Origin of the sequence: Paenibacillus fonticola DSM 21315, from assembly GCF_000381905.1 — a bacterium.
In the GTDB taxonomy this organism is placed as follows: Bacteria; Bacillota; Bacilli; order Paenibacillales; family Paenibacillaceae; genus Fontibacillus; species Fontibacillus fonticola.
Genome location: NZ_KB907246.1, coordinates 230,686 through 288,356 on the forward strand (window position 1 = coordinate 230,686; position 57,671 = coordinate 288,356).

44 protein-coding genes (2 of these 44 only partly in view) are annotated in these 57,671 nt (G+C 41.8%); 36 read left to right on the plus strand and 8 right to left on the minus strand.

The features are described from left to right. The 6 genes from G358_RS0102720 to G358_RS0102745 form a co-directional block, all read right to left on the minus strand. Nucleotides 1-379, minus strand: partial view of a carbohydrate ABC transporter permease gene (locus G358_RS0102720; RefSeq protein WP_019635673.1) — the 5' portion only. It extends 506 nt beyond the left edge of the window; only the first 379 of its 885 coding nucleotides appear in the window; its start codon is at nucleotides 377-379; its stop codon lies off the left edge, out of view. Between the two features lie 73 nt (nucleotides 380-452). Further along, entirely contained in the window at nucleotides 453-1,736 is a 1,284-nt protein-coding gene (locus G358_RS0102725; protein WP_019635674.1) for an extracellular solute-binding protein, read from the minus strand. A gap of 84 nt (nucleotides 1,737-1,820) precedes the next feature. Next, nucleotides 1,821-3,290, minus strand: a complete 1,470-nt coding sequence (locus tag G358_RS0102730; RefSeq protein WP_019635675.1) for a response regulator transcription factor — start codon at nucleotides 3,288-3,290, stop codon at nucleotides 1,821-1,823. Beyond that, on the minus strand, nucleotides 3,271-5,022 hold the full coding sequence (locus G358_RS0102735) for a cache domain-containing sensor histidine kinase (RefSeq protein ID WP_019635676.1): 1,752 nt from the start codon (nucleotides 5,020-5,022) through the stop codon (nucleotides 3,271-3,273). Before G358_RS0102735 ends, G358_RS0102730 begins: the two co-directional genes overlap by 20 nt. A 211-nt stretch (nucleotides 5,023-5,233) precedes the next feature. Next, the gene (locus G358_RS0102740; protein ID WP_019635677.1) at nucleotides 5,234-6,562 is read right to left on the minus strand and encodes a helix-turn-helix domain-containing protein; all 1,329 of its coding nucleotides are present in this window, start codon (nucleotides 6,560-6,562) and stop codon (nucleotides 5,234-5,236) included. A gap of 358 nt (nucleotides 6,563-6,920) precedes the next feature. Next, nucleotides 6,921-8,312: a helix-turn-helix domain-containing protein gene (locus G358_RS0102745; protein ID WP_019635678.1), complete on the minus strand. Its 1,392-nt coding sequence runs from the start codon at nucleotides 8,310-8,312 to the stop codon at nucleotides 6,921-6,923. A 451-nt stretch (nucleotides 8,313-8,763) separates the two neighbouring features. Here G358_RS0102745 and G358_RS29365 point away from each other — a divergent pair, with 451 nt between their 5' ends. The 3 genes from G358_RS29365 to G358_RS0102760 all read left to right on the plus strand — a co-directional run bounded on the left by G358_RS29365 (nucleotide 8,764) and on the right by G358_RS0102760 (nucleotide 12,432). Further along, nucleotides 8,764-9,174 carry an HI0074 family nucleotidyltransferase substrate-binding subunit gene (locus G358_RS29365; RefSeq protein ID WP_019635679.1) on the plus strand — a complete coding sequence of 137 codons (411 nt, stop codon included), beginning with the start codon at nucleotides 8,764-8,766 and terminating at the stop codon, nucleotides 9,172-9,174. Continuing rightward, a complete protein-coding gene (locus tag G358_RS29370; protein ID WP_019635680.1) occupies nucleotides 9,165-9,482 on the plus strand; it encodes a nucleotidyltransferase family protein in 318 nt (105 codons plus the stop codon). The genes G358_RS29365 and G358_RS29370 overlap by 10 nt, the downstream gene beginning before the upstream one ends. 361 nt (nucleotides 9,483-9,843) lie before the next feature. After that, complete coding sequence (locus tag G358_RS0102760; RefSeq protein ID WP_026342021.1) at nucleotides 9,844-12,432, plus strand: U32 family peptidase; 2,589 nt, start codon at nucleotides 9,844-9,846, stop codon at nucleotides 12,430-12,432. 171 nt (nucleotides 12,433-12,603) lie between these two features. Here the strand turns inward: G358_RS0102760 and G358_RS0102765 are convergent, their stop codons facing one another. Then, nucleotides 12,604-13,248 (minus strand): hypothetical protein, encoded by a 645-nt coding sequence (locus tag G358_RS0102765; protein ID WP_019635682.1) that lies wholly within the window; start codon nucleotides 13,246-13,248, stop codon nucleotides 12,604-12,606. Nucleotides 13,249-13,704: 456 nt separating this feature from the next. Here G358_RS0102765 and G358_RS0102770 point away from each other — a divergent pair, with 456 nt between their 5' ends. Both G358_RS0102770 and galU read left to right on the plus strand, forming a co-directional pair. After that, nucleotides 13,705-13,899 carry a hypothetical protein gene (locus tag G358_RS0102770; RefSeq protein ID WP_019635683.1) on the plus strand — a complete coding sequence of 65 codons (195 nt, stop codon included), beginning with the start codon at nucleotides 13,705-13,707 and terminating at the stop codon, nucleotides 13,897-13,899. A gap of 165 nt (nucleotides 13,900-14,064) precedes the next feature. After that, the gene (gene galU / locus G358_RS0102775; RefSeq protein ID WP_019635684.1) at nucleotides 14,065-14,958 is read left to right on the plus strand and encodes a UTP--glucose-1-phosphate uridylyltransferase GalU; all 894 of its coding nucleotides are present in this window, start codon (nucleotides 14,065-14,067) and stop codon (nucleotides 14,956-14,958) included. 22 nt (nucleotides 14,959-14,980) lie between these two features. Here the strand turns inward: galU and G358_RS0102780 are convergent, their stop codons facing one another. After that, a complete protein-coding gene (locus G358_RS0102780; RefSeq protein WP_019635685.1) occupies nucleotides 14,981-17,440 on the minus strand; it encodes an O-antigen ligase family protein in 2,460 nt (819 codons plus the stop codon). Nucleotides 17,441-17,536: 96 nt separating this feature from the next. Between G358_RS0102780 and G358_RS0102785 the strand changes: the two genes are divergently transcribed. From G358_RS0102785 to G358_RS0102935, 31 genes are all read left to right on the plus strand, one after another. Next, the gene (locus G358_RS0102785) at nucleotides 17,537-18,829 is read left to right on the plus strand and encodes a glycosyltransferase (protein ID WP_019635686.1); all 1,293 of its coding nucleotides are present in this window, start codon (nucleotides 17,537-17,539) and stop codon (nucleotides 18,827-18,829) included. A 1-nt stretch (nucleotide 18,830) separates the two neighbouring features. After that, the gene (locus G358_RS0102790; RefSeq protein ID WP_019635687.1) at nucleotides 18,831-19,907 is read left to right on the plus strand and encodes a mannose-1-phosphate guanylyltransferase; all 1,077 of its coding nucleotides are present in this window, start codon (nucleotides 18,831-18,833) and stop codon (nucleotides 19,905-19,907) included. Nucleotides 19,908-19,945: 38 nt separating this feature from the next. Further along, nucleotides 19,946-20,911 (plus strand): GDP-mannose 4,6-dehydratase, encoded by a 966-nt coding sequence (gmd, locus tag G358_RS0102795; RefSeq protein ID WP_019635688.1) that lies wholly within the window; start codon nucleotides 19,946-19,948, stop codon nucleotides 20,909-20,911. A gap of 13 nt (nucleotides 20,912-20,924) precedes the next feature. Continuing rightward, complete coding sequence (locus G358_RS0102800) at nucleotides 20,925-21,872, plus strand: GDP-mannose 4,6-dehydratase (RefSeq protein ID WP_019635689.1); 948 nt, start codon at nucleotides 20,925-20,927, stop codon at nucleotides 21,870-21,872. A gap of 41 nt (nucleotides 21,873-21,913) precedes the next feature. Further along, nucleotides 21,914-22,648, plus strand: a complete 735-nt coding sequence (locus G358_RS34470; protein WP_420836042.1) for an ABC transporter permease — start codon at nucleotides 21,914-21,916, stop codon at nucleotides 22,646-22,648. Between the two features lie 18 nt (nucleotides 22,649-22,666). Then, nucleotides 22,667-23,461 (plus strand): hypothetical protein, encoded by a 795-nt coding sequence (locus G358_RS0102810; RefSeq protein ID WP_019635691.1) that lies wholly within the window; start codon nucleotides 22,667-22,669, stop codon nucleotides 23,459-23,461. Further along, nucleotides 23,448-25,070 (plus strand): ABC transporter ATP-binding protein, encoded by a 1,623-nt coding sequence (locus tag G358_RS29375; RefSeq protein WP_019635692.1) that lies wholly within the window; start codon nucleotides 23,448-23,450, stop codon nucleotides 25,068-25,070. The genes G358_RS0102810 and G358_RS29375 overlap by 14 nt, the downstream gene beginning before the upstream one ends. Further along, complete coding sequence (locus tag G358_RS0102820) at nucleotides 25,060-26,904, plus strand: glycosyltransferase (protein WP_019635693.1); 1,845 nt, start codon at nucleotides 25,060-25,062, stop codon at nucleotides 26,902-26,904. Before G358_RS29375 ends, G358_RS0102820 begins: the two co-directional genes overlap by 11 nt. Next, nucleotides 26,901-27,944, plus strand: coding sequence for a glycosyltransferase family 4 protein (locus G358_RS0102825; RefSeq protein ID WP_019635694.1), 1,044 nt, complete (start codon nucleotides 26,901-26,903; stop codon nucleotides 27,942-27,944). The genes G358_RS0102820 and G358_RS0102825 overlap by 4 nt, the downstream gene beginning before the upstream one ends. Before the next feature lie 12 nt (nucleotides 27,945-27,956). After that, entirely contained in the window at nucleotides 27,957-29,309 is a 1,353-nt protein-coding gene (locus tag G358_RS0102830) for a glycosyltransferase family 4 protein (RefSeq protein WP_019635695.1), read from the plus strand. Between the two features lie 139 nt (nucleotides 29,310-29,448). After that, a complete protein-coding gene (locus G358_RS0102835; protein WP_019635696.1) occupies nucleotides 29,449-31,647 on the plus strand; it encodes a DUF6311 domain-containing protein in 2,199 nt (732 codons plus the stop codon). 45 nt (nucleotides 31,648-31,692) lie between these two features. Further along, on the plus strand, nucleotides 31,693-34,104 hold the full coding sequence (locus G358_RS0102840; RefSeq protein ID WP_019635697.1) for a LamG-like jellyroll fold domain-containing protein: 2,412 nt from the start codon (nucleotides 31,693-31,695) through the stop codon (nucleotides 34,102-34,104). Nucleotides 34,105-34,112: 8 nt separating this feature from the next. After that, entirely contained in the window at nucleotides 34,113-34,505 is a 393-nt protein-coding gene (locus G358_RS0102845; protein WP_019635698.1) for a GtrA family protein, read from the plus strand. Nucleotides 34,506-34,507: 2 nt separating this feature from the next. Continuing rightward, nucleotides 34,508-36,070, plus strand: a complete 1,563-nt coding sequence (gene rfbH, locus G358_RS0102850) for a lipopolysaccharide biosynthesis protein RfbH (RefSeq protein WP_019635699.1) — start codon at nucleotides 34,508-34,510, stop codon at nucleotides 36,068-36,070. 20 nt (nucleotides 36,071-36,090) lie between these two features. Further along, complete coding sequence (gene rfbF, locus G358_RS0102855) at nucleotides 36,091-36,888, plus strand: glucose-1-phosphate cytidylyltransferase (RefSeq protein ID WP_019635700.1); 798 nt, start codon at nucleotides 36,091-36,093, stop codon at nucleotides 36,886-36,888. After that, entirely contained in the window at nucleotides 36,885-37,952 is a 1,068-nt protein-coding gene (gene rfbG / locus G358_RS0102860) for a CDP-glucose 4,6-dehydratase (RefSeq protein WP_019635701.1), read from the plus strand. Before rfbF ends, rfbG begins: the two co-directional genes overlap by 4 nt. A 19-nt stretch (nucleotides 37,953-37,971) precedes the next feature. After that, a complete protein-coding gene (locus G358_RS0102865) occupies nucleotides 37,972-39,741 on the plus strand; it encodes a thiamine pyrophosphate-binding protein (RefSeq protein ID WP_019635702.1) in 1,770 nt (589 codons plus the stop codon). Nucleotides 39,742-39,757: 16 nt separating this feature from the next. Then, on the plus strand, nucleotides 39,758-40,711 hold the full coding sequence (locus G358_RS0102870; protein ID WP_019635703.1) for an NAD-dependent epimerase/dehydratase family protein: 954 nt from the start codon (nucleotides 39,758-39,760) through the stop codon (nucleotides 40,709-40,711). Continuing rightward, nucleotides 40,704-41,654 (plus strand): glycosyltransferase family 2 protein, encoded by a 951-nt coding sequence (locus G358_RS0102875; protein ID WP_019635704.1) that lies wholly within the window; start codon nucleotides 40,704-40,706, stop codon nucleotides 41,652-41,654. The genes G358_RS0102870 and G358_RS0102875 overlap by 8 nt, the downstream gene beginning before the upstream one ends. Nucleotides 41,655-41,901: 247 nt before the next feature. After that, nucleotides 41,902-42,645: a sugar phosphate nucleotidyltransferase gene (locus tag G358_RS0102880; protein WP_019635705.1), complete on the plus strand. Its 744-nt coding sequence runs from the start codon at nucleotides 41,902-41,904 to the stop codon at nucleotides 42,643-42,645. A gap of 24 nt (nucleotides 42,646-42,669) precedes the next feature. Continuing rightward, nucleotides 42,670-43,218: a dTDP-4-dehydrorhamnose 3,5-epimerase gene (gene rfbC / locus G358_RS0102885; RefSeq protein ID WP_019635706.1), complete on the plus strand. Its 549-nt coding sequence runs from the start codon at nucleotides 42,670-42,672 to the stop codon at nucleotides 43,216-43,218. A 13-nt stretch (nucleotides 43,219-43,231) separates the two neighbouring features. Next, nucleotides 43,232-44,254: a dTDP-glucose 4,6-dehydratase gene (gene rfbB, locus G358_RS0102890; protein WP_019635707.1), complete on the plus strand. Its 1,023-nt coding sequence runs from the start codon at nucleotides 43,232-43,234 to the stop codon at nucleotides 44,252-44,254. Further along, nucleotides 44,251-45,135, plus strand: coding sequence for a dTDP-4-dehydrorhamnose reductase (gene rfbD / locus G358_RS0102895; protein ID WP_019635708.1), 885 nt, complete (start codon nucleotides 44,251-44,253; stop codon nucleotides 45,133-45,135). Before rfbB ends, rfbD begins: the two co-directional genes overlap by 4 nt. Before the next feature lie 252 nt (nucleotides 45,136-45,387). Beyond that, a complete protein-coding gene (locus G358_RS0102900; RefSeq protein WP_019635709.1) occupies nucleotides 45,388-48,324 on the plus strand; it encodes an S-layer homology domain-containing protein in 2,937 nt (978 codons plus the stop codon). 291 nt (nucleotides 48,325-48,615) lie between these two features. Further along, entirely contained in the window at nucleotides 48,616-48,969 is a 354-nt protein-coding gene (locus G358_RS0102905) for a hypothetical protein (RefSeq protein ID WP_157274239.1), read from the plus strand. 200 nt (nucleotides 48,970-49,169) lie between these two features. Beyond that, nucleotides 49,170-49,772 (plus strand): hypothetical protein, encoded by a 603-nt coding sequence (locus G358_RS0102910; RefSeq protein ID WP_019635711.1) that lies wholly within the window; start codon nucleotides 49,170-49,172, stop codon nucleotides 49,770-49,772. A 208-nt stretch (nucleotides 49,773-49,980) separates the two neighbouring features. Next, entirely contained in the window at nucleotides 49,981-50,943 is a 963-nt protein-coding gene (locus G358_RS0102915; RefSeq protein WP_019635712.1) for a glycosyltransferase family 2 protein, read from the plus strand. 324 nt (nucleotides 50,944-51,267) lie between these two features. Then, nucleotides 51,268-53,766, plus strand: coding sequence for a beta-galactosidase (locus G358_RS0102920; RefSeq protein WP_019635713.1), 2,499 nt, complete (start codon nucleotides 51,268-51,270; stop codon nucleotides 53,764-53,766). 126 nt (nucleotides 53,767-53,892) lie between these two features. Next, a complete protein-coding gene (locus G358_RS0102925) occupies nucleotides 53,893-55,695 on the plus strand; it encodes a response regulator transcription factor (protein ID WP_019635714.1) in 1,803 nt (600 codons plus the stop codon). Next, nucleotides 55,692-57,437 (plus strand): sensor histidine kinase, encoded by a 1,746-nt coding sequence (locus G358_RS0102930; protein ID WP_019635715.1) that lies wholly within the window; start codon nucleotides 55,692-55,694, stop codon nucleotides 57,435-57,437. The genes G358_RS0102925 and G358_RS0102930 overlap by 4 nt, the downstream gene beginning before the upstream one ends. A gap of 94 nt (nucleotides 57,438-57,531) precedes the next feature. Further along, nucleotides 57,532-57,671, plus strand: the beginning of a protein-coding gene (locus G358_RS0102935; protein ID WP_019635716.1) for an ABC transporter substrate-binding protein. The gene runs 1,252 nt beyond the window's last position; only the first 140 of its 1,392 coding nucleotides appear in the window; the start codon lies at nucleotides 57,532-57,534; the stop codon falls past the right edge of the window.

Sequence of the window (57,671 nt, forward strand, 5' to 3'; positions counted from 1 at the left end):
AAATTTTCATCCATAGCTGCCCGATGACTACCGTAGACATGACAACGGGAATAAAATATACCGTACGGTAAAAACGGCTGCCCTTCACTTTACTGGCCAAAACGAGAGCCAGAATGAGCGATATAGGGAGCTGTATGAATACGGACAATACCGCTAGCAATATGGAGTTCCATAGCGATTTGATAAAGATAGGATCCCCCGTAAACAGCTTGATATAGTTTTGGATTCCGATAAACGTCCCTTGGGATATCCCATTCCAGTCCAGCAGACTATAGTAGGTGGAGATCAGGATGGGCAGTAATACGATGAGGCAGTACACGATAAAAGCAGGCAGCACAAATATCATAATCGCCTTTTTGTCCCGCATGACACGATCCATATTTTACACAACCTTTCGCTTGACTACATAAAAGAAGAGGAGCGCTTAAGCTCCCCTTCACAGAACAGCGCTATTATTCATTAATCGCCTGCATCTCTTTGGCAAATTGCTCTGGTGTAATATTGTTTGTCAGCAGCTGCGCTACCAGGTTTTTATGCTTCTCGGCATCTTGTCCTTCCAGATAAATGTCCCAAGGAGGCACAATGCCAGTGGCGCTTTCGGTCTGTTTTACCAAGTCAGCAAGCAAAGGATTAATTTTCGACTCGTCTACTTCTGTCGTTTTCCAAGTCGGCAAGCCTGCTCCAACCTGATAGCCTTCATTCGATAAATTTTCCGTCAAGTATTTCAAGACTTGAACCGCTTCGTCCTTGTGCGGGGTGTTCGAGCTGACCATGAACGTATCATTCACGCCGCCCAGCCATTCATCTCCGCTGCTGGTTGTTCCGCTGACAAGCGGGAAGTTCATCGCTTTAACCTTGCCTTTAATGGCAGAGGAATCACTTTCCAGCGCAGTAGCTACCCAGCTTCCGTTGTAGTACATCGGAATTTGTCCTGAGGCAAACACAGCCTCGGATTCATCCCGTGACAGCCCCATAAATCCATCGGCGAATGCGTCTGCATTTGCCAGTTCCTGCAGCTTTCGAGCCGCTTCCACAAATACCGGGTCTTCAAAGGACGTTCCGCCCTTGAGGGCATCCAGATTCAAATCCGCGCCGCCTTCACGCAGGGCTAGGACATCATAGTAGAACATGCTTGGCCAGAGGTCTTTTCCGCCGACAGCGATCGGATTGATGCCTTTTTCTCTAAAGGCCTTTACCGCAGTCAACAGCTCTTCGTAATTTGCAGGCACAGCAATTCCATTCGCATCGAACAGCTCTTCATTGACGAAGAACGTTCCTACATACAAAGTGAATGGCAGACCGTAAATGTTATCATCATACGTGAAGTTTTCCAGAGAGCCGGCGAGTACCCGATCTTTGGTTCCATCGTTTAAATATTCGTTTAGAGGCAGCAGTGTTCCGCTCTCAGCAAACGGCTTGGAAAAGCCCGCTCCCCATGTGAAAAAGATATCCGGCAGCTCATTGGCTGCTGCTGCGGTTTTAATTTTTGTCTTATAAGATTCTCCCGCAGTCGCTTCCACTTTAAGTTGAATCGTTGGATTGTTCGCATTCCAATCCGCTACAATTTTGTCAATCGGCGCTTTGAAAGTATCCCCGTCTGAAGCCCATGTCGTCCAGATCGTTAAATTTTTGACAGCGGCTTCATTTGAGCCCTCACTGGCTTTGTTTGCGCTTCCGCAAGCGGCAAGCGTGAACGTCAGCAATACGGCAGCGGCTATTAAGCCTAAGCGTTTCATTGATGATTCCCCCTGAATTCATATTCGTCATGACACAATCATCTTCTCATGGATGCCGATTCCGGAGAATTTAATAATTTTACCTTATTGGTTAAATTTTTTACGGTATAAATTAACGGGCTCGCCCGTATATTTTTTAAACATGATTCCGAAATAGTGGGGATTTTTAATGCCGATTTCTTCCGCCACTTCGTACACTTTCAATTGCGTATGAGATAATAAATATTTTGCCCGCTCCATGCGCAGCCTCGTTAAATATTCGACAAAGGAGTAGCCGCTCTCTGCTTTGAACGTTCGGCTCAAATAGCTCGGATTTAAATAAAAATGGGCAGCAACTCCCGATAAGGACAGCTCTTCATCTTGAAAATGGTCCTCTAAATGTTGCATGACGCTCTGGATGGTATCGCTGAGCTTGCGCTCATCTACACCGGCAGTCTGGCCCTTTTGGGCGGCGATTTCGGTTAAGTAGTCCGTAAACTCCGTGAACCGGGACAGCTTTGATATTTCTGAACGATTATGAACGGCTTCGGCATCGCCGGAGATGACCATTTCAAGCTGTAGTGCCCGCAAACGCATCGCCTGCAGGGCGTCAGCATAGTCCAAATTAACTTCCAGCAGTGCAGCTTGGATGAGCTCCCGAACTCTGGGCAGCAATTTAGCGTATAGGGCAAATTGCAGGTTATCGAGACTATACGTCAGCTTTGGAGGCTGCGGCAGCCATTCCCGCCTGCTCGCATAATCGATACATTCACCCGGCCCGGTAATGATTTTATATTGCAGTGCAATCAAGGCTTCCCTGTAGGAATGCTCAGCTTCACTAAGCTTCTCTTTTCTCGTACCCCGGCCAACGCTGATAGCAGAAGCGAAGGGAAGCTGCTCCGTAATTTTCCAGGCAGAGTTGCCGCTGATAAAAACATGACGCCGGTCAAAATCGACGGCAAAATATACCGCCATCTCATTTCGGACCGCCGCCCGGCAGTTTTCCAAAAATGCGTGCTCATCCGTTCCGGCTTCCATCTCGGCGACAATCACCTCGATGCCGTCGTGCTGAGGGAACAACGCTGCTTCAATTTGCCTGTACTCATTGGCGGTAAATTGACCGCGGATTAGCTGGAGCAGCCGCTCTTCGGTCACCCGCTCGCTTATCGTAAGATTTTCCTTCCGCTGGCTTTCGATTTTTTGCCGCAGATTTTGAAATAAAACCGTTAGTTTCTCGTCATTGATCGGCTTGAGAATATAATGATCCACTCCTAGCTCGATCGCGCTTCTTGCGTATTCAAATTCACTATACCCGGATAAGATAACAATTTTAATGTGGGGATAGGACTCTTTAATGATCGCGGACAGTTCCAATCCATCGCGGCTCGGCATGCATATGTCTGTAATAACAACCTCCGGCTCATGCGTTTCGATCAAATGTAAAGCATCCTCTACGTTTTCTGCCTCGCCGGCAATCCGGTAGCCGAGCTTCCCCCAGTCGATACAGTATTTGAGTAAATCTCTGACCAAATACTCATCGTCAACAATTAGGATGTTAATCATCGATGCTGTCATTTTTGTCTCTCCCTGTGAGTGGAATCAATATCGTAATTAGCGTGCCTTGCCCCGGTGTGCTGTCGACAGTAACAATGTTGTCCGCATCGTAAAATAAGCTTAATCGTTCAATGGTACTGCTTAATCCAAAACCTGCTCTTTCGTCATTCTGCGCTCTCGAGGCAGACCGATGAGCTGCCTTTTCAGCCAGATCCATGCCTATGCCGTTATCTTCAACGGTGAGCCGCAAGCGGTCTCCGGCCTTCTTGGCCGTAATCGTAATCTGGCCTGCTTTCCCTTTGGGTTTAATTCCATGATACAAGGCGTTCTCTACGAGCGGCTGCAGCACCAGCTTCAGGATGGGGAGGCCGATGAAACGCTCATCTATATCAATTTCTAAATGGACTAGGTCGCGGTAGCGGATATTTTGAATTTTGATATAGCTTTTGACAATTTCGATTTCCTTGCCTAAAGTAATGATTTCATTCCCGCTGTTGAGGCTGTGGCAGTAGTAGGTCCCCAGCGATTTGACCATATCGTAAACAAGCTCCGTTCTGCCTGCGAAGGAGAGGGAGCTGATGGCATCAAAAGCGTTATAGAGAAAATGCGGCTTAATTTGCGCCTGAATTACATTTAACTCGGCGTTCCGTAATCTTTTCTGCTTATCGATGATCTGGTTAATCAGAGCTTGAATCTCTTTGATCATGACATTATACCCGTCCCGCAGGGCAGTCATTTCATAGCTTGTCGCTTTAAATTTCAATTCGGTGAAATGCCCGTTATGCACCTTCCGCATAGAGCTTACAAGCTCTCCGATCGGAACGGTGACAAATCTGGAGATGACCAGGGAACCGATGAAAAGCAAGGCGCCGTTAAACAACAGTAAACCGACCGTCGTTAACTGGAACAGCTTGTTTTCCTTGGAGACATCCGAGAAAGGAACCGCTGATACAATAGACCAGCCGAAGGCTTGAATCGGAGTGTAGGATACCAAGTAGTTCATGTCGCTGTATTTTTCGATCACATATCCTTCTTTGGCAGGCAATTGTGTTTCGGGGAAATGATGGGGCTTTAAATGCCCGCCTGAAATCGATATTTGCTGCCGGGAATCATTGACGAGTTCAATATAGCTTTGCGTAGGAGCGCCCATCCGTTCGAAGGATGGCAAAATATCTGCAGAGTCGACATTAATGACGACCAGGCCGATAGGCTTCAAAGTATCCGTATCATTAATAACCCGGATGAGCGAGACCATATTTCCAGCGTCCGGCTTCAGCAGCCCGCCGGCATTCAGCTCGGTAAAAGGGGTCCCCCGCAGCGCCAGCGCCCGGTCCAGAAAACCGTTTTTCTTCAAATCGCTGAAGACCAGATTTTTCACCCCGGTCTTGTCCCCCGTATATCGGTTGCCATTCAGATCGTACACGTAAATCGAGTTCAGGAGCGGAGCGCTGTCCAGAAACTCCAGCAAATACAAATCCGTCCGGCGGATGTCTGCCAAAGTAACGTTATCCGGATAACGCAAGTTGCTTTGCACCGTCTCGTTGGCCAGCAGCATCTTGGAGTAATTGTTCACCGTATCCAAAGTCAGCAGCACATTTTCCCGTACCAGATTAATCGATTGATGGTTGACCTGGACCACTTTGTCAATAAGTATGCGGGAATTGATTTCTTTGTAAGCAACCCCTGTAATCGTTACTGTAATGACCAGCAGCAGGAAGTAATAGAGTAACATTTTGTTTCTAAGCTTGATCATGTTTGCCCCCATATGAAGTAATCAACTTTTGAAGTAGAAGTAACGATTCAGGCCGACCGGCATATCCGTGAACAGGCGCAAAACCGTTTATACTATTAGACTATGTAACAATTAAAGCGTCAATATTGAGAGGTGGCCTTCAAAAAAACAAAAGCAGCCCGCCTCGCAATGGAGAACAGCCCGCATTCATCATGAATTATAAAGTTATTATCTATATTTTCGTTTTGGCTTCCGCCAGCTTTCGTAAATGTTCGTACAGCCTCTTATAGTGCACTATTGACCGGTCATCCTTGATTTCTTCTGATTTGTTCATCCATTGGGAGAGGTAGTGAAAAGCAATGTCATACTCGCCCTTAGATAAATAATAATCAGTCAACTCGCAGAGCAGGCCGACGACCTGATTGTCGGTATAATGTTGGCTGTACAGATCATTGCCTTCCTGTTCCAGCAAGCCGGATATTTCTGCTTTGAATTTATCCAGGAGATGATCCACATTAATATTGTGACGGTTGGCAGCTATCATGATGTTGCATAAGCCGGTAGGAAGCTCCTTTTCTCTCGAAGCAATGAAATTCACATATTCGGGCAGCATTTCTAAATCGCCAGCCATGAGCCGGGTCAAATATATGTTGGCTTGCGTCCACTCCTCAAACAAGCTTTTCCAGTAAAGAGCTTCCTCGTCGGTTTCTCTTACCCATGACAAGTCGGCGGCGCGATAAGCTATTTGCAGGGCGGCCTCATACTCTTCCTGCTCATAATGAACGCTTCCTATTTGCAAGTTGCTAAAGGCGACATAAAAGAATAACGGCCGGGCGGTCTTCTTACGAAATTTTTGCTTTTCTCTCTTCGGAGAGTGCGCTAAGGAGTACTGAATTTTTGCCAATTCATTTAATTTCTTAGAGATGTCATATACTTTATCCCATCGGCGCAGCGACCGATAAGCATTTAACAATTCCTTCAAGGCATCTAGTTGATCCAATTCATCTAGGCGCTCGATATAGGGCTCGAAATGTAAAGCTGCTTGATAGTTTTTTTCCTGATCGGTTCCCAATCGGATTAAAAACAATCGATATTGGCAGAAGGCAAGCCGTTCTGAATGCTGATGCTTCTCGCTGTTTGCCACACTCTCAAATATTAAGGCTGCCGCTGCACGTTTGTTCTTGTGAAAGAGCTCTTCGGCAGCGTCGAACAACAGGGGCGCATACATGAGATCCTCCATTAACAGATTGATTACCCTCGTCACATACTCCAGCTTATCCAGCTCCGCACAGCGGTACAAGAAGGGGCGGAATCTGCGCCAGTGAGGGAGCGATTGACTTAAATATTCCTGGATGTACTGCTCGTAGAAGTAGCCTTCCGGAAGCCGCATGATGGAAGTAAGCCGATCCAACTGATCAACCGTTAGTACTTTATTTTTGTTGAGGATCGCGCTCAGTGTGCCTGCGTTCACCTCTGTTAACCTAGCCAAAGTAGTTAAATTGATATGATTTTGCTTCATGAAAAGATCCAGTTGTTTGAGAATGGGGGTGGGACTATGCATAAAGATTCATCCTTCGTAATAATTTAATTCTCTATAGCTAGATATTAAGCATTAATTCTCAAAAAAGTAATTTCAATAATATGGCATCAATGTTAGAAAATATTATATTGAGATAGAATTATGGGGCAATTAGAGGTTAGGGAAGTAAGGTAAATAATAGAGAGGGTTAATAATATAGGGCGTTATAGAACAAAGCCCAAATAAACCCCCGCATAGAGTACTCTTAACGGAGGCTTGCTTAGTATGGATCAAAGTTTTAGGAAGTATTATTTAGTTCTAGCCTCCATGCTGTGTAAAAGTAGTGAAAACCCTAGTATTTAGTGGGAGTTGAATAGGAACGGCCAGTGCAAATACAAAGCTAGTTGCCAAAAAAAGTAACAAGATTCTTTTCTTCATTTGTGTATACTCCTTTTACTAAAGTTTTATAACTTATTAGGGTTGCTGAAGATGCGAAATCTCTATATTGTTCAAACAGACCCATGCATTTAATAATACACCTTTTATTATTTATAATAGAGGACTTTTCAAGGCTTTCTAACAAAAATATAAATCCAGTAGTGTAATTATCTTTTTTCAAATAGTAGTAAGCAATATTATGCAATAATAAAGAAAATAGGTTTGCACTAAACTGTCTCTTATAGATGCCAAAAGTCACTTCCTCATTAACATAAGTTGAAATTTCTGGCTCGAATTGCTTAAGAATATCATCTACATTGAAATGATACCGGTTAGCTGCTTCCATAATATTAGATAGAGCTGAAATAAATTCATTTTTTTCTTTTTCGATATATGCAACGTATTCTGGAAGTATGCTGGCATCTCCAGATAATAATTTGTTTACATAAGTGTTGGCCTGCGCCCATTCCAGGAAAACTTTTTTCCAATGCATAGTGTCAACATCATCTTCCTTAACCCAGCTTAAATCGGCATAGGCATAGGTAAATTGCAATGCCTGTTCGTAGTCTCCTTGCGAGTCACAAACATCGGCATGGAATAAGTGGGACAAGGCGATGTAGGTGAACAATGGTCTGCTTGGTTTAGGAGATTTTTCATTCTTTTTAGGCTGAACTGTGAAGTATAGGGTTTTGGCCAAATGTTCCAGTCTATTTGCTATCATTTCAACTTTATTCCATTGGTTCAAAGAGCGGTATATGTTTCCTAAGTCCTTTAATGCATCCAACTGGTCCAGTTCATCTAACCGTTCTACATAAGGCTCGAATTGAATAGCTGCTTGATAGTTTTTCTCCTGATCGGTTCCCAAGCGAATTAAAAATAATCGGTAATGGCAGAAGGCGAGCCGTTCTGAATGCTGCTGCTTCTCGCTGTTTGCTACATTCTCAAATAATAAAGCCGCGGCCGCACGTTGATCTTTTTGAAAGAGGTCTTCAGCAACTTCAAATAAAAGGGGAGAATACATCAGATTCTCCATTAACAGGCTAGTAGCCTGTTTAATACATTCCAGCTTGTCTAAATCAGCACAACGATATAAGAAGGGTCTGAATCTCCGCCAATTGGGGATGGATTGACTTAAATACTCCTGGACATACCGCTCGTAAAAATAACCCTCTGGGAGATCCATAACCGAGGAAAGCCGATCCAAATGGTCTACTGTTAACATTTTATTCCCGTTGAGGATAGCGCTTAGTGTGCCTACATTAACCTGGGCCCTCTTTGCCAGGGTGCTTAAATTAATGTTCTCATGTTTCATAAACTCGTCTAGTTGTAAGAGAATTGGTGCTGTATGATTCATAAAATCATCCTTTAAATATTTCATGGAATGCACTTAAATATTAGTTACTAAATGAGTTTAAGAGAATTATATGGGGATAGCATGTTAACGACACCATTAATTGCTAACTTATTACAAATATAAACAATATTTGATGGGTGGTCAATTCTTTTATCATGATGTTGCAAATAATGAATTTTTATTAGTTTTATTTTTGTAGTGCAGACAAAGTAAGTATGAAGTATGGATTAGTAAATAATACTCTGCTTTAAACGATTGAAGAGATCATTAGGATAAAATTAAGGCATATTTCATGAAGAGCATATTTATAAGAGGTTAGTTGGAATTAAATTGGAAATAACTGGGCGTTCGGACCGAAAACCAAGTGTTGTTGGAGCTTACATCATATTGAATGAGACATAATAACTCTTAACTAGAATAAGAGAAATCGGCATGTGAGGAGGTAATTGCCTTGGATAACTTCTTTAGCTCTCAATCGAAAAGACAGCAGCTAAGAGAGAAGGAGTATTTGCGTGCTTTAGAGAAGTTGCAGGAGGTTATGATACCAGGCAGGGTGCCCAAAGAGTTTGAATTGGAGGTCGTGATCCAGCGGTTTAAGTTTACCTATGAGTTGGCATGGAAAGTACTGCAGGGAAGGCTGAAGGACTCGGGTGTAATTAACGTAGGAACCCCTAAGGACGCTTTTCGAGAAGCATTTTCCGCGGGGTGGATAGAGGGGGTAGAGGACTGGTGTGCTCTCATAAAAGACAGGAATTTTACCAGTCACGTATATCATGAGGAAATGGCTCGAAGTATCGTTAAAGCTGTGAAAGATAAACATTTCAATACTTTAAAAAGCTTGGGTGAACATTTATGTCAGTAGGCGGTATAAGTCCGGCAACGTTTGAGAGGATCATTTTTACTGTCAAGAAATATCCGGGCATTAGGAAGCTTTTTTTGTTTGGATCGAGAGCGAGAGGGGACTACAGCTATAATTCAGATATAGACCTGGCTTATGAGGCCGATTCTGACGTCCCTTCGATATTTTTTGTAGAGTTAGACGAAGCTGTAGGGATTTATTCTTTTAATTTAGTTAATTTAGCAGAATGTTCGAAGCACTTCAGAGAGGAGATTAGCAGTGATCTCCAGATGATCTACAACAAAGAAAAGGAAGACACACCGAAAAATTGACTAAGTATTGTTGCGGGTTGCTCAGCAGCCTTGTTTGTCATGAGCTCTGGAATTGTCAATTGTAAGGCTTCTTTTAGGCAGAGAAGTTTTATTTAGCGGAGATGGGCAACCCGTGTTTATACACAGGCGGGATTGGCCTAATATCACTATCCTTGTCCCTCCCCTGGACGAAAGCCCTCTTGTTCACCTATACATACGATGCTGTCTTCCCTATACTTGCTTTAAACTACAGATGATTGGAAGGGATTTAAGCTAGAGTCTGCAGGAAATGTCTGATAAAATAAATAAGTTATCAACGCTTCATTTCAAATTTTATGGAAATCATTTTACGAGGGGCAGTAGGCCGCTCGGGGAGGAATATATGAGCAGCACAACATTGACGCGGCAAGACGTGGAGCTCTTGGCGCCGGCGGGCGATTGGGATTGTATGCGAGCCGCGGTGGCGAATGGGGCGGATGCGGTTTTTTTTGGAGTCGAAAAATTCAATGCCAGAGCCCGGGCCAACAATTTTCGCATGGACGAGCTGCCGGAAATTATGGCTTTTTTGCACAGCTATGGGGTTAAGGGGTTTCTGACCTTCAATATTCTCGTGTTCGAGGATGAACTGCGGGATGCGGCGGAGCTGATCGAGGCCTGCATTGATGCGGGCGTGGATGCGGTGATCGTGCAGGATTTGGGACTAGTCAAAATGATTCGCGAAATGTCGCCGGACTTTCCAATTCACGGTTCGACCCAGATGACGATTACTTCGCCGGAGGCGGTCGAGTTCACAAAGCCATGGAACATGGAGCGTGTCGTACTGGGACGAGAGAACAATTTGAAGCAGATCCAGAAAATCGGGGAGCAGGCGAAGCTGCCGATGGAGGTTTTTGTGCACGGGGCGCTTTGCGTTTCGTATTCGGGTCAGTGCCTTACCTCGGAGATGTGGGGCGGACGCTCCGCAAACCGGGGGGAATGCGCCCAGGCCTGCCGTCTCCCGTATGACCTGATCGTGGACGGGGAGCAGAAGCCGATGGGGGATGTGGCGTACTTGCTGTCTCCGAAGGACCTGGCGGCGATTGATTTAATGCCGGAGCTGATCGAGGCGGGTGTGACGTCTTTTAAAATCGAAGGCCGCTTGAAAAGCCCGGAATATGTCGCTAACGTCGTGAGCAAATACCGCAAGGCGATTGACCGTTATTTTGACGGGGAAGATGCCCGGCCGTCGAGGGAAGAGGTCCGTGAACTGCAGCAGAGCTTCTCGCGCGGTTTTACGCACGGCTTCCTGGAAGGCACGAACAACAAGAAGCTCGTGGAAGGCACTTTTCCGAAGAGCCGGGGCGTGTATTTGGGCCGGGTGGAGCAGGTGCTGCGCGATGGCGTAGTCTGCCGCCTGGAGGCTCCTGTAAAGCGCGGAGACGGGATTGTCTTCGATGCCGGGGATCCGACGAGAAAAGAAGAAGGCGGCCGCGTCTACGATTTGCGCCGCAAAGGCGTGAAGCTGGAAGGCGAAGCGGACGAGAAGTGGATCGTCGATATCGTTCCGGGGCGCAGTGATGTCGATCTGCGGAAGGTTCACGTCGGCGACCGGATTTGGAAGACGAGCGATCCGGCACTGGATAAGAGACTGCGCCAGACGTTCGAGACGGACAAGCCGTACCGGGTGTTTCCGGTACATGTCCGCGTCACGGGGCAGGCAGGTGAGCCGCTCGTGACTTTCTGGACGGATGTACAGAAGGGAACGACGGTGCGCGTCGACTCCGAGCTGCTGCTCGAGACGGCGCAAAAGCGGCCGATGGACGACGCCCTGCTCGAAGAGCAGTTCGGCCGTCTCGGCGGCACGCTGTTTCAGCTCGAGCAGCTGGACGCATCGCTGGATGGCGATGTGATCCTGCCGATGCGAGAGCTGAACAGCATCCGCCGGCGCGCAGTGGAACTGCTAGCCGGCGAACGGCCCAAGCCGCCCGTTTATGTGAAACGGGCGGACGCCGCCACCGCCGCTGCAGCTGTGCTGGGCGCGGCGGGAGGCGCTGGTGCACCGCGCGCAGCGGGTGCGCCTGGAGGCGGCGGCGCGGGCTTGGCCGCGCGCCGCTCTGTGCGCGGTGAAGCGGAGCTCACCGCGCTGTGCCGCAGCCTGCCGCAGGTGCAGGCTGCGCTGGAGGCCGGCGTAGGCACGGTCTACGCCGATTTTGAATTCATCAAGCAGTTCCCGGCAGCGGTGGAAGCCGTTCGGGCCGCCGGCAAGCGCATCGCGCTGGCGACGCCGCGCATTCATATGCCGGGCGAGAACGGCTACCATAACAACATCCTGCGTCTGCAGCCGGACGCGGTGCTGGTGCGCAACACCGGGGCGCTGTACTATTACCTGCGCCATCGGCAGGAGAATCCAGACGCGAAGCATCCGCAGTTGATCGGCGATTTCTCGCTGAACATTGCGAACCACAAGACCGTGGAGCTGTTCTTGGAGGCTGGCTGCGATATCGTTACGCCGTCCTATGATCTCAACATTCAGCAGATGGTAGATTTGCTAGGCAACAGCCAGGGCATGGCGGCGGACATGGAAATTGTCATTCACCAGCACCTGCCAATGTTCCATACGGAGCACTGCGTCTACTGCACCTTCCTGAGCGAAGGTACGGACTATACGAACTGCGGCCGTCCGTGCGAAGAGCACAGAGCGTCGCTGCAGGATCGGATCGGTATGTCCCATCCGGTGCGCGTCGATGAAGGCTGCCGCAACACGGTATACAATGCGATTGAGCAGTCTGGAGCGGAATACTTGCGGAACTTCCTCGATCTCGGCGTGCGAAGCTACCGCGTCGAATTCCTGGAAGAAACGCCGGAGAAGGTCCAAGAGGTCATTCGCCTCTACACCCAAGCACTGCGCGGTGAAATTAGCGGCACGCAAGTCTGGAAGACGCTAAAAGCAACGAACCAGCTCGGCGTAACGCGCGGACAACTGGTGAAGTAATTTTACCCCCTCCGAACGTCATGATTGACGGAAGGAGGGGGTTCATTTTTTTTACAAAGGTATGTTGAGCTCGAAGGAGGTAAGTTTGATTACTTCTTAACCTTACGATCAGCTGATAGAAAATATAAATGCTAAGCAGAATAAAAGATAAAAATGTGATTACTGCTAAACTCAATCCACAAGCGAAGCGATTATTTTACCCGCAAATATTGTCGTCGTATAATCAGCAGGCGTGCCCGTATGCTCATAACCCGTCGGCCAGAATATCGTAGCTTCCGGCGGAGAAGAATTCGCCGCCGACAACATTACCCACGTGCCGCAGCTGTCTCGATAGCTAAAGCCATCGCATATGACGGTATTATGACGCGTCGTCCACTCGGGAAGAGGCTCGGGAATGGATTCGAATTTTTGATCGCAAGCCGCGACGACGAGCCGGGCGTTGCTTAGAGCTCCAAAAGGCTCGGTTTCAGCGAAGAAGGTTTTTACAACTTCCCCGGCCACCTTGTATTCGAGCTGGTGATCACCATTCAGAGATAGCTCAATTGGAACTGTAGCTCCGCCTTTTATCATCCAAGGTCCCCCGTCATTGGAGAATCCGGTATTCCAGAACCAATGCCAGTGATCGTTAGCTGCTTCAGCAGGCTTAGTGGATAGGCCACATTCATAATGAACATTCGCACCATATACTCCTAAATAAAAGTTAATGAACCCTACATTTTTCTCGAAGGTTGCGGCTTTGGGCAGCTGAATGGTTGTTTTTAGCCCATATACGGCCTTTTCCGTCGACCAACGCAGAACTTTTGCATACTCTTCCATCACGATTACCTCTTTTCGTTATGTTTTTAGGAATAAGAGAGGAGAATCCTTAGGCATAGCCACAATTTTCCCTCTCATAAGAGAAAGGTGTTTATAGAAGGCGTTTTACAACCTGATTATTAAAATACTTGAGTTTTTATATACTTTATGAGAGCTCAAAGAACTAATACTTCAACAGGTTGTTTTAATGTATCCTTTTGGAGCCTTAGTAATATAAAGGAAATCTAAGAGGTGTTTAAAATGAGGAGAACATTGTTCTTTTATTTAAAGTAGTAGACCATGAACAAAAGTATTTACCTGAACTAAACATGTAATCTTATACTGTTGAATACGGTCTCTGAAAAGCTAAGAAAAGTCAAAGTTTTGCCTCCTGAGGATAGTGCATTCATGTTATAATGTAAGCGTAACCAAATTCAACGTTCGTGTTGTTCATTCATTTGAAGGAGGATGAATTTCATGTTCGAAGGGCATTTGGAAATGCAAGCTGTGGTTACCCGTGTTCAGGAGAAGCTGGACATTAGCGGGGAACGGGCATATCGCAAGCTGGAATACGGTACGGAACGCTTGCTTCACACACCCGAGCCGGGCCGGCATCACCCCAGTCAGGAGCAGTCTAGCCGCTTCACGATTCGTAAATTGTGGAGTCAGTAAGACGAGGGGGAGTCATATTATTTTAGACAGGACGGTTTTCCCATTGGAGATGGGGGCCGTCTTTTTTTGAGCCTGTTGGGAAGGGGAATTACTTGATTGCCCATATTTTGTGTATAATAGGCATATATTTATTCCAGGTCTTTTATTCAGAAAGGGAAAAGAAATATGAAAATCCGTAAAGCAATTATCCCTGCGGCAGGACTCGGAACGCGCTTTTTACCGGCAACGAAGGCGATGCCTAAGGAAATGCTGCCAATTGTGGATAAACCGACAATCCAATATATTGTGGAGGAGGCAGTTGCTTCAGGAATTGAGGATATCATTATCGTTACGGGAAAAGGTAAACGGGCAATCGAAGATCATTTTGATAACTCTTTTGAACTCGAATATAACCTCAATGAAAAAGGCAAGTGGAAGCTGCTGGAGGAGGTTCGTAAGTCCTCGGAAATGGCGGACATCCACTATATCCGGCAGAAGGAGCCGAAAGGACTTGGGCACGCGATTTGGTGCGCGAGAAAGTTCATAGGGGACGAGCCCTTTGCCGTACTGCTAGGCGATGATATCGTAGAATCGGGCAAACCGTGCCTGCAGCAGATGATTGAGGTGTTCGATAAGCAGAAGTCCTCGATCGTCGGTGTGCAGCCTGTGCCATGGACTGAGGTTTCCCGGTATGGGATCGTTGATGGAACGGAAATTGGTGAACGTGTATACTTGGCTAATCAGCTGGTTGAGAAGCCAGGGGCGGACAAAGCTCCGTCAAATCTCGCTATTATGGGAAGATATATTTTAACGCCGGGTATTTTTAGTATTTTGGAAGAACAGCGGATCGGCGTAGGCGGGGAAATTCAGCTGACAGATGCCATTTCAAGGCTTAAGGAGTACGAGCAGATTATTGCTTATAACTTTGAAGGTACCCGGCATGATGTGGGCGAGAAGCTGGGCTTTATCCAAACAACGATCCACTATGCACTGCAGAGTGAGGAATTGAGGGCTCAACTGCTGGAGTATATGGCGGGAATTGTCGATAAAAAAGAACAAACAAAAACGGCTTCTCGATAAAGAGAGGCCGTTTTTGTTTGGATTAAAATTGCAGCTGAGCGATTTGATCAATAGCATCCTTTTCGGCAGGATCTATTTGCATGAGCTGATCGTATACTTCCTGATCGTTACCACCGCTGTGCTGAAGTGCTGCCAGATACCAACGAGCCATTTCCCGGATCGTCGGGTCATTCAGATCTTCAGTCAGGCCGTTTTTCAGAATGGCTGCGGCCTGATCCGGCTGATTCATCATGAACTGCATTTTTCCAGCGTTGAGGGACATTTGCGGTGTAATATAGAATTCTCCCCCCTGGAATTGTCCTGGCGGCAGCGTCTTTAAGTGCTCCACTCCGTCGGCAACGTGCTGGTAGGCCTGCAATCCCGTTTGGAAGTACGATTCTTTGTCGGCGTTATTTCCCTGGCCTAACGCCTGGTATCCGAGTTCAAAAGAATGAGCAATCAACTGGTCATACCAATTCATATCCCAGGTATATTTATCTGCATTGTCCCTGAGAATGGTGTATATTTGCTCGTTTTCCCCTTTTAATTCGTGGAGGACGATTAATTGGTTATAAATGCTTTTATTAAACGGCTCGCTCTTCAGAGCCTTCACCAGGACATTCATGCTTTGATCATAGTAAGATTGTTCCTGTGTCTGCTCATAAACGGCTTTAAGTAATACATGCAAATGTAACACGGCATCCGGCTGGTTTGCCCGCTTCTTCAGCGCCCGGTCCAGCGGAGCCTTGACTTCTTGAAAGTTGGTACTCTTAGAAAGCAGAGCAATTCCCTTATTGGCATCTTCAGTGGCTTGAATATAGCGAATTGAAGTAAAGATAAGGACGAGTGAACCAGCAACCGCAACGACACTGTATACTCCGCGTGCAATCGATGGCTTGATGGCCAGCCGTTTCACAGGCTTATTGTCCATAGCGACTGCCATTCCGGCTAACCCCATAAACATAATTATCCCGATGTACACATAGCTCATATTAAAGTCCATCAAACTGTGGACGAACAACGAGAAGACCAAAATAAAGGAAATAAAATACGCTTCACGCTCATCCTCTGAGGAGCGCACGTAACGACGAATGTATTTGTAAAAAATAAACAATATAAAGGACAGAAATATCACGAAACCTAGAATGCCAACTTCTACTAAATACTGCATGATGAAGCTGTGAGCTTGGCGGCTTAAATAAGGGTTATTCTGATACTTTTCATAGAGGGCAGCCCAGGCCCCTCCCCCTGCACCAATAACAGGATAATCCTTCATGACCTTCATTGAATCCTTATAGAAGGTTAAGCGCTCGAGCACACTGTGCTGCTGAAAGTTAATGTTCTCTAGGCGTTCTCCGATATTGCCAGGCAGCAAATGCTTGGCATTGGTGCCAAGAAAGACAGCCACTAGTATAGCAACAGCGACAACTGAGCCGATAGGCAGCCACAGGTTAGAAAGCTTCCGGTCAGACAAGCGGCCTAGCCCTTGCTCCAGTTTCGGTGCAAGGAAGCGCTGAATGGCCCAGGCCAAAGCCGCAACAAGCACGGATACAACTAGAATGTAGCCCCAGCCCTTCGCTGGGTCATTGATCGTCCCCAGATGGAACTGCTGGCCCAAATCCGTTACGGGCTTAGCGATCAGCAAGGTGCCGATCCCGGCAATGAGGCAGTATAGGATCCAGAGAATTTGCTTGGCCGGCTTCAGGAACAACAGCAGCACTATAAATACGACTGGCAAGAAGACCAGGCCGCCGCGAGACAGAGTGAGCAGGATGGACAGTGCCATCGGTACGAGCATGAAGGCATGAATTGCCTGTGCATACCATTTCCGGGAACGCGTAATGGCAAACACCGCGGCAAAGAAGAAAGCCATTAGAAATGCGGCGTATGTATTCGGATACTGGAACACCGAGGCCAGCCGCGGGCCGTTAGCGTCAATCCAAATGGCCTGATTGTATTGACCATCATCTAATACCGTTGCCGTGAACCATCCAACCAGAGCGGAAGCGGTTTTTCCCTGGCCCAACCAGTTCAACAGCCCAAATATCACGATAATATAAGCGGCCGTAATTGTCGTATTCTCAACAAATCGATTGGCCTGTTTATTTTGCAATAAGTATAGGCATATAATGAACATAATGGCGTAAAGGCATTGGATAAGCACCATATTCATTGCAAAATAATGCGATGCCGCAGATATAAGAGAGAGCAGGTACGTAAGCGGCAGCAGCACGACATAGGCGGCTGTCCAATCCCGCTGATCCTCGAGTTTGATATTTTTGTAGGAAGCGGCTAACCAGATCAGCAGCAGGAAGCTGCCGAGCATGACGGCCCAATAAATAGGCTTCTCAAAAACTAAGATTAGGCCATTGAACAAGCCTGCTTGGAACGGAGCCCATATCATCAAAATCACAATGCCAAACATTAACAGCCACTTTGTCGCAGATAATTTCTCGCCATTTCTCGACGCTACGGCTTTTTTCCCGTATACTTGATTCGACAAGGTTACAATCTCCTTTGCTTGTAGATACGTTAGTATTTTAGCATAATGGTAGAGTTGGAGCCAAATATACATTGATAGAGTTGATATACAAATTCGGTGGTGTTAACAATTAAAAATGTTCTGTATCGAATCGCTTATAAAATGGCAGTTGTTTTCAAACCTGTAATTCTGCCATTATTTCCTCAGAGAATAAGACAAAAAGCAAAAAAAATGCTTCTCAAAAAGGCATTTCCGATTGAGAAAAAGTCCGGGAATCAATCTTTAACTAACTTATCAAATGGTATTAATCTGATAGGTTATTCAAGAGCTGAGATGGGCATTGGAGAATCATGTAGGATTGCGGCAAGAAATTTAGATGCTGTAGAAATTCCGTTTGGAATTCTTAATTTTATTGGTACTAATAGTGCCAGAATGCAAGATTTTACTTGGAGCCATAGAGAAATGGAAGCCCCACTACATAGTGTAAATCTATTTCATATTAATGCTGAGCAGATGACGGAAGTCTATGCTCACTACGGTAATTCTCTGTTCCAAGGAAGGTATAACATAGGATATTGGCATTGGGAATTACTGGATTTCCCTGACGAGTGGATCGATAATTTTAATCTTGTGGATGAGGTATGGGTCCCCTCTACATTCGTAGCTGATTCAGTAGCCATGAAAAGTCCAGTGCCAGTAGTGAAGATCCCTCATTCGATTAAAGTGGATTTAGTGGAACCTAGAAATAGAGAGTACTATCACCTACCTAAAGATGCATTTTTGTTTCTATCTATGTATGATGTGAAAAGTTACCAAGAGCGAAAAAATCCGCGTGCATCCATAGAGGCATTTAAAGCTGCGTTTGCACCCGATGACTTGCATGTTGGTTTGGTTCTAAAAGTAAATTGCTATAAAAGTGGTCAAACTGACCTTGAATTGCTAGATTCCCTGATAGCAAATTATCAGAACATATATTTAATTAAGGAAACGCTCAATCGAAATGATGTTAATTCGTTATTATCCATAACCGATTGTTTTGTTTCGCTACATCGTAGTGAAGGGTTTGGACTTGGCTTGGCAGAGGCCATGTACTTAGGAAAACCTGTGATAGGTACAAATTGGTCATCTAATATAGATTTTATGAATGATAGCAATTCTTGTTTAGTAGACTATACGCTTATAGCATTAGGCGAGGATTACGGTCCTTATAAAGGATATCAGTACTGGGCTGACCCTAATATTCACCATGCGGCACAATTCATGAAGAGGCTGGTAGATGATGAAGATTATTATCGATCCATAGCTTTAGCAGGACAAAAATATATTCAGGAGCAATATTCACCAGAAGCTGTTGGGAGGTTGATCCAGAAACGTCTCGACTATATTTATTTATGGAAATTTGGAGGATAACATGACAATTACTTGCGTAATTATGGCTGGAGGAAAAGGAGAACGCTTTTGGCCTAAAAGCAGAACGAACTTGCCGAAGCAATTCCTTAATATTTCAGGGAATAAGTCAATGATTCAGCAGTCCATTGCCCGCCTTGAAAAGTTAATAGATATCAGTCAGATTTTTATTGTGACGAATGAACTTTATGCTGAGCTAATTAAAGCTCAAATACCACATTTACCTCATAATAATATTATCATTGAGCCTGTTGGGAGAAATACTGCTCCTTGCATTGGGCTAGCATCTATACTTATTGAGGAGAAATTTCCGGATAGTACAATGATTGTACTGCCATCTGACCATATTATTGAAAATGAAGATGGTTTTATAAAAATTTTGAAGACTGCAGTGGAAGTAGCACAGGATAATAAAAGTTTAGTGACCTTGGGAATCCAGCCTACTTATCCTGAAACTGGATATGGTTATATTGAAAGTACCGAACATAGGGATCTGGTAAACGAGCTTGAAGTATTCAAAGTAAGTAAGTTTGTTGAAAAGCCTGATTTTGTAACTGCCGAGTCCTACATGGAAGCAGGAAACTATTATTGGAATAGCGGAATTTTCATTTGGAGAAATGAAGTCATACGTCGATATATTAGGGAATTAATGCCAGAAATGCATGATATACTTGAGACGATCCGCGATGCTTTTGGTCAGACAAATCTCGAAGATATTATTCGGACAGAATTCATAAAGATGCCTGACCAATCAATTGATTACGGTATAATGGAAAAAGTGGAAGATATCTTTGTAATTCCGTGTATTTTCGGGTGGGATGACGTTGGTAGTTGGACAGCGTTGGAACGAATCAATGATTTAGATGAGAATGGTAATGTTATCAAAGGTAATATTTTAAATTTGGATACCAAAAGATGTATCATTGAAAGCAATGGGAAGCTTATAGCGACATTGGGAATTGAGGATTTAATTATTGTTGATACTGAGGATGTAACTCTAATCTGTAGTAAGGATAAGGCTCAGGAAGTCAAATTACTGCTTAAAGAATTAAGAATGCAGAAATTAGAACAATACTTATAACAATAGAACTAAATTAAGGATAAAGGGAGATTTATAACATGACTAAAAATGCATTGATAACAGGAATAACAGGTCAAGACGGTTCTTATTTGGCAGAGCTTCTCCTAGAGAAGGGTTACAAAGTATATGGTCTTCGCCGGAGAACAAGTACACCAATGATGGAGAATATTGAGCATATTAAAAATGAAATTGAATTTATTGAAGGGGACTTGTTGGATCAAGGTTCTCTAATAAGTGCTATTAAAAAATCTAATCCTGATGAAGTATATAATCTTGCCGCCCAATCTTTTGTGGCTACATCTTGGGAGCAGCCGGCATTGACGGGGCAAGCTACGGCTATTGGAGTAACAAATATGCTGGATGCTGTTCGCCTTACCAAGCCTGACGCTAGATTTTATCAGGCGTCGAGCAGTGAGATGTTTGGTAAGGTTGTAGAAACTCCTCAAAAAGAAACGACACCGTTTTATCCAAGAAGCCCTTATGGGGTAGCGAAAGTATATGGACATTGGATTACTGTTAATTATCGAGAAAGCTTTGATATGTTCGCATGTTCCGGTATTCTATTTAACCATGAATCACCACGCCGCGGAATAGAGTTTGTTACTCGTAAGGTTACCGATACAGTGGCACGAATTAAGTTGGGTCTACAAAATGAACTGCGAATGGGCAATTTAGATGCCAAACGGGATTGGGGTTTTGCGGGAGACTATGTTAAGGCAATGTGGTTGATGCTGCAACAAGATCAACCGGAAGATTTTGTTATTGCGACAGGTGAAACTCATACGGTTGAAGAGCTAGTAGAGGTTGCTTTTGGGCACGTTGGTTTGAATTGGAGAGATTATGTAGTTATCGATCCGAAGTTTGTTCGTCCAGCTGAGGTAGATTTGTTGTTAGGGGATAGCTCGAAAGCTCAGAAGAAGCTTGGTTGGAAGTTAGAAGTAGGATTTGAAGAGCTTGTGAAAATGATGGTTGATAGTGATTTGAAGAAACATTCTAAGCGGTGATAGGAGGCGTGTTATGAAAACTGCCTTAATTACTGGAGTAACAGGATTCGCTGGAAGTCATTTAGCTCGATTCTTAAAAGATCAAGAAATTAAGGTATACGGGACAACAAGATCCTCTAGTATTATTCCACCATCTAATTTAATTGATGAGTTAATTATTTCAGATTTAGACAGCAAAGAGAAATGTATTCAGATTATTGAAAAAGCGAAACCAGATGTAATTTTTCATATGGCTGCTCAAAGCAATGTAAAGTTAGCTTGGGAGCAGCCGAGCAACACTTTTTTAACGAATACTGTTACAACAATGTATTTGTTTGAAGCAGTACGAGAGGTGTCGTACGACATTCGTATTGTAAATATAGGTTCATCGGAAGAGTATGGATATTTTGATGGAGTGCAATTTCCCATTACGGAGAAGAGTCCTCTTAATCCTACTAATCCGTATGGGATATCAAAGATGAGTACTTCGTTGCTTGTTAAGCAATTTTTTGAAATATTTGATCTGGACATTGTTCATGTTAGACCGTTTAATCATATTGGTCCGGGTCAGAAAAGGGGATTTGTAGTTCCTGATTTTGCTTATCAGATAGTTAATATAGAAAGAGGTCTTCAGGATTCTATTATTCATGTAGGAAACCTTTCTTCTAAAAGAGATTTTACTGATGTTAGGGATATAGTAAGAGGATATGCAATGATTGCTGAAAAGGGGATGAAGGGACAAACATACAATCTATGTTCTGGCCAAGCAACATCTATTAAGACCATACTGCAAATGATGATTTCTTTATCCTCAAAGCAAATTTCAATAAAAATTGATCCAGACAAATTTAGGCCTGTCGACATTCCAGTTTATTATGGAAGTAATCATAAAGTTAAAAAACAAATCTCATGGGATAGAAATATTGATTTAACTCAGAGTTTGGTAGATGTACTAGAGGAAATAAGAAGAGAAGAGTGGTAGGATAACTTATGAAAAGTGGTACCCTTTATATGGTTTGGGATATGGTAAAAAGGGAATTTCGGAACAAATATGCAGGCTCTACACTTGGATTATTCTGGAGCCTTTTGTTGCCAATTGCCTATATAATTCTTTATACTACAGTTTTTTCGCAATTAATGGCCGCGAAGTTACCTGGGATGAATAGCAAATTTGATTATAGTGTTTATCTTAGTTCAGGAATTTTAGCCTGGACGGTTTTCAATACCACGATTACCAGATTCCAAAACGTTTTTATAGAAAATTCAAATATTGTAAAAAAGATATATTTCCCGAAATCAATTTTGATTTTTTCCTTGACCGTTTCATCTATTATCGAGTTAATCATAAATTACTCTTTATTATTTTTTGTGCTGTTAGGAATAGGTTATGGGTTGCATATAAATTATATAGCTGTACTTATTATCATAATCTTTCAGCAATTGTTTTGTACCGGCATTGGTTTAGTACTTTCTATACTCAATGTACATTTTCGTGACTTAAATCAAATTACATCGATTTTAATTCAAGTTTGGTTTTGGCTCACGCCAATCGTATATGTATTAGATATTCTACCGGATGGATTGAAGAAGATAATGTCATTCAATCCTCTTTATTATTTTATAGAATCGTATCAAAGTTTAATATTGCAAGGAGAACTTGTAAATATCATAAATCTGCTTCTAATTTCACTAGTTACCTTCCTATTGGGATGGATTATTTATAAAAAAATGATAGATGAAATATCCGATTTAATTTGATTAAAGAGGAGGTAAAAAATGGATAAATTAAATTTTGATGAGAAGATTCTAAAAAAACGTATTCAGGACAGAATATTGTTTAAATTGGAGAATCATTTTAATACATCTGATTTGACTAGTGAAAATCAGGAAGATATGATGCTGAAACCGTTAATAGAATCCCATAATATTTTAGATTTGGAGTTTTATTCACATCGAAAATTTTTCGGGAAATTTATTATTTTCACTAAGAAACTCTTCAGAAAAATATTACACCAAATTTTCATGAAACAAATTCACTTTAATCAGAAAATAATTGATCATTTTTTCATCATTGAACGAAAGTTAATAGATAAGGATTTAGCAAATAAAGAAATTTTTAAGTCCATATCTATGAGTATGGTAGATGATATAGTTGATGAGTGCAAGATTGCAATACAGGAAGTTGTTTGTTCTAACGTGGAGAGTATTCGTAATTATTATGAAAGTGAACTGCAAATTAGCATAAATGAACAGATACGAGAACAGGCTGGTTGGTTAAAAGAAGAAGCAAACCAGATACGTGAAGAAGCGAAGCAAATAAGTGAAGAAACAAGTAAACAGATCAGTCAGCAGATAAGTACAATTAAAAAGCAATTATATGGAGAAATTAAGAGTAGTCTTTTTAGAGACTTAGCTGTGTTTGAAAAGAATAGTAATATTGAAGAAAGTAAGTATCACTTACTACTAATGGCATTAAGAGAAAATCCAGAGAATCTAGATCTTGAGGATGAAGTAATAGCAGCATTTGAGAGTATGAATAAAAGTAGGTTGAATACTAATGACACCATATAGCGCAAAAATAGTTGCTTTCGATGAAGTGCAAGGCAGAATTACAGTCCCCGGAAAAATGAGTTCGATCTCACTTGTGCTTACTAATACAGGTAAAGAAGTATGGTACGCCTATAGCAAGGATTATCCTGTTTTGGTAGGTTACCATTATAAAAATGATAAAGGTAAGAGAGTTGAAGGGTTGCGTACAAAATTACCATATAATATTGCCCCTGGCGAAAGTGTATTGGTCAAATGTAATTATATTGTGTATACAAAATTTGATGAGATCGATATACAGTGGGATTTGGTTCGGGAAGGAGATTCTTGGTTCGAATCGTATGGATCAAGTCCTAAGATCATTCAGATTATATTAGAGAAAGAATCAACAAATACTAGTGAAACTCTAAATGATAATAAAGCTATAGTTTGTAAAGGATTGTCGAAAAAATTTAAATTGTACTCCAAAAATAGTTCAAAATTAATTGAATTTATTACAGGCGGGCTTATAAAAAAACATCAGGATTTTTGGGCATTGAAAAATCTTTCTTTTGAGGTAGCTAAAGGGGAGACTTATGGCATCATTGGATTTAATGGTTCCGGAAAAAGTACACTTCTCAGTATACTTGCGCAAACCAAACAACATTCCCAAGGGATTTTTCAAGTTAAAGGTAGGATTGCTGCACTCTTAGAATTGGGGGCTGGATTCCACCCTGAATTAACAGGAAGACAAAATGTAATTTATAACAGCTACTTATATAGCATTCCAAGCTATGAAATAGAGGGGAAGATGGATGCCATCAAAGAATTTGCTGATATTGGCGATTTTTTTGATAAACCTGTAAAAAGCTATTCAAGTGGTATGTATGTCAGACTAGCATTTTCTTTGGCTATTCATGTTGACCCGGATGTGCTTATTATTGATGAAGCGCTGGCAGTAGGAGACGAAGTATTTCAAAGAAAGTGTTACTCCAAGTTTGAAGAGTTTAAGGCATTAGGAAAAACTATAATATTGGTAACACATGATTTAAATGCTGTCAGGGCACTTTGTGATCGGGTGGGAATCATTTACGATGGCAGTTTGATCTTTGAAGGTAATTCTAATGAAGTAGTGAACTTCTATCAGAAGATGTCTTTAACGGCGAACCTCCAAGTTTCTAGTCAACTCGAGACTGACAAAGAGGAAATCAGGTACGGTAATGGTAAAGCTAAAATTAAAGAATATGAATTACGTGATCAAAATGGAAATAAAACCACAGTGTTTAAAAGTGGAGAAAGAATAATTATTTATCTTAAGACAGAGTTTTTTGAAGAGGTTTTCTTGCCTGTATTTGGAGTTATTATCAAAACAATTAATGGAATCGAAGTTTTTGGTACAAATACAAAAATTCTTGGTAGTCAAATAGATGTAGTCAGTAGTGGAACTATCCTAGAAACTGAAATAGAATTACCCATTTATTTAAATGAAGGAACATATTTCCTCACTTTTGGAATAACTGACCAATCTGGAAACGAAACAGTAACTATAGATCGCATGATAGATATTACTTTTATTAGAATACTAACTGATATTAAATCAATCGGATTAGTAAATATGAACATAAAGGCGGATGCTAAAATCAATGTTAAATAACAAAGTGATTTTAAACAACCCCAAAATTTACTTTTTCTGTTTTTCTTTTAAGAAGGATAAAGATATTGAAGCGATAAAAAAAGAAGTTAGAACTTATTATCAAGTATATAAACGAAATGAAAATTACTTTGATTTTAAGTTTATCTCGCTGGAAGAGGATATGGAAGATAATGTAGAGGAATATGATGAACAATATGATATTTATTACTGGGGAATGAATTTCGGGGAATTGCTCCAAAAGGAGAAGCCCAGCTTAATTCATATTTTTGCAGATAGTTTAGATGGATATTACCTATTTGAAAGAAGTTACTCTAATGTGTCATTTGTTACATTATATACGGTTACAGGGATGGTCGGGTTTCATAACTACGATAAAGGTTACCTTATACATTTGAGACACGCAATTGACATAGGAAATTTGTATTTGTTTGTTGAGTCAACATTTGTTAAAAATAAGTTTGAAAATATAGGTTTACAAACTCATCTTATGTTGCCTCGAATTAAAAGTTATTCAACTGAAAGAGATAAAAAGCGACTTAAAAATAAGCTTCATACAATTGGATTTGCATCCTCTCCGTTGTCTAAAGAAATGTGGGAGGATAGGGGGATTTATTTATTATTAACAGTAGCGAAGCAATTAGAGAATTATAAATTTAAAATTGCTTGGAGATATGATGGATATCAAGAACTATTAATGTTATGTAAAGAGAATGGAATTACTAATATTGAAGTTCATAATGGATATTTAGATATGAATGAGTTTTATAGTGATATTGATGTAATGTTAGCACCTTATACTACAACGGAAAATAATCACTCATGCCCACTTTCTATTGTTGAATCTATTCTTTTTGGAATTCCTGTTTTAGTAACAGAATACGTTGGTTTAAAAGATATAATAGTCGATTATCAATTTGGACTTGTTTCTAAAAATGATAGTACAGATTTGATAGAAAAACTAGAAAAATTAGAACAAAACTATGAGTTTTACCAAAAAAACACATCTGATAAAGGTGGAAAATTATTTGACATTCATAATACAGATGGTAATACCTATCTAAAAGTTTATTTTGAACTATTACATCAGATGCCTTCCCCAACATTAAGACAGTGGCAGAAAGAATTAGATGATAGTGGTAAGTTTTTGGTTATGGATCGTATCGGAATGAGAAGTTACTATAATGATTCTTTTATCGCCGAAAACTATGACGAATCAAGATTTGCAGACTTTCCGATGAGAACATACGATAAACTTGAGAGAAAAGCAATAGATATACTTATTAAAAAATTTTCACCAAAAGTTATGGGAGAAAATAATATATTAGATATTGCTTCTGGAGATGGGAGAATTCTCCGGGAACTAGTAGGGGCTGGGGATATTACTGCCGTTGAAAACTCTTCGTTTATGATTGCTACTTCAGTAAATAAGTTATCTAGTAATGCCTGTTATGTTAAAGAAGATTTTTTTGACTATATGACAGACAAAAAGTTCGATATAATTACGGTTTTTAGATTTATAAGACACTTCAACATTATTGATAGAGGAGTTTTGTATAAGAAAATTTATGGAATGTTAAATAATGACGGAATAGTTATTGCTGATTATCCTAATACACAAGCGGAAACTCAGTTGCGATCCTCTCTTGGGTGGTCCTCATTTAATGTTTATGATGTATTTTGGCATAAGTTTGAGGTGTTTAGTGAGCTTAATAACTTTGGTTTCGAGGTTTTAGATTTAATCCCTGTTGGCGAATATTTAAATAATGGAAGGGTATCTGATGAACTTCCACTCTCAAGAATAGTTTGTTTTAGAAAAAGACGGGTGATAGCATGAAAAAAAAAGTAGTGGTTTGTCATTCTCAGGTCCCATTTGTCCACGGTGGAGCCGAGCTACTTGTTAGTTCATTAATTACAGAATTGAAAAAAAGGGATTACAACACAGAAATTGTTGCACTTCCTTTTAAATGGTATCCAAACGATCAGCTTATTCAAAGTGCGATGAATTGGAAATTTATAGATTTATCAGAGAGTAACGGAGAGAAAATTGATCTCGTTATCGGTACTAAATTTCCCTCCTATGGTATAAATCACAACAATAAAGTCACCTGGTTAGTACACCAATTTAGGCAGGTTTACGACTTGTTTGGGACTCAGTATAGTCAATATGATTACTCTCCAGAGAGTTTATCAATTAAAGAGCTGATATACCGATATGATACCAATAGTCTTTCTGAGTCGAAAAAAATTTTTACTATAGCCCAGAATACAACTGATCGATTGAAAAAGTACAATAGTATTGATTCTGAGGTGTTATATCATCCTCCCAAGCATGTTGGTTTCTACTATTGTAATAACTTTGATAATTATATACTGTCCGTAGGAAGATTGGATAAATTAAAAAGAGTGGATCTTTTAATAGAATCGTTACAGTATACGAATTCAAACATTAAATGTTTAATAGCTGGCGAAGGACCTGAAAGGGAAACGTTGGAACGTCTAACATCAAAATTAGGGTTAACTGATAGGGTAACATTTCTTGGTTTTGTAGAAGATAAACAATTACTTGAGTTGTACGCTAACTGTTTAGCTGTTTACTTTGCACCTTATGATGAAGACTATGGATATGTTACACTAGAGGCTTTTTTATCTTCAAAACCAGTTATTACACTTGTTGATGCTGGAGGAGTGTTAGAATTTGTGAAAGAAGGTGTCAATGGTTTTGTATTAACAAATTCTGATGAGATTTCTGTAAAAATCAATTATATGTATCAAAATAAACATGTTGCCAAAGAGTTTGGAAATGTAGGATATGACATGGTAAAACATATATCTTGGGAAAATGTTATTGACCGATTGACAGAGACAATAAGGTAGGGGTTATAAAAATTGAAAAAGATTGCGTACTTTTCACCATTAAATCCAATTAGATCAGGAATTTCTGATTATAGTGAAGATTTATTGCCGGAGCTAGCTAAAACTTATGAGATAGAGGTGTACGTTGAAAATGGATTTCAACCTCAAAATACTCAACTAAGTGAAAAATGTGTAATTAGAAATTATGCTGAGTTTTCAAGAAGATTTGCAGAGAAACAATATAGTGCAATACTCTACCATATGGGAAATAACTATTCAGCTCATCAGAAGATCTATGAATTTATCTTAAAATACCCGGGAATAGTTGTGTTGCATGATTATTCCCTCCATCATTTTTTTGCTGCCAAAACATTGGAAAAGGGAGACTTGCAGGCTTACCGTGACGAAATGTTATATTGTCATGGACAAGAAGCGCTTAATGAAGTGAATCGGTTCCTAAGCGGCGAGATACCTCCTATATGGGAGGGGGATTCTATAAGTTTTCCTCTTAATTTAAGAATATTGGATCATTCGACTGGAATAATCGTACACTCAAACTTTGCTAAGAATCTGCTTCAAAAGCAGGCAAGTTATGTGCCAATAAATGTTGTCCCAATTCCAGCCCCTTATATTAGTAAGTTTGAAGATTTAGAAATTGAAAAAGAAAATGCTAGAGTCGAGCTTGGAATAGATCAAAATGATTTTGTAATTAGTGCCTTAGGATACGCTAATCCTACTAAAAGAATAGATAAAATTATTGAGGCAGTTGCATTAATTAAAGCGAAAAGGTCTATTAGTAATTTAAAATTTTATATTGTAGGAGAGATATCTCCTAATTACCCAATTAAGGAACTTATTAAGAAATATAAAGTAACTGATGAAGTAGTTTGTACTGGTTATGTAGATTTAAAAGTATTTGATAAATATATTGCTGCCTCAGATATTTGTATAAATTTAAGATACCCTACTCAGGGGGAAAATTCCGCCAGTTTGCTAAAAATTATGGGGCATGGAAAACCAGTAATAACAACTAATATAGGATCATTTAAAGAGTTTCCAGATAATTTAGTATTTAAGGTTGGATTTGGTGCTTCGGAAGTAAATGAAATTATCGAAGCTATCTTGAAAATAATTGGAATGGATAGGAAGGGACTGTCCTCAGAGATTTTAGATTTTGTTATGCAATTTAACAGTATGAATGTTTGTGCTGAAAAATATATTTCTACATTAAATCTACTAACCTTACAACAATGCAATATAATGTTAGGCTTAAACTCATATTTAAGTAAATTTATAACTGAAGTCAGTCAAAAAGAATACTATATGGTTTCAGAGATGCTAATTGAGAAAACGATAGGCACGGTGAGTCGTGTTTTTAGGAAATAACCCATATTGGAAAATAACGAATTAATGCATTTTTCAGTACCTTCTATTTGAGTGTTTTGTTCAAAAATACGCAAAATATGGTTCGGGCTAATAAGATCTAGTAACCGAAAGTCTTAATAATATATGGGAGGATTCTTTTGTGAAGCATTTGTTTTGCTACTTAGTAAAAAAAGAAAAATTTAAAGATATCCTTGTTTATCTTGCAGCTCTGGTTATTCCCTATCTCTTGCTTTATTGGTTGTTAGATTTACAAAGTGCTGATTTATTTATACCTTTCTCATATGGGGGGGATGCCCTCTTAACATCAACTCTTATTAAAGGAATGTTAGATAACGGGTGGTATTTAGTTAACCCTTTTTTAGGGACTCCCTTTAATCTTGAGATGTTTGATTTTCCAATGGCGGATAGCCTACATTTTTCTATCATGAAGTTGATCTCTTTTGTTAATTCAGATCCTTTTTTAGTTTTTAATATTTATTTTTTAATAGGCTTTAGTTTAACAACTGTTACTTCAATATTTTCTTTACGAAAAATAGGGTTTTCAAGAATTACTGCTCTGGTTTGTGGATTGTTGTTTTCATTTATGCCTTATCACTTTTTAAGAGGGGAACCTCATTTATTTTTATCTTCTTATTATATAATCCCACTGTTTTTTTTAATTTTAGTATGGATATTTAATGATTCTTTAATAGAAAAAGAAATAACACATGACAATAGGATTAAGCGAATAATAAAAAGTAAAATGTTTTTTAGTATTATTGTGTGTTTGTTGATTTCTTCATCTGGTGTTTATTATGCTTTTTTCTCGTGTTTTTTTATTCTTATAGCTAGTATTGTTTTATTAATAAAACACAAGAGGTTATCCAGTATAGTTGCTCCATCATTATTGGTAATAACTATAATTTTTGGATTGCTATTAAATTTATCGCCGAGTTTGATTAATACTCTAAAGAATGGCTCAAACCTAGAAAGTGCACATAGAAGTGTTGGGGAATCAGAAATATATGGTTTGAAAATTAGCCAACTTCTTTTACCTGTTGACAATCATCGTATCCCCTTATTATCTAAGGGGAAACAACTATACATTTCCCAAACCCCACATAATAATGAGAATAATATATCCACCTTAGGTATTATTGGTAGTATAGGGTTGGTTACTTCTATATTTTATCTGTTATTTAGAACGAATAAAAACACGAAAAATAGTATTCTTTATAGTTTGGGCTTATTAAATTTATTAGCTATTATTCTTGCAACTATGGGCGGTTTAGGATCTTTGATTGCATTAGTTATTTCACCGCAGATTAGAGCCTATAATAGAATAAGTATATTTATTGCATTTTTTTCTATAGTTTTTTTATTCTATTTTTTTGAACAGTTCAAGGCAAATTCCACAAATAAAAATAAAAAAATGATTTTTACAGCTCTTGCTGTTTTTCTTTTATTGATTGGTATCATGGATCAAACCAATAAATCCTTTCGTCCTCCATATGAGTTGACTAAAGCAGAGTTTACAAGTGATAGGGAATTTATAAAGAAAATAGAGAAAGCATTGCCAGCCGGTTCAATGATCTTTCAACTTCCATATGTCCCCTTCCCGGAAAATCCACCGGTTCAAGCAATGGGTGACTATGAGCATTTCAAGGCATATTCACATTCATCGAATTTAAAGTGGAGTTATGGGGCTATGAAGGGTAGAAAAGGTGACATATGGTTACGGAGCCTTCAGAATGATAGTTTAGAAGAGGTAGTGAAAAAAATAACAGTGGCTGATTTTTCAGGTATTTATATTGATCGTAATGGCTACAAGGATAATGGAGTAGAACTCGAAACGGAATTAAAGAAAATCTTAGGTACAGAACCCATCGAAAGTAATAATCAAAGATTAGCATTTTATAATATAACCGAGTATAGAGAGAGTATAAAAAAAGAGTATTCTGAGGCAGAGTTGAATACATTGAAGGAAAATGTTATAAATCCAGTATTTATTGAATGGAATGGAGTTTATGAGAAGGAAGGGGATGAATTACTTAATTGGAGATGGGCCAACAGTAAAGGTAATATAGCAATTCATAATCTATCTGATGAGGAAAGAATTGTTACGCTAAAAATGACTTTATCAACCATAACTCCTGAGATATCTGAATTGAATATTTATAGTGAACTATATTCCAAGCTATTAGAGATTAATAACGAAGCCAAAGAACATATTATTGAATTAAATGTACCTAGCGGTGTTCATAAATTAAATTTTGATAGTTATGCGCCAAGAGTTGAGGCTCCAAGCGACCCTAGAGAAATGTATTTTAAGATAGATAATTTTGTATTAGAGTATTAGTATAAAAAATGTATTTTGTAGAATAGAAGACATGAGGTACTTAATATGGTAGGAACTGAAGAATATAGAAAGACAGGCAGCAGTGTAGCGATTTTGATTATCCTTTTGAATTGTCTCGTATTATTTCCATTATTATTAAGTGGATATATTAGTGATGATGCTATTAATTCATATTCTTATGGAATAGCAAAAGAACGGAACTTGAACATTTATGAATTTGCAAAATCAATTAATGCAATATGGATTAATGAGGGAAGGTTTTTTCCACTAGCCTTTTATATGTATTTTTTGTTTTCCATTATCAGAAGTTTAATATTCTATAAAATAACCATTTTAATATTGGTTTTATTTAATATTATACTATTTGGTTATTTTGTTAAATTGCTAACAAAGTCCAATTTTTTAGCTGTGCTATCTACTATATTGCCGTCTTATTTATTTCAGTTTAGATTACCACATGATCCAATTTTGGGTTTTCATTGGCTACTGGAATTAGTACTTTTATTGACAATATCATCTTTAATATTTTTATACTATTCTTTGAATGCTTCTAAATTCAAATATTTGTTTTTATCGCTAAGTTTATTTACTTTTTTAATAAGTACACTAATGTATGAAATAACATACACATTTATCTTATTGCATATGATAATTATTGTTTATTATTCACCAAAGTGGAGGAGCGGAGTTAAGCAGTATATTAAAAAAATAATACCTTTTGTAGTTGTAATACTTATAGTGGGGGGGATTTCCTTTGCTTTAAGGTTAAATAAAAACAGTGGACTAGTTAATGGTACTTATGATGTTAATTTCTCAGTTGGGAAATATTTTTATACATTAATTAAACAAACTTATGCTGCTTTTCCTCTAAGTCATCTTACATTTAATTCTTCAATGTTATCGAATTTAAAGGATGTTGATTTAAAGCTTCTGATTATACCAATTCTATTTATTATATGTATAAATGTGATTTTATTTAGTATTTTTTTAAAAAATCATAGCTTGAAATCTGTACTTGATCAAAAAAGTAAACATTTATTATTAATAGGGGTGGCATTTTTAATTTTGCCCTCTCTCCTTATTTCCTTATCACCAAAGTATCAGAATGAAATAGTATGGGGCTATGGTTACTTACCTGTCTATATTTCTTATTTTGGTTTAATAATACTGTTACTATACTTGATATCTATGATCTTTATAAGAACAACAGCCAATAATAGGGGAGTTATGGTTAGTGTTTTCTTTATTTTAAGTGCTGGATTAGGTATACTAAATTTTATCAATAATATGGCTGTTGCTACTGAGGCCAATCGCAGTTACCTATATCCGAGGGAAGTTATCCAAAATGCTCTCCAGTCGGGCCTTTTGGATTCTCCAACAAATGATTCAATATTACTTGTTGGCAATTCTTATCTATGGGATGTGTCAGCGTTTTACAATATATATTCTTCAGCACATGTTAGTAAAGTTAAGGTAATATCAAAATATGATGATGTTGATGTTTCAGATGCTGATTCAAAATTTTATTTAGACTATAAGGCTACCCGTAAACAAGGTTATGCAATTATTAGTAATGTAAAAGAGATTTACAATATAAATGGAACTGTTAAGGGGATAACTGGAAATGGGTTCAGGTTGTTTATACCTAATAAAAACCTTCGTGATGACGTAAATATTAATGGTTATTGGGCAGAGAAGGAAAATCCAGATAAATATGAGTCTTTTAGATTGACTATAAAAGACTTTATAGTAAAAGAATATACAGAAGAGGGAGTGATTTATTCCTATTTCAATGATAATAAAATTATGGATGTTAAGTCCTTGGATGTTAATGGATTTGGAAACCTAGGACGTTCTCTCCTGGTTAAAGAAAATGCCAAGGGGTTTTTACTAAAAAATGACCATGAGGATGTAGTTTTACACACTGGATTTGAAAATAAGCTATTTAATCAAGGGATTGTTTTAGAACCAGTAAAATTAACTCAATCCTTTAGTATAGAAATGGTAGTTACTCCAGGAAAAAAACAAGTGTCTTACGCCCATATTTTTGGTAATCACCCAGGATTCAACAATTTCGAAGGATTTGTGTTGCAACAGAATAACAATAATAACAATGAATTTATGTTAAGCTATGGAGATGGTAATGGTTTTAATGACTTACTTTCATTGAGTTTGTCACCTGAAAAAAATCATTACTTAGTATATTCATTTAATAAAAGAAACGTATCAATCTATTTAAATGGATTGTTAGCTAGCACAGTTATAATGCCAAGTGATTTTGTAAACAGTGATATGCCTTTTTATATAGGTAATTGGATAAACGGGGACAGACCTTTTGATGGGGCTCTACGTGATTTAAGAATCACTAACAAAAATATGGAACAAGAAGAGATTACTCAAAATTGGCTCTATATTCATGGAATGTTAAATGAAATACAGCAAATAAAAGGACATTAGGTGGCGATATGGGGACTCAATCTATTAGGTTTATTTTCGTAGGAGTATTGAATACGATTGTTGGGTTTGCATTCTATGCGTTATTCATTCACTTATTAAACAATAATTATCTGTTGGCTCTTATATTTTCTCATATTATTGGAGTTACTCATAGCTTTCTCTGGAATAACAGATGGACTTTTCAGCAAAAAGGTTATAATTTGGACAGCGCTGTGAAGTTTTTTGCGGTTTATGTTGCTACATTTGCTGTTAACTTGTTTCTATTGTTCTTATTAGTTGATACAATGGAAATGAATAACTTGATCGCTCAGGCCATAGCCCTTTTATTAACTACAGTAATCAGTTTTTTTGGTCATAAATATTGGAGTTTTAGAACTAAAAGAAAACCACAAGAGGTGTAGGAATGCTAGAACAAGGAAGTATTGTGTTTATTAAAAATAAGCAAGAGTATGCTGTAGTTTGTAGTCATGAAGAAAACTCAATTCAAGGATATAAAATTTCTATTAATTATCCAGAACCATTTCTTGAAAAATATCAAACAGAAGTCATTGATTCTAATTTAGAAGGGACATTTTATTTAGATGTTCGTTCTAAATTAATGCTGTCTACTGAGAGTATTGAATTAATATCCAAATTAAGTGAGCAGCAACTAGAAAAAATTATAAGAAAGGATATTCTCTCAAAGGTAGAAAGTTATTACGAGCTGTTCCATTCTGATCGGAATAAAAACTTCGATAAGCAGAAAACTCCCGTCGTCTATGGGGGACGTGTATACGATGAAAAAGAAATGAGAAGTTTAGTGGATTCATCTTTAGATTTTTGGTTAACTGCTGGAAGGTACAACAAAAAATTCGAAAAGGAATATGCTGAATTTCTTGGTGTACGGTATGCGTTGCTTACCAATTCAGGCTCATCTGCAAACTTGTTGGCATTCTCGGCTCTTACCTCTCCGAAGTTAAAGGAAAAGCGAATTATGCCAGGAGATGAAGTCATTACAGTTGCTGCTGGTTTTCCGACAACAGTGGCTCCTATTATTCAAAATGGAGCAATACCTGTTTTTATTGATGTTGAATTAGGCACTTACAATATCATAGCTGACCGGATAGAAGGAGCAATTACATCAAAAACAAAAGCAATTATGATTGCCCATACGATGGGTAATCCTTTTGAATTAGATAAAGTTATGGAAATTGCTAGTAAGTATAATTTGTGGGTTGTAGAAGATAACTGTGATGCTCTGGGTTCCACGTTTAATGGAAAGCTAACGGGGACGCATGGACATATAGGCACCTCGAGCTTCTATCCTCCTCATCATATGACAATGGGCGAGGGAGGAGCTGTGTACACTAATAATGCGCTACTGAAGAGTATAATTGAGTCCTTCCGTGATTGGGGAAGAGATTGTTGGTGTCCATCAGGCTGCGATAATACATGCAATAAACGTTTTGGATGGGAGCTTGGTTCGTTGCCATATGGATATGATCATAAATATACGTATTCACATATAGGCTATAACTTGCGTGTAACTGATATGCAGGCTGCAGTCGGGGTTGAACAACTAAAAAAAGTTCCCGACTTTACGCAAGCTAGAAAAGAAAATTTCAAACGTTTATATGAGGGCCTTAAGGATTTAGGAGAGTTCTTTATTCTGCCAAGGGCTACGGATAACTCCGATCCTAGCTGGTTTGGTTTTATTTTGACCGTCCGGGATGGGGTTAATTTCACCAAAAATGAGATTGTTAATTATTTGGAGTCCAATCGTATTCAGACTAGAATGTTGTTTGCAGGTAATTTAATTCGTCAGCCTGCTTATCAAAATGTAAATTATCGAATACATGGAGACCTAACTAATACCGATAAAATTTTGAATGATACTTTCCTTGTTGGGGTTTATCCGGGATTGACTCATGAAATGATTGACTATGTGATTGAAAAAATACGAGAATTTGTCCTTAACTATAAATAAGCCAATAGGAGGTCCTTGAATTGAAAGTTGTCATACTTGCAGGTGGTTACGGAACAAGAATAAGTGAAGAATCTCATCTCAGGCCAAAACCTATGATTGAAATCGGCCAAAAACCCATTTTATGGCATATAATGAAGCAGTACTCTCAGCAAGGCTTTAATGATTTTATTATTTGTTTGGGTTACAAAGGTTTCTTCATAAAAGAATATTTTGCTCATTATTTTCTCCATGAGTCGGATGTGACTTTTGACTTTCGTAGTGACAATCAACTGATCACACATCAACATACCGCAGAGCCTTGGAAAGTAACCTTAGTAAATACGGGTATCGATACTATGACAGGCGGCAGGGTAAAGAGGGTTCAAGATTACATCGGAAATGAGACTTTTATGTTGACATATGGAGATGGAGTCTCAGATGTAAATATTAATGAATTGCTTAACTTTCATAAGCTTCACGGGCGACTCGCGACTGTAACAACCGTTCAGCCTAGTGGGAGATTTGGTGCATTAGATCTAACTCCAACTGATGAAGTAAGAGGTTTTCAGGAAAAGCCTAAAGGGGACGGTTCATGGATCAATGCTGGTTTCTTCGTAATGGAACCCGAGGTGTTAAATTATATTTCATCAGATGCCACCATCCTTGAGAAAGAGCCATTAGAGAAGTTGGCAAGAGATGGAGAATTAATGGGATACAAACATGAAGGTTTCTGGCAGCCAATGGATACACTTAGAGATAAAAATTACCTGGAAGAGTTGTGGAAATCGGGAAGAGCCCCATGGAAAACCTGGGAGATGAAGTCGGTGAATATGAAATGATCGATCTTAGTTTTTGGAAGGGGAAGAAAGTGTTCTTAACGGGACATACTGGATTTAAAGGCTCCTGGCTTTGTTTATGGTTGTCAACAATGGGGGTTGAAGTTACAGGTTACTCACTAGAGCCGTCTTCAAACCCTAACTTATATGAGCTTTGCCAAATAGATCAATTGATTCATAGAAGTATTATTGCAGATGTTAAGGATGGAGATTCGTTAAGCAAAGCCATAATGGATTTTCAGCCAGAGATAGTTATTCATATGGCAGCTCAACCTTTAGTCAGAGAATCTTATAAAGATCCAGTTGAGACTTATGCTACGAATGTAATGGGTACCGTTAATCTACTAGAAGCAGTTAGAAGGTGTAGCAGTGTATCTGTTGTTGTTAATGTAACCACGGATAAATGTTATGAAAACAAGGAATGGGTATGGGGATACAGAGAAAATGAGCCTCTAGGAGGGTATGATCCATACTCGAGTAGCAAGGCGTGTTCTGAATTGGTGACTAGCGCTTACCGAAGTTCATTTCTAAATAAAAACAGCATACATGCTGTTTCGGTAGCTACTGCTCGAGCAGGAAATGTCATTGGTGGTGGGGATTGGGCCAAAGATCGATTGGTACCGGATTCAATTCAAGCTTTATTATCTAATCAGCCAATCAAGATCAGAAACCCGCATTCTATTAGACCTTGGCAGCATGTTCTTGAACCTCTAGGTGGCTATTTATTACTTGCTCAGAACCTCTTTCAGTATGGAGAGAAGTATGCAAGTGCATATAATTTTGGACCACACGATGAAGACGCTAAACCTGTAGAATGGATAGTTAAGAAGATTTGTGATAAATGGGGAAGGGGAGCAACCTATGAGATTGATTCATCACCACAGCCCCATGAAGCACATTATTTAAAACTTGACTGTTCCAAAGCAATTTCTGAATTAAACTGGTTCCCTCGATGGAATTTAGAAACTGCTATTGATAAAATAATAGAATTTACCCTAGCGTATCAAAGTAAAGAAGATTTAAGAGAAATCTGCTTCAAACAGATTTTGGAATATCAAAATACATAGAGAGGAGAGATCAGCTTCTATGAAGCTTTCCGACTACGTAGTAGATTTTGTACAAAAAGAAGGCGTCTCTCATGTGTTTGAGTTTATTGGTGGGGCTATTGTGCATTTACTTGATTCTATTTCATATAGAGATGATATAGAATGTGTTTCTGTACGTCATGAACAAGCGGCTGCGTTTGCAGCGGAAGCCTATGCGCGATTAAATGGTAAGTTAGGCGTCGCCATGGCTACCAGTGGCCCGGGGGCTTTGAATTTATTAACAGGTATAGGAAGTTGTTATTTTGACTCTGTGCCATGCTTATTTATTACAGGGCAGGTAAATACTTACGAATATAAATTTGACAGACCCATTCGGCAAGTTGGATTTCAAGAGACCGATATTGTAAGTGTATCTAAATCATTAACAAAATATGCTGAGTTAGTTACCGATCCTAAAAAAATAAGATATCATCTAGAGAAGGCAATTTATTTGGCTCAAAATGGGAGGCCTGGTCCGGTTCTTTTAGATATCCCAATGAATATTCAAAGAGCAGATATTGATCCCGACAATTTAGAGAGTTATTTTACCAGTCCAGAATATTTTGAGTCTAGGAAGGAAGGCAATCTCGATCAGGATACTCTTGAATTGGTCATTAATATGTTAGGAAATGCAAAGAGGCCATTAGTACTAGCGGGTGGAGGAGTAAGAGTAGGCAATGCTAGTGCAGAGCTTGAGTTGTTTTTGGACAAAACTGGGATACCTGTAGTAAGTTCATTAATGGGTTTGGATGTAATTCCACACACTAATCCTCAAAATGTTGGATTGATTGGCTCCTATGGGAATCGTTATAGTAATTTAGTTTTGGCGAATTGTGATTTATTGCTAATCTTAGGCTCGAGGTTAGATAGTAGACAAACGGGGACACGGCCAGATACATTTGCTAGGGGGGCTAAAAAAATTCATGTGGATATGGATGTATTAGAACTCAATAGTAAGGTAAATGTAGATGTACCTATCCAATCTGATCTACGTGGATTTTTAGCAGCAATAAATCAAGAGATTTCAAGTTATTATATTAAACCAGATATATGTGAATGGTATTCAAAAATAAGCTCACTGAAAGAAAAGTATCCAACGTATTCTTTCCAACCGGCAGCTGATGAGATTGAACCCAACAGATTTATGGAACTTTTATCCTCTAAGTGTGGGCACATGGCTGCCGTATGCCTTGATGTAGGTCAACACCAGATGTGGGCTTCCCAATCTTATAGGTTGAATAATGAACAAAGGATGTTAAATTCGGGTGGAATGGGAGCTATGGGATTTGCTTTGCCAGCTGCCATTGGTGCAGCGCTAGCTTCTAATAAAGAAGTTTTGGTGATTGCCGGGGACGGTGGTATACAATTGAATATTCAAGAGTTTGATACGATAACACGTTTAAATCTACCTATAAAGACAGTTGTGATGAATAATAATTCACTTGGTATGGTTAGACAATTCCAGGATCTCTATATGGAGGGAAGGCAGCAGTCTACAGTTAATAAAAATCCTTCATTTGTTAAAATTGCAAGGGCTTATGGGATACCTTCATTCCAAATGAATTCAATGAATGATATAGATAAATTGGAAGATTTTTTATCAGTAGATGGCCCATCTTTTATAGAGATCAAACTAGAAAAAAAGACAGAAGTACATCCTAAATTAGTAGTAAATAGACCTATTGAAGATATGTTTCCCTTCTTGGATCGGGAAGAACTAAAGGAAATTATGTTGATTGACTTGGCGGAAGAAATGGAGATTCCAAAGTAAAGGAAGCTGTACACTTATGGTTAATAGTTCCTTGATCAGGGTAGCCATATTAGGAGCTACAGGGCATATTGGGAAAAACGTTACCAAAAGCCTCTGCGAGAAAAATGACTATCTTATATTTGCTTTTGCGAGGTCTCAAGATAAACTTTCCTTATTTTTATCAGAGAATAATATGCGTAATAAAGTAGTAGTAAAAGAATTCAACCAATTCAATAATAACACCTATGATGTTGTAATTAATTGTATAGGGATTGTAAGCTCTGAGGAAATTTCTCAAAATCCGTATAATATATTTAAAGTAACAGAAGAGTTTGATAACTTAGTTATTAGTTATATTCAGACTTCGCCCAATACAAAGTATATTAATCTTAGTAGTGGTGCAATATATGGTACTGACTATTCAGAATCAGCATCATTAAACAAAAAACTAATATTGGATATAAATAGTTTAACTATTAAAGATTATTATGGTATCTCTAAATTGAATATGGAAGCTAAACATCGTAGTCTAGCCGATTATAATATAGTTGATCTAAGAATCTTCAGTTTTTTCAGTAGGTTCATTGATAGAAAATCAACCTTTTTTCTGACAGATGTACTCAATTGCTTGGAACAGAAAAAAGTACTGAAAACTTCCTCTGAAGATATGGTTCGTGATTATGTACACCCAGAAGATTTGATAAATTTAATAGAGCTTTGTATTCAAAAAAGCTCTATTAACTATGCTTACGATGTATTCTCCGTTAAGCCTGTTTCTAAATTTGAATTATTGGATTATTTTATACAAAATCATGAATTAAAAGTCGAGATAAAAAATATCGAGAAGTCTGTTTCAATCACAGGCTTAAAAAGTAATTACTATACGTTAAACACAAGTGCAATTGATATAGGATATAGCCCACAATATGACTCTCTACAATCTGTTTCATATGGGTTTAATTTAATGAAAATGGGGAAGTTTCATGCATAAAATTAGTATTGTTACACCCTGTTACAATGAAGAAGATAATGTAGAAGAATTATACAAGCAAGTTAAAGATGTATTTAGACAATATTTAAACCACTATACTTATGAACATATATTCATTGATAATAATTCAACGGATCGTACGGTGGATATTTTAAAAAAGATGGCTAAAGACGATATTAATGTGAAAATCATTGTGAATTCCAGGAATTTTGGACATATCCGATCTCCGTATCATGCGTTACTACAAGCAAAAGGTGACGCGGTTATTTTGCTAGTTGCCGATTTACAGGATCCTCCGGAAATGATTAAAGATTTTATTGAAAAATGGGAGGAAGGTTATAAAGTTATTTTAGGTGTAAAAGATAAAAGTCAGGAAAGTCCGGCAATGTTTGCTATACGTAAAATGTATTATAATTTTATTAATCGTGTATCTGAAATTGAGCTCACAAAGAACAATACGGGATTTGGGCTATATGATAAAAAAATTATTGAAATACTTAGAGAAATCGATGATCCGTACCCATACTTTAGGGGGTTGATTTCTGATATCGGATTTGAAAGTTATAAAATTAAATATGTACAACCAGCAAGAAAAAGAGGGATCACTAAAAATAACTTTTATACTCTTTATGATATAGCAATGTTGGGGATAACAAATCATTCAAAAGTTCCGTTAAGATTAGCAGCCATGATAGGTTTTCTTATGTCAGCTTTGAGTCTTTTAGTTGCAATGGGGTATTTTATTGCAAAATTGATTTTCTGGGATTCATTTTCTATGGGAACAGCTCCTTTAATAATTGGGCTTTTCTTATTTTCTTCAGTGCAACTATTCTTTATTGGGATTATTGGTGAGTATATTGGCTCAATACATACCCAAGTGCTTAAAAGGCCTTTAGTTGTTGAAAAGGAAAGGATTAATTTTACAGAATCTGAAGGTAATTAGAGTAATAACGAGAGGACACTTATTAAGTGTCCTTTTTCACTCTCAAATACGGTAAGTAAATACTTTTGAAGAATAAATTATGCAATTGATGTCTGAGTGAAAGTGTTTGTAATCTATCTAACACTAACGGTATACTAATTTAAGTAGAGCACATTAGAAATTATGCCATTCCGAATTATTAAAAAATAAATCATATATAACGAAGAGTGAATATAATCTAAAAAAATAGAAGAAAGGATCTAAATCCTTGAAAGCCATTATTCTAGCAGGCGGGACAGGCTCCCGCCTTTATCCTTTAACCAAAGTCACTAATAAGCACCTCCTTCCTGTTGGCAAATATCCAATGATCTTTCACCCTGTATATAAACTCAAACAAGCGGGACTTACCGATATCCTTATCGTAACAGGCAAAGATCATATGGGGGACGTAGTAAACCTCCTTGGAAGCGGCCGAGAAATGGGAGTAACCTTCACTTACAAAGTTCAGGATGAAGCAGGAGGAATTGCCCAAGCTCTAAGCTTGGCGGAGCAATTTGTTGGGAACGATCAGATGGTTGTTGTCTTAGGTGATAATGTTTTTGCTGATGATATTACTCCTTTTGTGGCCAACTTTCGTAATCAGCAGGTAGGGGCAAAGATTCTCATTCAGGAGGTATCTGATCCCTCAAGGTTTGGTGTTCCAGAGTTGGAGGGGGATCGGATCGTCTCAATCGAAGAGAAGCCACAACAACCTAAATCAAACTACGCGGTTACAGGAATATATATGTTCGATCATGAAGTCTTTGATATAATTAAGTCACTTAAGCCTTCAGCTCGAGGCGAATTGGAAATCACGGACGTAAACAATGCATATATTAAACGAGGAGAGCTTACTTTCGATGTACTGCAGGGCTGGTGGACGGATGCAGGCACCCATGCTTCCCTAGCTCGTGCTAACGAACTTTCACGGGAGTTGGAGTTCGATGAATCGTTCGGTAAATTAAAATTATAGATAAAAAACAAGGAGGAGCTAATTATGAAATCGACTCCTTTAAAATTAGCGGATGCTTTTCTTTTAGAACCGGTGGTACATGGCGATCACCGGGGTTTTTTTATGGAGAGCTTCAATGAACAGGTGATGAAGCAGCTCGGAGTGAATTATAATTTCATCCAAGACAACCAATCGCTTTCTGCAGAGCCTGGTGTCTTGCGCGGGCTGCATTACCAGTTGAACCCTAAAGCACAAACCAAGCTGATCCGGGTGCTCACGGGAGCGATATATGATGTAATCCTTGACATACGCCGCAACTCCCCTACTTTTGGGCAATGGATCGGCGTCATCCTTAGTGAGCACAACAAGCGGCAGCTTCTTGTTCCAAGAGGCTTCGCCCACGGATTCTGTACCTTGGTGCCGAATACGCAAGTCTTTTATAAAGTGGACGAATATTATTCCCCGGAACATGACCGCGGCATACTATGGAATGATCCGGCTTTGAACATTGACTGGCCGGTTAGCGAACCATTGCTATCCGATAAAGATCGGAATCACCCGACATTTTCGGATGCAGAAATGAACTTTGACTAGGAGGTCTCAATTCATGAAATTGCTGGTTACAGGTGGTGCCGGATTTATCGGCAGCAATTTTGTGCTATATATGCTGCAGCAGTACCCGGAGTATGAAATTATAAATGTGGACTCTCTGACGTACGCAGGTAATTTGGAAAATTTAAAATCGGTGGAGAATAACCCGAAGCATACGTTTGTTAAAGCCGATATTACGGATCCAAAAGCGATGGATAACCTTGTAAGTCAAGGTGTTGATGTCATCGTGAATTTTGCGGCGGAATCCCACGTGGATCGGAGCATCCTGGAGCCGGATGTATTCGTGAAGACAAATGTACTGGGTACGCAAGTTTTACTAGATATTGCACGAAAATATGAGATAACTAAGTTTGTGCAAATTTCTACGGATGAGGTATATGGAACGCTTGGAGAGACGGGATTTTTCACGGAGACGACGCCGCTTGAACCTAACAGTCCATATTCCTCAAGTAAAGCCGGAGGAGATTTACTTGTCCGTGCTTATCACGAGACGTTTGGCCTTCCTGTTAATATTACACGCTGCTCCAACAACTATGGTCCGTATCAATTCCCTGAGAAGCTGATTCCACTCATGATTTCCAGAGCTTTGGCTGACGAACAGCTGCCGATCTATGGAGATGGACTGAACGTACGGGATTGGCTATATGTCGAGGATCATTGCAGTGCAATTGATCTGGTTATCCATAAGGGACGAAACGGTGAGGTATATAATATAGGCGGAAACAATGAACGGACGAACATGCAGATTGTTCAGACCATTTTGGAGCAGCTCGGTAAGCCGGAGTCTCTGATCAAATTCGTTGAGGATCGCCCTGGCCATGACCGTCGTTATGGCATTGACCCAACAAAGATCATGAGCGAGCTGGGCTGGAAACCAAAACATAACTTCGAGACAGGCATCAAGGAAACGATTGAGTGGTACTTGCAAAATAAAGAGTGGTGGACTCGAATCCAATCCGGGGCCTATCAGGAGTATTATGCCAAGCAGTATGGCGAACGTCTCGGTGAACGTGCATGAGAGTTCTTGTAACCGGAGCTAGCGGGCAGCTAGGGCAGGATGTTGTTCGCGTATTTGAACAAGCGAATGATATCGTTCTGCCCTGTGATCGAGAGACGCTGGACATAACCGACTATCAAAATTGCCTTGAGCGTACACAGGACTTCAAACCGGATGTTGTCATTCATTGTGCAGCCTATACTGCCGTGGATCAAGCGGAGAGCGATGTGGATACAGCGTATGCTGTTAATGCCTCTGGCACTAGAAATATGGTGTTGGCAGCTCAAAGCGTAGGCGCGAAGTTCTGCTATATCAGTACGGATTATGTGTTTGACGGGACCGCGAAGGCTCCTTATCATGAATATGACAACACGAACCCGCAGAGTATTTACGGCAAATCGAAGCGGGCCGGTGAGGTATTGGTACAGAGCTTATCATCCGCTTTTTTTATCGTGCGAACCTCTTGGGTATACGGGCTGCATGGAAATAATTTTGTGAAAACCATGCTGAAATTAGGTGCGGAGAAGCCTGAACTTAAGGTGGTTAATGATCAGAAGGGATCCCCGACCTATACCGTTGATTTGGCGCAGTTTTTGCTCGGGCTTGCCCAGACGGAGAAGTACGGGATTTATCATGCTTCCAATACAGGGGAATGCACTTGGTTTGAATTCGCCGAGGCGATTTTTGCTGAGGCGAAGAGTATTTTTAGAGAAGACTACCCTGTACGAGTGGAGCCTTGCACTACAGAGGAATTTCCTCGTCCGGCTCCGCGGCCCCGCAACTCGGTGATGGAGCACCTGGCCATTCGCACAAATGGTTTGCGGGATCTTCGCCCATGGCGGGAAGGGCTGCAGGCTTTTTTGCGGGAGCTTGGCGAGAGTAACGAGGACAACACGAAATAATAATATAGAACCCTTTAAATGGAGTCTCCGAGACGCTAGATATAATATAGCAATTGGAACTGCATTTATTGCAAGGGTTCTTTTTTTATCCCATGAATTCTATCTAACAAAAATAACTACTAAATTAGTAAATTAGACCCCCAATTTGGTTAAATTTTTCTATTTATATGTGACTAAAGTATGTATAATGAAAATGTTATCTATTTCGATAGGTGCGCTTTTGCTTATCTATTTACAGAGGAGGAAGAAAGATTGAAACAGCTTAGAAGAAAGAGCAACAAATTCCTGAGCCTGATACTTGGACTCTCATTGCTGGTCTCACCAGTAGTAGGAACGTTGACAGCACCGGGACAGGCAAATGCCGAATCCAATGCAAAGAGGAGTAGTATTCAACAGCATTGGGCGGGAGTAGTTCTGCAAGACTGGCAAAACAAAGGCTACATAAAAGGGGACGAACAGGGCAATCTTCAGCCGGATGCCAAAGTGACTAGAGCTGAGCTGGCGGCTTTGATTAACCGTTCTTTTCAGGTGGAAGAGTCGAAGGAAGTCTCCTACAGCGATGTTAAGGCAGAAGCTTGGTATTACAAAGATGTTGCTAAGGCAACTGCCAAAGGTTATATGAAAGGCTATGAGAACGGAACTTTCAAACCAAGTGCCAACGTTAGTCGTCAAGAACTGGCGGTTGTTTTAACGTCATTGCTTGGGCTTAAGCCTTCGGATGCCTCCAATGCTTTCAAGGATACGGCGAACAGTCCGGCTTGGAGTAAAGGGGCGATCGGCGCGGTAGCGGACAGTGGGCTGATGAAGGGGAATGATGGGAAATTTAATCCCCTGGCGCCAGCAACTCGCGCAGAAGTCGTTAGCGTGTTGGACCGGGCATTGAAGCAGTTGTCTGATCAAGCAACCGTAACCTACGATCAGGCAGGAGTATACGGGCCGAGCTCGGGTACAGAAACCATCAAGGGTTCAGTACATATTACGACTGCGGACGTTACCCTGAATAACTTGGTAATTGAAGGGGATCTGCAGTTAGGCGAAGGCATTGGGGAAGGGGACGTTACCCTGAACAATGTTACCGTTAAAGGCACTACAGTCGTCGAGGGTGGCGGCAAGAATAGTATTCATGTCGTCGACTCGGTGCTGCTCACGGTGATTGTGAACAAGAAAGACGGAAGTGTCCGTATCGTAGCAGAAGGCAACAGTGTGGTATCGCAGGTCACACTGCAATCCGGTGCTATTTTGGAGGAAGCGGGACTGAGCGGATTAGGATTTCAGGATTTGATCCTTTCTGAGCAAATTCCTGCAGGGGCAGAAGTATCTTTGGCCGGTAAATTTGAAACGGTTGATGTGGTAGCTACTTCACTTAACATCAATCTGCTCTCGGGGTCTATTGGTGAACTGGCCATTAGCAATCAAGCTGCGGACAACAATATCCAAATTAGTGCCTCTGCGCTTATTTCATCTCTTATCTTGAATGCAGCGGCCAATGTAGGCGGACAAGGTTCGATCGGACATGCCGAAATCAATGCTTCAGGTTCCACATTGGCGCAGCGTCCGGGCAGCGTGAGTTACAACAACAATAGCTCTGCCAACATTAACGACCAGCCATCCACAGGGGGAAGCAGCACAGGTAGTGCTGGCGGATCCAGTTCAAGCGGCAGCGATAGCGGTAATAATGGCGGATCCACTCAGCCGCAGCAAAATCACCTTGTTGCGACGAACGGTAAAGTAAGCTTGAAGTTCGTTAATGTGGTTTCAGGTCTTGAACTAACAGATTTGGACGTTTCGGCGACGATTGAGGGAGATGTTGTCAGTCTGGAGAACATCGCTTTCGACAGTTCGTCCAACGAGTTGTCCTTTGATCCAGTATCCTTGGATGAGCATTACGGCAAGCAATTGCTTGTACAGATAGCTCCTAAAGCAGGCGTTACCAAATTTAGCGGGACATTGAGCGGAAGCGTACGTCTTGAAGGGTTTGCTGGTACGATTGTGGACGTAGACGATCAGCCGGTGGCGGGCATGACGATTCAATTCCGCCGCGGCCTTTCGAATACAGCCGGTGCTGTTGCGGCAACGGTAGTTACGGATCAGAACGGCCGTTATTCGGTAAGTCTGCCGGCAGGTATTTACACTGGTGAACTGAACAAAGCAGGTTTTATCACAGGCTATGTAGTTGCGGTGTCGGCTAGTGAGCTATTTAACACTAATGAAGACGCGACAGCAATTAAGGTGCCAGAATCCGGGGAACTGCGCATTGTGCTGACGTGGGGCGAGAAGCCTCGGGACGAGGACTCCCATCTTATAGGTCCTACTCCTGCGGGCGGCAATTTCCACACATGGTATGCAGATAAAGTACATTACTTCAACGACGAAGTGTATGCCGATCTCGATCATGACGATGTAGATTCCTATGGCCCGGAGACAACGACCATTCGTAAACGAGTAGATGGCTTGTACACGTTCTACGTACACAACTACTCCCGAAATGGTTACGATGGCACGGAAACCTTGCGTAAATCTTCAGCCAAAGTAGAGGTTTACGATGCAAGCGGCACAGCGTTGTCCACTTATCATATTCCCGTCGGAGCGGGTGGTGAGTTGTACTGGCATGTTTTTGATATGAAAGTTGAAGGAAATGACATCCAGTTTATCAACCAAAACCTCTTAACTAACGTTGCGCCTACAGGCGCCACATCCGAACCTAGCCCTGAGTTTGCAGTTTTGCTCGAGGAGAAGGACAAAATCGCTTCTGTTACAACAGTAACGTATGAAGCGCAGCTTGGCAGTGCATTATCGTTAACTAAGCCGGGCGAGTCCTTATTGGAAGAGACTCGTGTTAAAATCCGAAATCTGACCCCTAGATCCGTAACGGATGTTGTTTATCTGGAAGAGAGCTTGGATCAGAGTGAGATCATTTTCAACCAATATAACAACTCCGGCGATACGATATACTACGATGTCGAGATTGAGCTGTCCAGAGGAAGCTTCACAGTTACCCAGCGGACAACTATCGAGTTGCCAACATTCGATGTTTTCCTTTATGAAGTAAAGTCTGCTGCGGAAGCTTTGGCTAGACCGGAGCTCGCTGATGAAATTCAGGCTGCTCAAGATGCCATTGGAGCTGGCATTGACCTAGGGGTTAAACTTGCAGCCCTGCAGTCTCTCCTTCATGCTCTAGCTAATCTATAGTAAGCTTATGGATTAATAGCACATTTGTTTTTTAAAAGAAGTGACCCTCATATAAATGGTACCCATACACGGGCCATAAGAGGATCACTTCTTTTTTTGGCCCGGCTCGGTCATAGAGCACCTGGCCATTCGTACGAATGGTTTGCGGGATTTTTGCCTATGGCGGAAGGGCTTCAGTTTTTTTGCAATCTTGGCGAGAAGTAAGGAAGACAACACGGAATAATAATATAGCACCCGATAGTTCTGTTTGCTATAATGGGGGATATCATGGTTAGAAGTGAGGTTGTTGAGATGGAAATCGAGAAAGTACTTCAACAACAGCAAGAATTGCTTGCGCAACTTATTCAGATGGTGGCAGAAAATAATCAAAAGATGACGAAAATGGACCAGCGATTGGACTCCATGGATCAACGACTGGACTCCGTGGACCAAAAATTGGACTCCGTGGACCAACGATTGGGCCAAGTAGAGCAGCAGACAATAAAAATCGACACGATTGAACACAAGCTGGATAAAATGTCGGGTCGCTTAGAAGAATACCGTGACGACTTATATTCGCAACGTAGGTATATGACCGGAATGGAAGCGGACTTAAATCAAATTTTCCGCCGGATTGAGAAATTGGAAGAACATATCCAGCCATAGCTGGACATTAATATGTGAAGGGCACCGAGATTCAGCGGTGCTCTTTTATTCTAGTTGAAGCAGCTTATTTATACGCTCGTGTAGGGGAAGTTAAACAAAATAGGAAATTTCATATATAATAGCTTAGGGGGGGGGGCCATAAATTGGGAGATTAGGAGATTTGTTAAATCGATCATACTTTTAAAAGGAGAGATGTTAAAGTGAGTAAGATTTTAAAATCGTTTTCGGTTGTTTTTGCAGCAGTGTTAATTTTTGGTCTGTTAGGAGGACATACCTATGCGGCTTCCGCTGCCAAATCAGCTAAGAAAGAAGTCAAACCGCAGTATGTTACATACCAATCCAACGGTTCAGTACTTAAGTTAAAAAAGAACTATAAAGGTGAAGTGGCTCTAAGTGAGCTGTACAAGCCAGCTATCGAAATATTTAACATTTATGGGGGATATTTTACCAGTAATCAGGATAAAAATATCGAGAACTTCAACAGATACGTGGACAAGTCCATCCCTACAGCTGCTGGATTCGATAGAGAGCAATCCAAGAAAGATTATGTGCAAAGACACGCAGGTTCCTTGGACAATGCCTCTGAAGCTGCTTTAGCCAAGCTAAGTAAAGAACTGAAATCCATTAATGCCAAAAGTAAAATAAATGCCACATTGGGGATGACGCAGGATGGAGCAGTCGAAGCGACCTTCAGTTATAAGACCCAGATAGACGGCAGCGAAAAAGAACTCCTTGTAATTCTAACCTTCGAAGAACTGAATGACAGCATGTACGCGCTGTCTCATATCCGGACAACCAATTAGCAATCTGGGAATAGGGGATTACAGTCCCCTATTTTCTTTTTGGTTTGATATAATGAACAAAGTACGGCATGCTGCATTAAATTTGGCGATGCTGAAAGGGCGGATTAGCTTTAATCCCGAGAGGATCGAACTGCGGAGCACTCGAATGGCTGCTCGGCAGCATTACTTTTTTTGCATGAACTATATTATGAAGATAAGGATTTAGCCTATGAAACCTACCGTTAGCGTACATATCGTAACTTATAATAGCGCAGACGACATCGGGGAATGTCTGAATGCTGTCATGCAGCAAACCTATCGGATTCAGCAGGTGGTCATTATTGATAATGCTTCTACGGATGACACTCTGGAACGGGTCCAGTCTTTTATGGAGAAATCCAGCGGGAGTGATGGTCTCCACTGTGAAATAACACTTATACCCAATCAGGACAACAGTGGATTTGCCCCGGCACATAACCAGGCTATTGAGCTTACGGATACAGACTATGTCCTGGTGCTTAATCCGGATGTGCAGCTTCAGTCTGATTATGTCGAACGTCTCATAGCTTATATGCAGCAGCACCCGAACTTTGGCAGTGCCACCGGCCTGCTTCTACTGAAATCTGGTTCCGACATCGTCGACAGCACCGGAATCGTCATGAACGGGATCTGGCGCGCGTTTGATCGTGGGGCTGGAGAGTCAGTTCAAGAATGGCGCAGGTCTGGCGAAGTGTTTGGAGTATCAGGGGCGGCGGCGTTATATGCGCGGAAGATGATCGAGGATATCAGCATTCAGGGGGAGTTTTTTGACGCTGATTTTTTCGCTTATAAAGAAGATGTCGATGTCGCGTGGCGGGCCCGGCAGCTAGGGTGGAAGGCTTATTATTGCGCAGAGGCGGTCGGTACCCATGAACGTGGCTGGAAAAAAGGAAGTCGCAGGCAGCAGCCCCTCTTTATTCGCAGAATGTCCTACATCAACCGTTATAAAATGATTTATAAAAACCTGCGCGGATTTGGCTGGTTGAGCCAATTACCCAAGCTCTTGGCCTACGAGCTGCTGACTCATGGATATATTCTGCTAAGAGAGCCTCAGGTGTTAGGCGCTTGGAAGGGCTTCTGGCAGCAAAAGCCTGCCCTCCGGCTAAAGCGGCAAGCGATTCAGAACAAGCTCGGCCATAAAGACCAGCTCTAAAGCTCCCGGAATTCATCTATTCAAAGCCGAGAAAATCCCCGTCGGAATGATCACAAAAGCTTCCTACTCATCTTTTCCGACGGAAATAAAAACCGCTTTCCGCTGCAAACCATCCGCTATTTTCGCCGTCGCCTTTCATTCCTCATTTTCCCAATATAAGAATATCGTCCATCATGATCAGCACATCGTCAATTGTCCCCCTTTCTCGGTTCTTGTATCTTTACCTTAACAGAGCGGCCCTGCCTCCCTGAATCCCTAGTTTTAGTGGTACTCGGGGAAGAAGGCATCCGTTCATCACGGTAAGTCCAAAGGAGGAAATAGGGCATGCGACACGAATCTCTTGATTTGTTAAAATGGATTGAGCTGAATGGCGGCGACAAAATGATTGGCCCGGGAAAGCTGGGGGAGAATGGCGGCGTTGGCCCGCAAGGCGAGCAATTGGGTTTTACGAATTTTTATATGACTCGAAATGGGAGGCCGTACATTCCGGTTGTCGGTGAATTCCATTATGCCCGTTTTTCTTACTTGCAGTGGGAGGAAGAATTGCTCAAAATGAAGGCGGGCGGAATCGGAATCGTGGCCACATATGTGTTTTGGATTTTTCACGAAGAGGAGGAGGGGCGGTTCGATTGGGGTGGGAGCCGCAGTCTGCGGCATTTTGTAGACTTGTGCGCGAAGCTTGAGCTGCCGCTGATTTTACGGATCGGGCCTTTTTGCCACGGTGAATTGCGCAACGGCGGCATTCCGGATTGGGTGTTCACTAAGCCGCTCGAAATCCGCTCCAACGATGCCTTGTATTTGCAGTACGTGCGGCGGCTTTACCGGGAGATTTCCCGTCAAGTTGAAGACGCTTTCTTTAGTGAGGGCGGGCCGATCATCGGCATACAACTGGAAAATGAATTTATGCATTGCGGTGCTCCACTGGACGCATGGGGCTACAAGCCGGGCGTATTTATGTCCAGCGGCACAGGCGGCAATGCTCATTTGGCAGAGCTGCGGCGGCTGGCGGAAGAGGCGGGCATGCGCCCGCTGTTCTATACTGCTACGGCCTGGGGAGGGGCCGCCGTCCCGGATACGGACACGCTGCCGATGCTGGCAGGCTATGCGTATACTCCCTGGATTCCTAACCAGCCGCCGAGCGGCGAATATATTTTCCGCGATTTGCACGTTTCGCCGATGGAGGAAGTCGCTTACGACAGCATCGAGTATCCCGTAGCCTATTGCGAGATGGCGGGCGGGATGCAGGTCAGCTATAAAGCGAGGCCGCTCGTCAGCCCGGAAAGCATCGAGGCGATGACGTGTGTTAAACTCGCTAGCGGCAGCAATCTGCTTGGCTATTATATGTATCATGGCGGGACAAACCCTATAGGGAAATACACTTATTTAAATGAGCAAGGACTTCCGAAGATGACATATGACTATCAGGCGCCCCTCGGTGAGTTCGGACGGGTCGGTGAGTCGTATGATCGTATCCGGCTCGTTGCCGCATTTTTGGAAGCGTTCGGAGAGGAACTGGCGCCGATGGCTACCGTGCTGCCGGAAGGGCAGGACGGGCTGGAACCGGGAAATACGGCAGCTTTACGCTGGTGCGTTCGGCAGCAGGGAGAAGCGGGTTTTATGTTTATTAACAATTTTCAAGATCATATCGAGATGCCGGATCATGAAAATGTAAGGATTGAACTGCGTACGGCACACGGCCCCATCTCTTTTCCGCAGGAAGGCGTGATGACTGTAAAAAGCGGACTAAGCTGCATCCTCCCGTTCAGGGTTGCGGTAGATGGCCTCATGATCCGTTCCGCCACCGTTCAGCCGCTTACCAGGCTGAAATTAAACGAAGCGACGTTGCTCGTCTTTTTCGCCCCGGACGGACTGGAGCCGGAAATCGTCCTCGACAACGATTCTGTACAGCACATTCGTCTGCAAGGAGGGACAATGGAGCAGGGGGCGGCGGTGACGGTCATTCGCCCAGCTGTCGGAATGGAGTATTCCGTAAGCGTGACATCGGCGGACGGACGATGTGTGTCCATCGTCGTTTTGTCCCGCCAGGAAGCACTGCAGTCCTACCTTCTGCCCTTATGGGGCGAACAGCGGCTAATCATCAGTGAAAGCCACTTATATGTGCATAACGGGGGCCTGGTGTGCACCTCCCCGGGACGGAATCGCTGGAAGGTGGCAATCTGTCCGCCGTTATCGGAGCAAGTACAGGCCAGTACCGGTTCTGTGAAGGAATATGATGAGACAGACGAAAAGAAACGTATACTTGAACATGAACAAGAAAGGACGGGGCTGTTTCAAACTTTTGAGGTAGAGGTGCCGCAATATGAACCGAAGCTTCAGTATGCACCGGAGCAGGCCAAGCCTTCATCCACTTCATCATTCAAGGCTTCGTTTAGCCCATTATCTAACTTTTCATCTGACCTTTCGTCCAACTTTTCATCCAACCCTTCATCTCCCTCTCTGTCCAAGCATGCCTTGATACGGATCGATCCCGACTGGCCTGACCAGGTGGCGGACGTGTTTTTGGAAATCGACTATGAGGGTGATGTCGCCGGTGCCTATTTGAATGGCCGGATGATTACGGACCATATCCATTATGGCGAATCGTGGACGATTGGCTTAAGGGAGTTCCGGATTGCGCTGGAGGATGCGGAGCTTCATCTTGCTATCACGCCGCTGCGCAAAGGAGAGGCCGTCACTTTTGTGAACCAAGCCTTGGTGGAGCGGTTCGAAGGGGAAGAAATCGCGCACATCAATAACATTCGCGCAGTGCCGCATTACCGCTGTTTCCTCTCTGTTCCCAGCTCCGTAGGTATCCAAACATAAGACGCCGAATAATAAAGGAACCCGTGATTTTCCGGGTTCCTTGTTTTCACTCTACACCCTATCTTCTATGAAGGGATGATAGGCTCATTTTCATCAGTTGCAGAGAACAGAGAAGGAGGTCTCCAAATGGATTGGCTGTGCAAAGAGGATTTGCTCAAAACGGTTATCGTCGACGACGAAATTTTGGCGATTCAGCATTTAAAAAACATGATCGACTGGCGGGCCGCAGGCTTTGAAATTGCCGGGGAGTCGACAAGACCGGCAAGAGCGCTATCGTTAATTGCCGAATTAAAGCCGGATCTGATTATTTCGGACATTAAAATGCCGATGATGGACGGTATTGAACTCAGTAAGCGGATCGTCGCCGCGGAGCTTCCTTGCCGGATTTTGCTGCTGACCTCCTATAAAGAATTCGATTACGTAAAGGAGGCGCTGAAATTCGGGGCTGCTGGCTACCTGGTCAAGCATGAGCTTGAACCGGAAAACTTAATGCGGGAGCTTCTGGCGGTCAAACAGCAAGTTTGGCGGGATAAGACAAGGGTAGCGCAGCAGCTGCGGCAATCGCTTAAAGAGACGATAGATGGATTGCCGCCTGGGGAGGCGCAGCTTAATGGATGGATGGAGCAAATGCGCCTGAAGGGATGCAGCTTCACCTACGCTGTGCTCGCTGCGGGCAATACAGTTCCGGTCTTTGCGCAGGAGGAGGAAGGGACAGCCCTTCAGCCGCTGGCTGATTTAAGTTTTTCTAAAGAAACGGTTGCCTGGGCGGGGGCCATCTATCGTAAAGAGGGAAAGGAAGGCGTTTTGCTGATGCAGCGGGCGCCAAATAGTAGGCTAAAGGCTGCGGAAGCACAATACGAAGCGTTGGCTGAGCTTAGGCAAGCGTACCAGGCTGCCCATTCAAATGAAACGGTGTTTATTTCCTATTCCCCTTCATTTACCGATCTGCGGGAGCTGCCGTCCATTCATGCTCAAACGTTGCAGCGGCTCCAGCTTCGCTGGTTTACGGGCATTGGGCCGCTAATCGCGCCGGATTTGGCTGGGAGCGGGTCATCCGCTTCGCCGAAAAACGGCGGGGCATACCAGTTGGAAGCGGCACGAAAGGTAGACGGCGCATATGTAGAAAAGAGATTCAACGGAGTAAAGGAAATCAATGGAGTAAAGGGAGTCAACGGGGTAAATAAAGTCATTGGAGCCAACGGAACAGACAGAGGAAATGGCGCAAACAGAGGGAAGGAAGAAGTAAAGCGCGTAGACGGAGTGAACAAAGTAGATGAAACAAACGGAGTAAACGGAGTAAACGAAGCAAACGGAGCAAACGTACCAAACGGCGCAGGCGACGAGGACGGCATGCTGCGGATCATCGCGGAGGCTTTTGAACGTGCGGAGCGGGAAAAAGACGCCGAAGCACTGCTTGCGGTGTGCGCAGAGAGCGCTGCGCTTCTTGAGCGCTTGCGTAAGGAGAACCATATGGAGCCGCTGCAAACGCTTTTGGAGCATGGCGAAATTGCAATTGGGCAGTGGAGGGGCGCTGCCGGTGCCAAGGAAGGTTTGCTCCGGTTGATCAGACAATCACTCCAGGCCCAGCCGGCTTCCCGGTATTCCAGGAAGGTGCGGGAGGCGGCCCAGTATGTCGCCGCTGCTTACCAAACCGATTTGAATACGGAATCGATAGCCCGGTATATCGGCATCAGCGGCGACCATTTGCGGCACCTGTTCAAGGAAGAAACCGGACAAACACTGCTTGAATATGTTACGGCTTACCGGATGGAAAAAGCCAAACAGCTTTTGAGCACAGGGCGCTACAAGCTATATGAGGTTGCAGACCGGGTGGGATACCGCAGTGGCCATTATTTCAGCAAAATTTTTCTTAAGACGACCGGGATGCATCCGCTCGATTACGCTGAGAACAGGGAGAAAGCCGAATGAAGCTGAAGCTGAAACTGAATTTTCGCGGCAAAATGATCGCCAGCACGGTGCTGATCGTCGCCGTCTCATTAATTGTCAGCAGTTACATTACGTTTACTTACGTAACAAAAATCGTCCGTGACCAAGCCGTCCGCGACAACGGAACCAAATTGGCGCAAACGTCCTCTTCGATCACGCGGATGAAGGACCGGCTTGCGAGAGCGGCGGACACCGTCATCGTCTCCCAAGAGATCAACCGCCAAATCGTTCACCGCGAAGGGGACAGCCTTCAGGATAGCTATTACAAAAAAGTCGCAGTCCAGCAGCAGCTGCAGCGGTTCGCTGCTCTCGATTCAAGCCTGCTCAATATTATGATTATCCGGCCGGACCGGGAGGTGTTTTCCAACTATAGCGGCTACGAAAGCTATTACGACAATTACCTGCGGGAGGAGTGGATTCAGCCTTTCTTGGCAGGACGCAGCCAAAGCCGCTTTTCGGCACCTCATGAGTTCAGTTACATTAACGGAAAACAGCAAGTCATCAGCTACATCATGGCCTACAAAAATTGGGAGGATCCCAGCGCGGATACCCCTTATATTCTCGTCTTTGATCTAAAGCTTTCCGAGCTGGAGAAAGTGTTTGAGGATATCCGGGAAGATTTTAAGCGCGTCGTTCTCACGAATAAGGAGGGCATTATCCTCTATGACAGCGATAACGGAGCTTCTGGCGGGATAACGCCGACCGCAGAGGAGCACAGCGAGGTTATCCCTTTGGAGTACGCCGCTGCGGACGGAGACTGGAAGCTTGAGGCGACACTTTCCAAAAGCAGGCTGTACGAAAAAATACGTCCGATTCTGCTCTTCTATCTGCTCATTGTGCTGGCCAGTTTGCTGTTTGCACTGGCGGTCATTCCCCCGGTCAGCGCCAAATTTACGAGGCCGATCTCTCAACTGGCGCGCGCCATGCGCCGGGTTTCAGCCGGGGAACTGAACGCGCGCGTCTCCTTCCGTACCGGCGACGAGATGGAGGAGCTCGGAGCAGGGTTCAACCAGATGGTGAAGGACCTTGATTTATGGATGAAGTCGTCGCTGCATGAGCAAGAGATGAAGCGGAAAGTGCAAATGAATTTGCTGCTGTCCGAAATTAACCCGCACTTCATATACAATACGCTAAATACCGTCATCTATTTGTCCCATGCCGGGCGGACCCAGGATACGATTGTCATTACCAAAGCCTTTATTGATATTTTACAGGATGCGATTGCAACGGGGGAAGAGGCCTACTTCTGTACGCTGCAGGAGGAAATCGACCTGGTCAGCAAATACGCGCTGATTCAGCAGTACCGGTATCCTGGAAGGTTTCGGCTGGAATGGGATATTCCCGAAGAGCTGCGCAGCTGCACCGTCCTGCGGATGATGATTCAGCCGCTGGTGGAAAATGCGCTGTTTCATGGCATTGATGAAGATGGAATCATTGAGATAAGCGCCGCAGCCAGCGAGCGGGGAGAGCTGTTTATCCGGGTCAAAGATAACGGAATCGGGATGGACCCCGCTGTATGGTATGAAATACGCAACCGGCAAAAAGCTGCCGGCCCCAAGAAGAAGGGCATTGGCCTCTCCAACATTGCGGAACGCATCGTTTATCATTTCGGCGAGGGCTACGGCATGGAGATCGACAGCAAGGCCGGATCAGGAACCGCAGTTGCCATTCGTCTGCCCTACATGCCAGAACAAGCCGCGACTTCTGTAAAAACCACCGGATGATGAGTAAAATCGCCGAATCGTTTTGTTTTTTCAAAAGGATAGAAGCGCTATCATTTAAATGTAAGCGATTCCAAAACTAAGGAGGGGTTCGGCAATGAACCAAATCAAAAGACTGCCTCTCGCCGTAACTGTACTGCTGCTGGCATTCATAATGCTGATTGCGGGCTGTGCGGGGAGCGGAGGCGCTAACGGCGGTGGAGATGGAAAAGGAAGCGGGAAAGGAAACGGAACCGC

What these genes read in the sequence shown, in the direction of transcription:
- G358_RS0102725 (WP_019635674.1), bottom strand. Translation starts at nt 1,736, where the DNA reads ATGAAACGCTTAGGCTTAATAGCCGCTGCCGTATTGCTGACGTTCACG.
- G358_RS0102730 (WP_019635675.1), bottom strand. Translation starts at nt 3,290, where the DNA reads ATGACAGCATCGATGATTAACATCCTAATTGTTGACGATGAGTATTTG.
- G358_RS0102735 (WP_019635676.1), bottom strand. Translation starts at nt 5,022, where the DNA reads ATGATCAAGCTTAGAAACAAAATGTTACTCTATTACTTCCTGCTGCTG.
- G358_RS0102740 (WP_019635677.1), bottom strand. Translation starts at nt 6,562, where the DNA reads ATGCATAGTCCCACCCCCATTCTCAAACAACTGGATCTTTTCATGAAG.
- G358_RS0102745 (WP_019635678.1), bottom strand. Translation starts at nt 8,312, where the DNA reads ATGAATCATACAGCACCAATTCTCTTACAACTAGACGAGTTTATGAAA.
- G358_RS29370 (WP_019635680.1), top strand. Translation starts at nt 9,165, where the DNA reads ATGTCAGTAGGCGGTATAAGTCCGGCAACGTTTGAGAGGATCATTTTT.
- G358_RS0102760 (WP_026342021.1), top strand. Translation starts at nt 9,844, where the DNA reads ATGAGCAGCACAACATTGACGCGGCAAGACGTGGAGCTCTTGGCGCCG.
- G358_RS0102765 (WP_019635682.1), bottom strand. Translation starts at nt 13,248, where the DNA reads ATGGAAGAGTATGCAAAAGTTCTGCGTTGGTCGACGGAAAAGGCCGTA.
- G358_RS0102770 (WP_019635683.1), top strand. Translation starts at nt 13,705, where the DNA reads ATGTTCGAAGGGCATTTGGAAATGCAAGCTGTGGTTACCCGTGTTCAG.
- galU (WP_019635684.1), top strand. Translation starts at nt 14,065, where the DNA reads ATGAAAATCCGTAAAGCAATTATCCCTGCGGCAGGACTCGGAACGCGC.
- G358_RS0102790 (WP_019635687.1), top strand. Translation starts at nt 18,831, where the DNA reads ATGACAATTACTTGCGTAATTATGGCTGGAGGAAAAGGAGAACGCTTT.
- gmd (WP_019635688.1), top strand. Translation starts at nt 19,946, where the DNA reads ATGACTAAAAATGCATTGATAACAGGAATAACAGGTCAAGACGGTTCT.
- G358_RS0102800 (WP_019635689.1), top strand. Translation starts at nt 20,925, where the DNA reads ATGAAAACTGCCTTAATTACTGGAGTAACAGGATTCGCTGGAAGTCAT.
- G358_RS34470 (WP_420836042.1), top strand. Translation starts at nt 21,914, where the DNA reads ATGGTAAAAAGGGAATTTCGGAACAAATATGCAGGCTCTACACTTGGA.
- G358_RS0102810 (WP_019635691.1), top strand. Translation starts at nt 22,667, where the DNA reads ATGGATAAATTAAATTTTGATGAGAAGATTCTAAAAAAACGTATTCAG.
- G358_RS29375 (WP_019635692.1), top strand. Translation starts at nt 23,448, where the DNA reads ATGACACCATATAGCGCAAAAATAGTTGCTTTCGATGAAGTGCAAGGC.
- G358_RS0102820 (WP_019635693.1), top strand. Translation starts at nt 25,060, where the DNA reads ATGTTAAATAACAAAGTGATTTTAAACAACCCCAAAATTTACTTTTTC.
- G358_RS0102825 (WP_019635694.1), top strand. Translation starts at nt 26,901, where the DNA reads ATGAAAAAAAAAGTAGTGGTTTGTCATTCTCAGGTCCCATTTGTCCAC.
- G358_RS0102840 (WP_019635697.1), top strand. Translation starts at nt 31,693, where the DNA reads ATGGTAGGAACTGAAGAATATAGAAAGACAGGCAGCAGTGTAGCGATT.
- G358_RS0102845 (WP_019635698.1), top strand. Translation starts at nt 34,113, where the DNA reads ATGGGGACTCAATCTATTAGGTTTATTTTCGTAGGAGTATTGAATACG.
- rfbH (WP_019635699.1), top strand. Translation starts at nt 34,508, where the DNA reads ATGCTAGAACAAGGAAGTATTGTGTTTATTAAAAATAAGCAAGAGTAT.
- rfbG (WP_019635701.1), top strand. Translation starts at nt 36,885, where the DNA reads ATGATCGATCTTAGTTTTTGGAAGGGGAAGAAAGTGTTCTTAACGGGA.
- G358_RS0102865 (WP_019635702.1), top strand. Translation starts at nt 37,972, where the DNA reads ATGAAGCTTTCCGACTACGTAGTAGATTTTGTACAAAAAGAAGGCGTC.
- G358_RS0102870 (WP_019635703.1), top strand. Translation starts at nt 39,758, where the DNA reads ATGGTTAATAGTTCCTTGATCAGGGTAGCCATATTAGGAGCTACAGGG.
- G358_RS0102875 (WP_019635704.1), top strand. Translation starts at nt 40,704, where the DNA reads ATGCATAAAATTAGTATTGTTACACCCTGTTACAATGAAGAAGATAAT.
- rfbC (WP_019635706.1), top strand. Translation starts at nt 42,670, where the DNA reads ATGAAATCGACTCCTTTAAAATTAGCGGATGCTTTTCTTTTAGAACCG.
- rfbB (WP_019635707.1), top strand. Translation starts at nt 43,232, where the DNA reads ATGAAATTGCTGGTTACAGGTGGTGCCGGATTTATCGGCAGCAATTTT.
- rfbD (WP_019635708.1), top strand. Translation starts at nt 44,251, where the DNA reads ATGAGAGTTCTTGTAACCGGAGCTAGCGGGCAGCTAGGGCAGGATGTT.
- G358_RS0102905 (WP_157274239.1), top strand. Translation starts at nt 48,616, where the DNA reads ATGGAAATCGAGAAAGTACTTCAACAACAGCAAGAATTGCTTGCGCAA.
- G358_RS0102915 (WP_019635712.1), top strand. Translation starts at nt 49,981, where the DNA reads ATGAAACCTACCGTTAGCGTACATATCGTAACTTATAATAGCGCAGAC.
- G358_RS0102920 (WP_019635713.1), top strand. Translation starts at nt 51,268, where the DNA reads ATGCGACACGAATCTCTTGATTTGTTAAAATGGATTGAGCTGAATGGC.
- G358_RS0102925 (WP_019635714.1), top strand. Translation starts at nt 53,893, where the DNA reads ATGGATTGGCTGTGCAAAGAGGATTTGCTCAAAACGGTTATCGTCGAC.
- G358_RS0102930 (WP_019635715.1), top strand. Translation starts at nt 55,692, where the DNA reads ATGAAGCTGAAGCTGAAACTGAATTTTCGCGGCAAAATGATCGCCAGC.